The organism is Isoptericola hypogeus, from assembly GCF_039531145.1.
Lineage (GTDB): Bacteria > Actinomycetota > Actinomycetes > Actinomycetales > Cellulomonadaceae > Isoptericola > Isoptericola hypogeus.
Window position 1 is genome coordinate 6,702 of record NZ_BAAAPM010000006.1, and the last position, 57,671, is coordinate 64,372.

50 protein-coding genes (1 of these 50 only partly in view) are annotated in these 57,671 nt (G+C 74.9%); 40 read left to right on the plus strand and 10 right to left on the minus strand.

Annotation, left to right across the window (positions count from 1 at the left end; translation table 11 throughout):
• Window positions 1-130 precede the first annotated feature (130 nt).
• The 3 genes from ABD254_RS15245 to dapF all read left to right on the plus strand — a co-directional run bounded on the left by ABD254_RS15245 (window position 131) and on the right by dapF (window position 2,845).
• Window positions 131-775 (plus strand): hypothetical protein, encoded by a 645-nt coding sequence (locus ABD254_RS15245; RefSeq protein WP_344249335.1) that lies wholly within the window; start codon window positions 131-133, stop codon window positions 773-775.
• A gap of 88 nt (window positions 776-863) precedes the next feature.
• Window positions 864-1,916, plus strand: coding sequence for a tRNA (adenosine(37)-N6)-dimethylallyltransferase MiaA (miaA, locus tag ABD254_RS15250; protein ID WP_344249336.1), 1,053 nt, complete (start codon window positions 864-866; stop codon window positions 1,914-1,916).
• Window positions 1,913-2,845 (plus strand): diaminopimelate epimerase, encoded by a 933-nt coding sequence (dapF, locus tag ABD254_RS15255; RefSeq protein WP_344249338.1) that lies wholly within the window; start codon window positions 1,913-1,915, stop codon window positions 2,843-2,845. Before miaA ends, dapF begins: the two co-directional genes overlap by 4 nt.
• Window positions 2,846-2,863: 18 nt before the next feature.
• On the opposite strand, the gene ABD254_RS15260 is transcribed toward dapF, so the two are convergent.
• On the minus strand, window positions 2,864-3,469 hold the full coding sequence (locus ABD254_RS15260) for a class I SAM-dependent methyltransferase (RefSeq protein WP_344249339.1): 606 nt from the start codon (window positions 3,467-3,469) through the stop codon (window positions 2,864-2,866).
• Between the two features lie 188 nt (window positions 3,470-3,657).
• Between ABD254_RS15260 and hflX the strand changes: the two genes are divergently transcribed.
• From hflX to ABD254_RS15275, 3 genes are all read left to right on the plus strand, one after another.
• Window positions 3,658-5,163, plus strand: a complete 1,506-nt coding sequence (gene hflX / locus ABD254_RS15265) for a GTPase HflX (protein WP_344249444.1) — start codon at window positions 3,658-3,660, stop codon at window positions 5,161-5,163.
• Between the two features lie 62 nt (window positions 5,164-5,225).
• The gene (locus tag ABD254_RS15270; RefSeq protein WP_344249340.1) at window positions 5,226-7,301 is read left to right on the plus strand and encodes an ATP-dependent DNA helicase; all 2,076 of its coding nucleotides are present in this window, start codon (window positions 5,226-5,228) and stop codon (window positions 7,299-7,301) included.
• A 9-nt stretch (window positions 7,302-7,310) separates the two neighbouring features.
• Complete coding sequence (locus ABD254_RS15275) at window positions 7,311-8,315, plus strand: L-lactate dehydrogenase (protein WP_425553815.1); 1,005 nt, start codon at window positions 7,311-7,313, stop codon at window positions 8,313-8,315.
• Window positions 8,316-8,341: 26 nt separating this feature from the next.
• On the opposite strand, the gene lexA is transcribed toward ABD254_RS15275, so the two are convergent.
• Window positions 8,342-9,100, minus strand: coding sequence for a transcriptional repressor LexA (gene lexA / locus ABD254_RS15280; RefSeq protein WP_344249341.1), 759 nt, complete (start codon window positions 9,098-9,100; stop codon window positions 8,342-8,344).
• Window positions 9,101-9,403: 303 nt separating this feature from the next.
• Here lexA and ABD254_RS15285 point away from each other — a divergent pair, with 303 nt between their 5' ends.
• The 3 genes from ABD254_RS15285 (at window position 9,404) to ABD254_RS15295 (ending at window position 10,764) form a co-directional block, all read left to right on the plus strand.
• The gene (locus ABD254_RS15285; RefSeq protein ID WP_344249342.1) at window positions 9,404-9,733 is read left to right on the plus strand and encodes a LysM peptidoglycan-binding domain-containing protein; all 330 of its coding nucleotides are present in this window, start codon (window positions 9,404-9,406) and stop codon (window positions 9,731-9,733) included.
• A gap of 119 nt (window positions 9,734-9,852) precedes the next feature.
• Entirely contained in the window at window positions 9,853-10,428 is a 576-nt protein-coding gene (nrdR, locus tag ABD254_RS15290; protein WP_344249343.1) for a transcriptional regulator NrdR, read from the plus strand.
• Window positions 10,429-10,554: 126 nt separating this feature from the next.
• Window positions 10,555-10,764 carry a DUF5302 domain-containing protein gene (locus tag ABD254_RS15295; RefSeq protein ID WP_344249344.1) on the plus strand — a complete coding sequence of 70 codons (210 nt, stop codon included), beginning with the start codon at window positions 10,555-10,557 and terminating at the stop codon, window positions 10,762-10,764.
• 91 nt (window positions 10,765-10,855) lie between these two features.
• Here ABD254_RS15295 and serA read toward each other — a convergent pair whose 3' ends face one another.
• Window positions 10,856-12,094, minus strand: coding sequence for a phosphoglycerate dehydrogenase (gene serA / locus ABD254_RS15300; protein ID WP_344249345.1), 1,239 nt, complete (start codon window positions 12,092-12,094; stop codon window positions 10,856-10,858).
• Window positions 12,095-12,136: 42 nt separating this feature from the next.
• Window positions 12,137-14,461, minus strand: a complete 2,325-nt coding sequence (locus tag ABD254_RS15305; protein ID WP_344249346.1) for a HelD family protein — start codon at window positions 14,459-14,461, stop codon at window positions 12,137-12,139.
• Between the two features lie 161 nt (window positions 14,462-14,622).
• Here ABD254_RS15305 and ABD254_RS15310 point away from each other — a divergent pair, with 161 nt between their 5' ends.
• The 5 genes from ABD254_RS15310 (at window position 14,623) to ABD254_RS15330 (ending at window position 19,622) form a co-directional block, all read left to right on the plus strand.
• Window positions 14,623-16,062 carry a PP2C family protein-serine/threonine phosphatase gene (locus tag ABD254_RS15310; protein WP_344249347.1) on the plus strand — a complete coding sequence of 480 codons (1,440 nt, stop codon included), beginning with the start codon at window positions 14,623-14,625 and terminating at the stop codon, window positions 16,060-16,062.
• Between the two features lie 272 nt (window positions 16,063-16,334).
• Window positions 16,335-17,645 carry a sensor histidine kinase gene (locus tag ABD254_RS15315; protein ID WP_344249348.1) on the plus strand — a complete coding sequence of 437 codons (1,311 nt, stop codon included), beginning with the start codon at window positions 16,335-16,337 and terminating at the stop codon, window positions 17,643-17,645.
• A 104-nt stretch (window positions 17,646-17,749) separates the two neighbouring features.
• Window positions 17,750-18,190, plus strand: a complete 441-nt coding sequence (locus ABD254_RS15320; protein WP_344249350.1) for a response regulator — start codon at window positions 17,750-17,752, stop codon at window positions 18,188-18,190.
• 122 nt (window positions 18,191-18,312) lie between these two features.
• Entirely contained in the window at window positions 18,313-19,245 is a 933-nt protein-coding gene (locus ABD254_RS15325) for a PAC2 family protein (protein ID WP_344249351.1), read from the plus strand.
• A 173-nt stretch (window positions 19,246-19,418) separates the two neighbouring features.
• Window positions 19,419-19,622: a cold-shock protein gene (locus ABD254_RS15330; protein ID WP_344249352.1), complete on the plus strand. Its 204-nt coding sequence runs from the start codon at window positions 19,419-19,421 to the stop codon at window positions 19,620-19,622.
• Window positions 19,623-19,688: 66 nt separating this feature from the next.
• Here the strand turns inward: ABD254_RS15330 and ABD254_RS15335 are convergent, their stop codons facing one another.
• Window positions 19,689-20,642, minus strand: a complete 954-nt coding sequence (locus tag ABD254_RS15335; RefSeq protein ID WP_344249353.1) for a spermidine synthase — start codon at window positions 20,640-20,642, stop codon at window positions 19,689-19,691.
• A gap of 209 nt (window positions 20,643-20,851) precedes the next feature.
• Here ABD254_RS15335 and ABD254_RS15340 point away from each other — a divergent pair, with 209 nt between their 5' ends.
• The 3 genes from ABD254_RS15340 to ABD254_RS15350 are packed head-to-tail and all read left to right on the plus strand — an operon-like array spanning window position 20,852 to window position 23,012.
• Window positions 20,852-21,259 (plus strand): SAV_6107 family HEPN domain-containing protein, encoded by a 408-nt coding sequence (locus ABD254_RS15340; RefSeq protein ID WP_344249354.1) that lies wholly within the window; start codon window positions 20,852-20,854, stop codon window positions 21,257-21,259.
• Complete coding sequence (gene dinB, locus ABD254_RS15345) at window positions 21,256-22,533, plus strand: DNA polymerase IV (protein ID WP_344249355.1); 1,278 nt, start codon at window positions 21,256-21,258, stop codon at window positions 22,531-22,533. Before ABD254_RS15340 ends, dinB begins: the two co-directional genes overlap by 4 nt.
• Window positions 22,534-22,571: 38 nt before the next feature.
• Complete coding sequence (locus tag ABD254_RS15350) at window positions 22,572-23,012, plus strand: DUF3040 domain-containing protein (protein WP_344249356.1); 441 nt, start codon at window positions 22,572-22,574, stop codon at window positions 23,010-23,012.
• 162 nt (window positions 23,013-23,174) lie between these two features.
• Here the strand turns inward: ABD254_RS15350 and ABD254_RS15355 are convergent, their stop codons facing one another.
• From ABD254_RS15355 to ABD254_RS15365, 3 genes are read right to left on the minus strand one after another with little or no spacing between them, the layout of a single operon-like run.
• Window positions 23,175-25,403 (minus strand): transglutaminaseTgpA domain-containing protein, encoded by a 2,229-nt coding sequence (locus tag ABD254_RS15355; protein WP_344249357.1) that lies wholly within the window; start codon window positions 25,401-25,403, stop codon window positions 23,175-23,177.
• Entirely contained in the window at window positions 25,400-26,800 is a 1,401-nt protein-coding gene (locus tag ABD254_RS15360; RefSeq protein ID WP_344249358.1) for a DUF58 domain-containing protein, read from the minus strand. Before ABD254_RS15360 ends, ABD254_RS15355 begins: the two co-directional genes overlap by 4 nt.
• Window positions 26,801-26,812: 12 nt before the next feature.
• The gene (locus ABD254_RS15365; RefSeq protein WP_425553816.1) at window positions 26,813-27,907 is read right to left on the minus strand and encodes an AAA family ATPase; all 1,095 of its coding nucleotides are present in this window, start codon (window positions 27,905-27,907) and stop codon (window positions 26,813-26,815) included.
• Window positions 27,908-28,254: 347 nt separating this feature from the next.
• Between ABD254_RS15365 and mraZ the strand changes: the two genes are divergently transcribed.
• The 3 genes from mraZ to ftsL all read left to right on the plus strand — a co-directional run bounded on the left by mraZ (window position 28,255) and on the right by ftsL (window position 30,483).
• Window positions 28,255-28,728 (plus strand): division/cell wall cluster transcriptional repressor MraZ, encoded by a 474-nt coding sequence (gene mraZ / locus ABD254_RS15370; RefSeq protein WP_344249359.1) that lies wholly within the window; start codon window positions 28,255-28,257, stop codon window positions 28,726-28,728.
• A gap of 217 nt (window positions 28,729-28,945) precedes the next feature.
• Window positions 28,946-30,037 carry a 16S rRNA (cytosine(1402)-N(4))-methyltransferase RsmH gene (gene rsmH, locus ABD254_RS15375; RefSeq protein ID WP_344249361.1) on the plus strand — a complete coding sequence of 364 codons (1,092 nt, stop codon included), beginning with the start codon at window positions 28,946-28,948 and terminating at the stop codon, window positions 30,035-30,037.
• On the plus strand, window positions 30,034-30,483 hold the full coding sequence (gene ftsL / locus ABD254_RS15380) for a cell division protein FtsL (protein WP_344249362.1): 450 nt from the start codon (window positions 30,034-30,036) through the stop codon (window positions 30,481-30,483). Before rsmH ends, ftsL begins: the two co-directional genes overlap by 4 nt.
• A gap of 151 nt (window positions 30,484-30,634) precedes the next feature.
• Here ftsL and ABD254_RS15385 read toward each other — a convergent pair whose 3' ends face one another.
• Window positions 30,635-31,075 carry a hypothetical protein gene (locus ABD254_RS15385; RefSeq protein WP_344249363.1) on the minus strand — a complete coding sequence of 147 codons (441 nt, stop codon included), beginning with the start codon at window positions 31,073-31,075 and terminating at the stop codon, window positions 30,635-30,637.
• Between ABD254_RS15385 and ABD254_RS15390 the strand changes: the two genes are divergently transcribed.
• The 18 genes from ABD254_RS15390 to ABD254_RS15475 all read left to right on the plus strand — a co-directional run bounded on the left by ABD254_RS15390 (window position 31,062) and on the right by ABD254_RS15475 (window position 52,509).
• Window positions 31,062-32,780 carry a peptidoglycan D,D-transpeptidase FtsI family protein gene (locus ABD254_RS15390; RefSeq protein ID WP_344249364.1) on the plus strand — a complete coding sequence of 573 codons (1,719 nt, stop codon included), beginning with the start codon at window positions 31,062-31,064 and terminating at the stop codon, window positions 32,778-32,780. The genes ABD254_RS15385 and ABD254_RS15390 overlap by 14 nt on opposite strands.
• 96 nt (window positions 32,781-32,876) lie before the next feature.
• Entirely contained in the window at window positions 32,877-34,520 is a 1,644-nt protein-coding gene (locus ABD254_RS15395; protein ID WP_344249365.1) for a UDP-N-acetylmuramoyl-L-alanyl-D-glutamate--2,6-diaminopimelate ligase, read from the plus strand.
• A complete protein-coding gene (locus tag ABD254_RS15400; RefSeq protein ID WP_344249366.1) occupies window positions 34,517-35,989 on the plus strand; it encodes a UDP-N-acetylmuramoyl-tripeptide--D-alanyl-D-alanine ligase in 1,473 nt (490 codons plus the stop codon). The genes ABD254_RS15395 and ABD254_RS15400 overlap by 4 nt, the downstream gene beginning before the upstream one ends.
• A complete protein-coding gene (gene mraY / locus ABD254_RS15405) occupies window positions 35,986-37,068 on the plus strand; it encodes a phospho-N-acetylmuramoyl-pentapeptide-transferase (protein WP_344249367.1) in 1,083 nt (360 codons plus the stop codon). Before ABD254_RS15400 ends, mraY begins: the two co-directional genes overlap by 4 nt.
• The gene (locus tag ABD254_RS15410; protein WP_344249369.1) at window positions 37,065-38,600 is read left to right on the plus strand and encodes a Mur ligase family protein; all 1,536 of its coding nucleotides are present in this window, start codon (window positions 37,065-37,067) and stop codon (window positions 38,598-38,600) included. The genes mraY and ABD254_RS15410 overlap by 4 nt, the downstream gene beginning before the upstream one ends.
• 75 nt (window positions 38,601-38,675) lie before the next feature.
• A complete protein-coding gene (ftsW, locus tag ABD254_RS15415) occupies window positions 38,676-39,980 on the plus strand; it encodes a putative lipid II flippase FtsW (protein ID WP_344249370.1) in 1,305 nt (434 codons plus the stop codon).
• A 94-nt stretch (window positions 39,981-40,074) separates the two neighbouring features.
• Window positions 40,075-41,184, plus strand: coding sequence for a UDP-N-acetylglucosamine--N-acetylmuramyl-(pentapeptide) pyrophosphoryl-undecaprenol N-acetylglucosamine transferase (locus tag ABD254_RS15420; RefSeq protein WP_425553823.1), 1,110 nt, complete (start codon window positions 40,075-40,077; stop codon window positions 41,182-41,184).
• Window positions 41,181-42,677, plus strand: coding sequence for a UDP-N-acetylmuramate--L-alanine ligase (gene murC / locus ABD254_RS15425; RefSeq protein WP_425553817.1), 1,497 nt, complete (start codon window positions 41,181-41,183; stop codon window positions 42,675-42,677). Before ABD254_RS15420 ends, murC begins: the two co-directional genes overlap by 4 nt.
• A gap of 158 nt (window positions 42,678-42,835) precedes the next feature.
• A complete protein-coding gene (locus ABD254_RS15430; RefSeq protein ID WP_344249373.1) occupies window positions 42,836-43,858 on the plus strand; it encodes a cell division protein FtsQ/DivIB in 1,023 nt (340 codons plus the stop codon).
• Between the two features lie 239 nt (window positions 43,859-44,097).
• A complete protein-coding gene (gene ftsZ / locus ABD254_RS15435; protein WP_344249374.1) occupies window positions 44,098-45,435 on the plus strand; it encodes a cell division protein FtsZ in 1,338 nt (445 codons plus the stop codon).
• The gene (gene pgeF, locus ABD254_RS15440) at window positions 45,432-46,241 is read left to right on the plus strand and encodes a peptidoglycan editing factor PgeF (protein ID WP_344249375.1); all 810 of its coding nucleotides are present in this window, start codon (window positions 45,432-45,434) and stop codon (window positions 46,239-46,241) included. Before ftsZ ends, pgeF begins: the two co-directional genes overlap by 4 nt.
• Before the next feature lie 171 nt (window positions 46,242-46,412).
• Window positions 46,413-46,880 carry a cell division protein SepF gene (locus ABD254_RS15445; protein WP_344249376.1) on the plus strand — a complete coding sequence of 156 codons (468 nt, stop codon included), beginning with the start codon at window positions 46,413-46,415 and terminating at the stop codon, window positions 46,878-46,880.
• A 99-nt stretch (window positions 46,881-46,979) separates the two neighbouring features.
• Window positions 46,980-47,270 carry a YggT family protein gene (locus ABD254_RS15450; RefSeq protein WP_344249377.1) on the plus strand — a complete coding sequence of 97 codons (291 nt, stop codon included), beginning with the start codon at window positions 46,980-46,982 and terminating at the stop codon, window positions 47,268-47,270.
• A gap of 181 nt (window positions 47,271-47,451) precedes the next feature.
• Window positions 47,452-48,084, plus strand: a complete 633-nt coding sequence (locus ABD254_RS15455) for a DivIVA domain-containing protein (RefSeq protein WP_344249378.1) — start codon at window positions 47,452-47,454, stop codon at window positions 48,082-48,084.
• 156 nt (window positions 48,085-48,240) lie between these two features.
• Window positions 48,241-48,702, plus strand: a complete 462-nt coding sequence (locus ABD254_RS15460; protein ID WP_344249379.1) for a TraR/DksA family transcriptional regulator — start codon at window positions 48,241-48,243, stop codon at window positions 48,700-48,702.
• A 64-nt stretch (window positions 48,703-48,766) separates the two neighbouring features.
• A complete protein-coding gene (gene lspA / locus ABD254_RS15465) occupies window positions 48,767-49,462 on the plus strand; it encodes a signal peptidase II (RefSeq protein WP_344249380.1) in 696 nt (231 codons plus the stop codon).
• A 2-nt stretch (window positions 49,463-49,464) separates the two neighbouring features.
• Window positions 49,465-50,397 (plus strand): RluA family pseudouridine synthase, encoded by a 933-nt coding sequence (locus tag ABD254_RS15470; protein WP_344249381.1) that lies wholly within the window; start codon window positions 49,465-49,467, stop codon window positions 50,395-50,397.
• A 114-nt stretch (window positions 50,398-50,511) separates the two neighbouring features.
• Window positions 50,512-52,509 (plus strand): glycosyl hydrolase family 28-related protein, encoded by a 1,998-nt coding sequence (locus ABD254_RS15475; RefSeq protein ID WP_344249382.1) that lies wholly within the window; start codon window positions 50,512-50,514, stop codon window positions 52,507-52,509.
• 107 nt (window positions 52,510-52,616) lie between these two features.
• On the opposite strand, the gene ABD254_RS15480 is transcribed toward ABD254_RS15475, so the two are convergent.
• A complete protein-coding gene (locus ABD254_RS15480) occupies window positions 52,617-53,603 on the minus strand; it encodes a LacI family DNA-binding transcriptional regulator (protein WP_344249383.1) in 987 nt (328 codons plus the stop codon).
• A 103-nt stretch (window positions 53,604-53,706) separates the two neighbouring features.
• Between ABD254_RS15480 and dnaE the strand changes: the two genes are divergently transcribed.
• Window positions 53,707-57,285: a DNA polymerase III subunit alpha gene (gene dnaE / locus ABD254_RS15485; protein WP_344249385.1), complete on the plus strand. Its 3,579-nt coding sequence runs from the start codon at window positions 53,707-53,709 to the stop codon at window positions 57,283-57,285.
• Window positions 57,282-57,671 carry the 5' portion of an NUDIX domain-containing protein gene (locus ABD254_RS15490; RefSeq protein WP_344249386.1) on the plus strand. It continues 162 nt past the right edge of the window, so 390 of the gene's 552 nt are visible here — the first part of the coding sequence; it begins with the start codon at window positions 57,282-57,284; its stop codon lies off the right edge, out of view. The genes dnaE and ABD254_RS15490 overlap by 4 nt, the downstream gene beginning before the upstream one ends.

The following is a 57,671-nucleotide window of genomic DNA, read 5'->3' on the forward strand; positions in this document are numbered from 1 at the left end:
GGCCGGGAGCGCGGCCGGGAGCGCGGCCGGGAGCGCGGCCGGGAGCGCGGCCGGGAGCGCGGCCCGTCGGCGGCCCGTGCGCGGCGGGCGACCCGGCGCCGTCGAGAGCCCGAGCCGCTAGGTTGGCCGGGTGCCCGTCCGTGCCGTCGTCGTCCCCGCGACCCCGCTGCTCGTCCCCGGCGCCTCCGGTGGCGCGCGCGTGCTGTCCGCGACCCGTGACCTGGTCGGCGCCGCCCTGGGGGAGCTCGTCGCCCACGCGTTGCGGCCCGGAGCACCGGCGGGTCTGCTCGTGCTCGCATCGGCGGGCCGGCAGGGCGCGCGCGGCCCCGTCCGGTCGGGGAGGCCGCGGTCCGGTCGCCTGCGCCCCAGCCTCGCGGGAGCGGGTATCGCGGACCGTTGGGTGCCCGGCGTCGCCGCGTGGCCGCCGTCCGACGAGGCCACGTACGCGCCCGACGACGTGGCGCACGTGCCCGCGTCGGTCGCCCTGCTGTGCCTCGCCGCCGCGCTGGAGGCGCGCGGTGCGGCGGGCGCGCTCGCGGAGGTGGAGGTCGTCGAGGTGCCCGCGCGGCTCCACGCGGAGGACGCGGAGGTGCTCCGGCTCCGCCTGCGGGCCGCCGCAGCGGTCGTGGCGGCCGACGACGACGGGCCCGTGGTCGGGACGCTCGGCGACGTCGCCGGGCGCGCGGGGTGGATCCCTGAGGTGCGCATCGCCGCCGAGGCGCACGAGCACCTGCAGGAACGTTACGACGTCACCGTGTGGCGGTCCGGCGCCTGAGCGGCCACCGTGCCGACACGCTGCCGGTCGCCGACCGCGGTGCCGGTCGTCGAGGCCGTCCTCCGACCGCAGCACGTACCGTGGGCCCGTGATCGTCGTCGCCGTCGTGGGCCCCACCGCCACCGGGAAGTCGGACCTCGCCCTCGACCTCGCCCGGGCACTGTCCCCGTCGGGCCCGGAAGCGTCGGGCCCGGCAGCGCCGGGCTCGGACCAGTCGGGCTCGCACCAGTCGGGCGCGACCGCGCCGGCCGAGATCGTCAATGCCGACGCCTACCAGCTCTACCGCGGCATGGACGTCGGCACGGCCAAGGTCCCGCCCGCCGAGCGTCGGGGGGTGGCCCACCACCAGCTCGACGTCCTCGACCCGGCGGAGGACGCGTCGGTCGCGCGGTACCAGGCCGCGGCGCGCGCCGACCTGGACGCGATCGCGGCCCGCGGCGCCCGCGCGGTCGTCGTCGGCGGGTCGGGGCTGTACGTCCGGGCGCTCCTCGACCACCTGGACTTCCCCGGCACGGACCCGGAGGTGCGCGCCGGGCTCGAGCGGCGCGCCGAGGCGGACGGCCGGCGGGCCCTGTACGACGAGCTCGCGCGCCTCGACCCCGAGGCGGCCGCGTCGATCGGGCCGCACAACACCCGCCGGATCGTGCGCGCGCTCGAGGTCATCGCGATCACCGGCCTGCCGTACACCGCCAACCTCCCGCGCCAGGAGTACGTGCGGCCCGCGGTCCAGCTCGGGCTTGACTGCGACCGCGAGGCGCTGGACGCCCGGGTCGCCGCTCGGGTGGAGCGCATGTGGTCCGGCGGGCTCGTGGCGGAGGCACGCGCCCTCGCGTCGCCCGCGCAGGGCGGCACCGGCCCGGGCCTCGGCACGACGGCGGCGCGCGCGGTCGGGTACGCCGAGCTGCTCGCGTGCTGGCGCGGCGAGACGACGCTCGACGAGGCCCGCGCCGCCGTCGTCGCCAACACGCGGCGGCTCGCCCGCAAGCAGATGGGCTGGTTCGGCCGCGACCCGCGCGTCCACTGGCTCGACGCCGCGTCGCCCACCCTGCTGGCGGACGCCCTCGCCGTGGTCCGCGCCGCCGACGCCGGGAGCCTGCCGGAGGCGGGCGACGCCCCCGTGCGCCGTAGTCTGGGCTCATGACGCTGCGCTTCACCAAGGGCCACGGCACGCACAACGACTTCGTGCTGCTCGCCGACACGCGCGGTGACCTCGACCTCACCGCCGACCTGGTGCGTCGCCTGGCCGACCGCCGCGGCGGCATCGGCGGCGACGGCGTCATCCGCCTGGCACCCACGGCCGCCGTCGCGCGGGCGGGCGAGGAGGTGGCCGACCGCGTGCTCGCCGAGGAGCCCGACGCCATCTGGTTCATGGACTACCGCAACGCCGACGGGTCCGTCGCGCAGATGTGCGGCAACGGGGTGCGGGTCTTCGCGGCTTTCGCGGAGAGCCTCGGCCTGGCGGACCTCGCCACCGGCGGCGAGCTGGCCCTCGGGACGCGCGCCGGGGTGCGGCGCGTCCGCAAGGAGCCCGACGGCTGGTACGCCGTCGACATGGGGGCCTGGTCGCTGCCCGGGGGCGCGGGCGCCGCGGCGCAGGGCGCCGACGCGCAGGTGCTCGTCGCCGGGTGGCCCGCACCGCGGCCGGCGCTGAGCGTCGACCTGGGGAACCCGCACACGGTCGTGGCCCTGCCCAGCCTCGACGAGCTCGCGGCCGCGGACCTCGCACGAGCCCCGCAGGTCGAGCCGGTCCCCGCCGACGGCACGAACGTCGAGCTGGTCGTGCCGCTCGACGAGCGGACGACGGGCGACGGAGCGTCTGTGGGCCGCGTCCGGATGCGTGTGCACGAGCGCGGCGTCGGGGAGACGCAGTCGTGCGGCACCGGGGCGTGCGCGGCGGCGCTCGCCGTGCGGACCTGGGCCCGGCACGCGGCGGGCGACGTCCCCGTGCCGGACGTCTGGGAGGTCGAGGTGCCCGGCGGGCAGGTCCGGGTGCGCGTGCTCGCGGACGGGCACGTCGAGCTGGCCGGGCCGGCCGAGCTCGTGTTCACCGGCGAGGTCGTCCTCCCCTGATCGGGTCCGCCGACGGGGTCAGCGGCGCACGCGCAGCACCCGGAAGCCCTTCGACGAGGCCTCGCGGCCGGTCGGCAGCCCGAGCTCGCTCTCGATCCACCGGGCGAGGGAGTCGGACCCGAGGTTCTTGGCGACCACCAGCCACGCGTCCCCGGCGTCGTCGAGCCGCGGCAGCCAGGCGCGCAGCAGGTCGTGCAGGGCGGCCTTGCCCACACGGATCGGCGGGTTGGACCAGACCGCGGCGAAGCGCACGTCGTCCGGCACCTGGTCGGCGGTGACGGCGTGCAGGTGGTCCAGGCCGAGCCGGTCGGCGGTGGCGCGCAGGAGGTCCAGGGCGCGCTCGTTGACGTCCACGGCCCAGACCGTGGCCCGCGGGGCGCGCAGCGCCATCGTCAGCGCGATCGGGCCCCACCCGCACCCCAGGTCGAGCAGGTGCGTCCCGTCGGGCGGGTCGGGGACCTCGTCCAGGAGCACCCGGGTGCCCTTGTCCACGCCGCCGGGGGAGAACACGCCCGCGGCCACGTCGACCTCGACGTCACGCCCGGCCAGGTGCACGACCTGGCGACGTCGTTCCGCCTCGGACGCGGGGCGGGCGGTGAAGTAGTGGTCGGGCTGCTCGCTCACGCCGGCGATCCTACGGGCGCGCGCGGCGTCGTCCACGCCCCGCCGACGCACGTCCGCCCGTGGAGAATTCCCTGGGGCGGGACGATCCGGCGTGCGACCCTTGTTGTACACGAGGCACCCGCATGAGGTGCGCCCGTCGCCATCGACCCGGAAGGTACGTCTTGACCCATATCCCGACCGACCCCGACATGCCGCACGCGTCCTCGGACGCGTCGAACGACCAGCGCGACGCCCAGGCGATCGCCGACGACGTCGTGGCGAGGGTGCTGGCCCGGGCCGGGACGGCGCGGGCCGAGGGCGCCACCGTCCACACCGTCCACGACGGTGACCAGCTCGACCTGGCGGAACGCAGCGCGCTGCGCCGCGTGGCGGGCCTGTCCACCGAGCTCGAGGACGTCACCGAGGTCGAGTACCGCCAGCTGCGGCTGGAGCGGGTCGTCCTCGTCGGCCTGTACTCGGGCGGCGAGGCCGCCGCGCGCGAGGCGGAGGTCTCCCTGCGCGAGCTCGCGGCGCTGGCCGAGACGGCCGGGTCCCAGGTGCTCGACGGGCTGCTCCAGCGCCGGCAGAAGCCGGACCCGGGCACGTACCTCGGCTCCGGCAAGGCCGCGGAGCTCGCCGAGGTGGTCGCCGCCACCGGCGCCGACACCGTCATCGCCGACACCGAGCTGGCCCCGTCCCAGCGTCGCGCCCTCGAGGACATCGTGAAGGTCAAGGTGGTCGACCGGACGGCGCTGATCCTCGACATCTTCGCCCAGCACGCCAAGTCCCGGGAGGGCAAGGCCCAGGTCGAGCTCGCGCAGCTCGAGTACCTGCTCCCGCGCCTGCGCGGGTGGGGCGACTCGATGTCCCGGCAGGCCGGTGGCCAGGTCGGCGGCCAGGGCGCGGGCATGGGTTCGCGTGGGCCCGGTGAGACGAAGATCGAGCTCGACCGGCGCCGCATCCGCGACCGGATGGCCAAGCTGCGCCGCGAGATCGCCGCCATGAAGCCGGCACGCGAGACCAAGCGCCTCGAGCGCCGACGTCACGCCGTGCCCAACGTCGCGATCGCGGGCTACACCAACGCGGGCAAGTCGTCACTGCTCAACGCGATGACCGACGCCGGCGTGCTGGTCGAGAACGCGCTGTTCGCCACGCTCGACCCCACGGTCCGCCGCGCGAAGACGGCCGACGGACGGCCGTACACGCTCACCGACACCGTCGGGTTCGTCCGGCACCTGCCGCACCAGCTCATCGAGGCCTTCCGCTCCACGCTGGAGGAGGTGGGGGACGCCGCGCTGCTGCTGCACGTGGTGGACGCCTCGCACCCGGAGCCGGAGGGACAGATCGCCGCGGTGCGCGAGGTCCTCGCGGAGATCCCCGGGATCGACGACGTGCTCGAGGTCGTCGTGCTGAACAAGGCGGACGTCGCCGACCCGGAGGTCGTCGGGCGGATCCAGCGCCGTGAGCGACGCACGGTGGTCGTCTCCGCTCATACCGGAGAGGGAGTCGCCGAGCTGCGTGCGCTCGTGGCGGCCGAGCTGCCGCGCCCGCGCATCGAGGTCGACCTCGTCGTGCCGTACTCGCGGGGCGACCTCGTGCACCGCGCGCACGAGCTGGGCGGCGGCGTCCGCACCGAGCACCTCGCCGAGGGCACGCGGGTGCACGGCCACGTGGACGAGGGCCTCGCCGCGGACCTGCGGGCCGCGGCGGTCTGACGACGCCGCGGGGCGGTGGAGGATCCGTCCGACGCGTGGGCGGCGCCGCCTAGGATCGATGCGTGACCCCTCCCGACGCCCCGACCGTGCCCGGTACCGACGACCTGCTGGACCTGGCGGTCGGTGGGCTGGGCGGCGGCCGGCGCGAGGGGCAGCACCGGATGGCGGTCGCCGTCACCGAGGCGGTGGACGACGGCCGGCACCTTCTGGTGCAGGCCGGGACGGGCACGGGCAAGTCGCTCGGCTACCTCGTGCCCGCGGTCCGGCACGCGGTCGCGGACGGCCGCCGGGTGCTCGTCTCCACCGCGACGCTGGCGCTGCAGCGTCAGGTCGTCACGCGTGACCTGCCCCTGGTGGCCGAGACCGTCGGACCGCGCCTGCCGCGCCCGCCCCGCGTCGCGCTGCTCAAGGGGTGGCACAACTACCTGTGCAAGCACAAGGTCACCGGCGGCTACCCGGTCGAGGGCGCCACGCTCTTCGACCTGCCCGCCGATCCCGGCCCGGGGGAGGGTTCGGCCGCCGAGCAGCACCCGACGCCCGGCGGCGCGGGCCCGCGCGGGGGGCGCGCCGACGACGGCGCGCGGCTCGCGGACCACGTCCGCCGGCTGCACGCCTGGGCCGACGAGACCGAAACGGGCGACCGCGACGACCTGGTGCCCGGCGTGCCCGACCGTGCATGGCGTCAGGTCTCCGTCACGGCCATGGAGTGCCTCGGGAACCGTTGCCCGCTGCTGACCGAGTGCTTCCCGGAACGGGCGCGCGCGACGGCGCGCGAGGCCGACGTCGTGGTGACCAACCACGCGATGCTCGGCATCGCCGCGTCCGGGAACACCGGGGTCCTGCCCGAGCACGACACGGTCGTGGTGGACGAGGCCCACGAGCTCGCCGAGCGGGTCACCGCGTCGGCCACCGTGGACCTGTCGATCACGGTCATGGAGCACGCCGCCCGGCTCGCGCGACGACACGCCGGCACCGAGACGGAGGATCTGGACGCGGCCGCGCAGCGACTCGGCTCGTTGCTGGCCACCGCGCCGGCCGAGCGGTTCCCGGCGGGTCTCCCCGACGACCTGCGGCTCGCCGTCGCCGCCGTGCGCGACGCCGCCCGCGAGCTGCTCACCCGGGTCAAGCCGACGGGCGACAAGGGGCGCGCCGACGCGGGCGCGGCCGATGCCGGGACGAAGCTCGCCCAGTCGGCGGTGCTCCAGCTCTTCGAGGTGGCCGAGCGGATGGCTGCCGAGGACTCGAGCGCGGACGTGCTCTGGTGCTCCCGCCCGTCCGAGCACGCGCCCTGGGCGGGCGACGGGACGACGAAGCTGCATGCCGCACCGCTGGCGGTCGCCGGGCTGATCCGCACTCACCTGCTCGGCTCGGCCACGGGCGTGTTCACCTCGGCGACGCTGACCCTCGGTGGGTCCTTCGACCCGGTGGCCCGATCGCTCGGTCTCGCCGGCTCGAAGGGCACGGACGAGACCCCCGAGTGGACGGGGCTCGACGTCGGGAGCCCGTTCGACTACCCGCGCCAGGGCATCCTGTACGTCGCCCGGCACCTGCCGGCACCCGGGCGCGAGCCCACGACCGACGCCCAGCTCGACGAGATCGCCGGCCTGGTCGAGGCGGCGGGCGGGCGCACGCTCGGGCTGTTCTCCTCCCGCCGGGCGGCCCTCGCCGCGGCCGAGGCCATGCGCGACCGGCTCGACGTCACCGTCCTGTGCCAGGGCGACGACCAGCTCCCGACCCTCGTGCGGCAGTTCGCGGACGACCCCGCCACCTGCCTCTTCGGCACCCTGTCCCTGTGGCAGGGCGTCGACGTGCCCGGCCCGGCGTGCCAGCTCGTGCTGATCGACCGGATCCCGTTCCCGCGCCCGGACGACCCGGTCAAGGCCGCCCGGGCCCGGGCGGTCGAGACGGCGGGCGGCAACGGGTTCATGCAGGTCTCCGCCACCCACGCGGCACTCCTGCTCGCGCAGGGGGCCGGGCGGCTGGTGCGTACGGCGGACGACCGGGGCGTGGTGGCCGTGCTCGACCCGCGGCTGGCCACCGCCCGCTACGGCACCTTCCTCACCCGCTCCATGCCGGACTTCTGGCCGACCACCGACAGCGACCTCGTCCGCGCTGCGCTGCGCCGCCTCGACACTTAGCCTGGAACCGTGCCCGCACCCACCCCCGAAAACACGTCTGGATCCGGTCGCGACGCGCGTGGTGCCCGCACCACGACGAAGCTCGCGATCGTCGGGGCGGGCGCCGTCGGCGCGACGCTCGCGTACGCGGCGCTCGCCCGCGGCGCCGCCCGGACGGTGGCCCTCATGGACGTCAACCGCGCCAAGGTCGAGGCCGAGGTGCTCGACCTTCGGCACGGCGGGATGTTCATCCCCCAGGCGGAGATCGAGGGCTCCGACGACGTGGAGGTCTGCCGTGGGGCGGACGTCGTCGCCGTCACGGCCGGGGCGAAGCAGGAGCCCGGGCAGTCCCGCCTCGACCTCGCGGAGGCGACGGTCGCGCTGACCCGCAAGATCCTGCCGGGCCTGGTCGAGGTCGCCCCGGACGCCGTGTTCCTCATGGTGACGAACCCCGTCGACGTGGTCACGTATGCCGCACAGCAGGTCAGCGGCCTGCCCCACGAGCGCGTGCTCGGCAGCGGCACCGTGCTCGACTCCTCGCGGCTGCGGGACTCCGTCGCGCGGCACTGCGGGGTCGCGGTCGGCAACGTGCACGCCAACATCGCGGGGGAGCACGGCGACTCGGAGATCGTGCTCTGGAGCTCGGCCACCATCGCCGGCGTGCCGCTGCTCGACTGGCGTCCGTTCCGGGGGCACGAGCCGCTGGACGCCGCGGCTCGGGAGCGCATCGCGAGCGACGTCGTGACCTCGGCCTACCGCGTGATCGCGGGCAAGGGTGCGACGAACTACGCGGTGGGCCTGGCCGCGACGCGCATCATCGAGGCGATCCTCAACGACGAGCACCGCGTGATGTCCGTGTCGTCACGGCTCGACGGGTTCTACGGGATCAGCGACGTCTGCCTGTCCGTGCCCTCGCTCGTCGACCGTCGGGGCGTCGCGGAGACCATCGACACGCCGTTGTCGGACGACGAGGTCGCAGGCCTGCGCGCGTCGGCCCGGAGCATGCGCGAGGTGCAGGCCCGCCTCGGCATCTGAGGCGGCCCGCACGGCCCCGCGCGCCGTCAGAGGCTGCGCAGCACCGCCACGACGCGACCGAGCACCTGGGCCGCGTCGCCCTCGATCGGGCTGTACGCGCTGTTCTGGGGCAGCAGCCAGACGTGCCCGTCCGCCTGCTTGAAGGTCTTCACCGTCGCCTCGCCGTCGATCATCGCGGCCACGACCTCGCCGTTCTCCGCGACCGGCTGGCGGCGCACGACCACCCAGTCCCCGTCGCAGATCGCGGCGTCGATCATCGAGTCGCCGGCCACCTTCAGCAGGAAGAGCTCGCCGTCGCCGACCACCTGCCGGGGGAGGGGAAACACGTCCTCCACGACCTGCTCGGCCAGGATCGGTCCGCCCGCGGCGATGCGGCCCACGAGCGGCACGTACAGGGGAGGCGGCGCCTCTCCGTCGGCCGGGAGCCCCGGTGCACCCTTCGTGAGGGAGGACGCGCCGCCGTAGTCCGCCGGTCCGGCGCCCGTGCCCGGCGCATCCGGGTCGACGACCTCGATGGCACGCGGCCGGTTCGGGTCGCGACGCAGGTAGCCCTTGCGCTCGAGCGTGGTGAGCTGGTGCTTGACCGACGACGGGCTCGCGAGCCCGACGGCCTCGCCGATCTCGCGCATCGTCGGCGGATACCCGCGGGTGTCCACGGAGACGCGGATGGTCTCCAGCACCCGCCGCTGGCGCGGCGTCAGGCGATCGGCGCCCGGCGCGAGCTCGCTCACCGAGGCCAGGGCGGGGCCCGTCGCCCCGGCCGCCTCGTCCCGTCCGCTCGTCATGACGTTCTCCCGTCCTCCGACGTCGCGGCCCGCCCCGACGGGCCCTGAAATCCGACAAACCTTCCATCGCGCTGGAACCACTCTAGGTCAGATCGCCCCGCGCATCAAACATCTGTTCGACAAACGCTCGACCGTGTCGCACTCCTGTGCTACACCTTGGTACAGGCGTTCGACGAACGGGTGTTCGACATCGACGAATCGACTCGGACGGATCGACGCCGACGGCTCGACACAGGAACCTTCGACACGGCGTGGCCGCCCGACGGGCGATGGCCGCACCGACGCGACGAGAGGACCACCATCATGGCCAGCACCGTCTCCGCCCCCGGGCCCCTCGGCCTCGGCGGCCTCCGGCTCACCCGGCGCGGGCGAGCCGTGGTCGTCCTCGTCGCCGTCCTGGTCGCCGCTGCGGCCGGGCTCGTCGGTCAGCGCGCCGTCGCCGGCACGCCTGGCGGCCCCCTGGAGGTCCGGCTGCACACCGTGGCGCCGGGAGAGTCGCTGTGGGAGTACGCGCGGGGTCTCGCGAGCACCGACGAGGACGTGCGCGACGTCGTGGTGGACCTCCAGGAGCTGAACGAGCTCGAGTCGGCAGACCTCCAGGTGGGGCAGGTGGTGCTGCTGCCGCAGGAGTGAGACGTCGGGAAGGTCCGCTCGGGGCCCCGCCGCAGGGCGGCGTGTTGCGCAGGGCGCGGGTCGCCGCCTACGTTGTCGGCAGCCGGGCGCCGGTCCGGCACCGAGCCCAGGAGTACCCGATGCACTGCCCGTTCTGCAGACACGCGGACTCGCGCGTCGTCGACTCCCGGACGTCCGACGACGGCACCACCATCCGCCGTCGTCGACAGTGCCCGTCGTGCCAGCGGCGCTTCACCACGATCGAGACGGCGAGCCTCTCGGTCGTCAAGCGGTCCGGTGCGACCGAGCCCTTCAGCCGGGACAAGATCGTCTCCGGCGTGCGGAAGGCCTGTCAGGGTCGCCCGGTGAGCGCCGACGACCTTGCCCTGCTCGCACAGAAGGTGGAGGAGACGCTCCGGGGGACCGGCAGCCCCGAGATCGACGCGTACGAGGTGGGCCTGGCGATCCTCGGTCCGCTGCGCGAGCTCGACGAGGTGGCGTACCTCCGGTTCGCGAGCGTCTATCAGGACTTCGAGTCGCTGGAGGACTTCGAGAGTGCCATCACGTCGCTGCGGGCCGAGCGGGTCGAGCGCGAGGCGCGCGCCGCAGGGGCGGGCGAGGGCGACGGCGCGGGAGGTCCCGACGAGGCCGGTGCCCGCGAGGTGCGTGACCAGGGCGGAGAGGTCCGGGACACGCCAGCGCCGACGCGACGGTGAGACGTGGCCGAGGGTGAAATCCTGTGGCGCCGCCCGCCGGGGTGCACCATGCTGGACGCCACCAGGGTGCGGCGGGCGTGCGGACGTCAGCACGCACACCCCGACGAGACGGACGAGGTGGTCGCAATGACGGCGCAAGGACACGAGGGCGCAAGCTCCGCGGAGGGCCGGGAGACGGCGCCCAGCGAGGACACGAAGGCACGGTTCCGCGAGGCGCTCGAGAAGAAGAACGCCGCGCGACACCCGTCGGCAGGATCCGACGGGAACACGGGCGCGGTGCACGGCTCGGAGACGAGCGGACCCGTGCAGAAGATGTTCCGGCGCAAGTCGGGCTGAGCGCCGGCCGTCGTTCGCGGCGGCCGTGAAGACGTCGCGAGGGGCGCCCCGGTACCGGGGCGCCCCTCGTCGCGTGCGGGGTGGGCCGTGCTCAGCCGGCGGCGGGCCCCGGCGGGAACTCCGGCCGCTCGAAGGCGTCGCGGATGCGCAGCCGGACCGTCGAGGCCATCGCCTGGAGCTTCGCCGACGCCCCGCGCTGCGTGACGTCGGAGATGTCGGTCACCACGTAGCCGAGGTCCCCGCGGGTGGCGAGCATCTGCGCGTCGATGTTGGCGCCGTGGTCGGCGAACACCTGGTTGACGGCGGCGAGCACGCCCGGAGTGTTGCGGTGCAGCAGCATGATGCGGCCGACACCGGTGTGCTCGAGCTGCAGGTTCGGCAGGTTGACCGACAGGGTGGTCGAGCCGGTGGCCACGTAGTCGCGCACCTTCTTCGAGACGAACTCGCCGATCGCCTCCTGCGCCTCCTCGGTCGAGCCCCCGACGTGCGGCGTGAGGATGACGTTCGGCAGTCCCCGCAGCTCCGAGACGAACTCGTCGCCACGCTTCTTCGGCTCGGTCGGGAAGACATCCACCGCGGCGCCCGAGAGGTGCCCCGACAGGATGTGCTCCCGCAGCGCCGTGACGTCGACGACGAAGCCCCGCGAGAGGTTGAGGAAGATGGCGCCGGGCTTCATCCGTGCGAACAGGTCCGCTCCGAACAGCCCGGCGTTGCCCGGGCGCCCGTCGACGTGGATCGTGACGGCGTCGGCGACCTCGAGCAGCTCGTCCAGCGTCTCGACACGGTGCGCGTTGCCCAGGGCCAGCTTCTCGGCGGCGTCGAAGAAGACGACCCGCATGCCGAGGTTCTCGGCCAGGACGGACAGCTGCGACCCGATGTTGCCGTAGCCGATGATGCCGAGCGTGCGGCCCCGCACCTCGTGCGCGCCGTCCGCGGTCTTGTCCCACACGCCGTCGTGCAGGGCCTTGTCCCGCACGGAGAGTCGACGGGTGAGCGCGATGATCTCGGCGAGCGCGAGCTCCACCACCGACCGCGTGTTGGAGTAGGGGGCGTTGAACACGGCGACGCCGTGCGCTGCTGCCGCGGCCAGGTCGATCTGGTTCGTGCCGATGCTGAACGTGCCGACGGCCAGCAGCCCGGGGAGGCTCTCGATCACCCTGCGGGTGACCTGGGTCTTGGACCGGATGCCGAGGATCTGGAAGTCCGCGAGAGACTCGATCAGCTCGGCCTCGTCGAGCGCCCCGGGGCGCGTGACGACCTCGATCCCCGCGTCGCGGAGATTCCGGGCGGCGACGGGATGGACGTTCTCGAGAAGGAGGGCGCGCAGCACGTGCCTATGGTGCGCCGTCCACCCGCGAGGGACAAACCCGTCTCACGCCGCGACCGGCTCGAGGATCCCGGCCGGGAGCGGGCGGGAGTGCACGACGACGAGCCGCTGGGTCGGGCGGGTCATGGCGACGTACAGGTCGGAGGCCCCGCCGTCCCCCTCGGCGACGTCGGCCGGCTCGACCAGGACGACGGCGTCGAACTCCAGGCCCTTGGCCTGTCGGGGGTCCAGCACGACGACCTGCGCGTCGTCCGGGCGCTGGCCGAGCAGGCGGGACCCTTCCTCGCGCCCGAGCGCGTCGGGGAGCACCGACTCCACGGCGGCACGCAGCGCCGCCACCTGGCCGGCCGCGGCGACGACCGCCACCCGCCCGGCACCGTCGGCGCCGACGAACTCGCCCGCGAGCATCGACACCTGGTCCACGACCTGGCGCACGAGGTCCGGGCGCTCCGGCCCGGACGGGGCGACGTGCGCGAGCTCGAGCGAGCCGTCCACCTGCCGTGCCGCCGTCAGCGGCGAGGTCGGGAGGCCGGCGGCGAGGGCCATCCGCTGGGCGGCGTCCGCGACGGCGGCCGGCGTGCGGTAGCTCACCGTCAGCTCCTCGAGCCGCCAGGAGCCGCGCAGCACAGGGTCGAGCGCATGGGACCACGACCGGGCGCCCGCGGCCGACGACGTTTGCGCGACGTCGCCGACGATCGTCATCGAGCGGGTCGGCACCCGGCGCACCAGGGCACGCCACGCCATCGGGGAGAGCTCCTGCGCCTCGTCGACCACCACGTGCCCGTAGGTCCAGGTCCGGTCGGTCGCCGCGCGCTCCGCCGTCGTCAGGCGGGGACCGGTCGCGGCGAAGCGCGACGCGAGCGTCTCGGCGTCGACGAGCCCGCCGCCCGCGCCCGACGACTCCAGCACGGACCGGGCGTACTCGAGCTCGGCCGCGCGTTCGGCCTCGAGGGCGTGCGCCTCCGCCCGGGCGAGCGAGTCGTCCTCCCCGAGCAGCTCCGCGGCCTCGTCGAGGAGCGGCACGTCCGACTCCGTCCACGGCGCGCCGGACTCGCGCCGCAGCGCCGCCCGGTCGGCCGGGCCGAGCTCGGGTGCGGCCTCGGCCAGCCGGTGCGGCTTCGCGAAGAGGTCGGCGACCAGCCGCTGGGGGGTGATCGGGAACCAGGCCAGGTTGAGCGCCACCCGGATCTCGCGGTGCGAGCGGAGGTCCTCGGTGACGAGCGCGACGTCCTCGGGGCTGAGCTCCGCGTCGACGTCGGCGCGGTACTGGTCCACCAGCCGGGCGAGCATCTCGCGGACGAACGTCGCGCGGGCCTCGTTGTGCGGCTTGTGGGTGCGCCGGGCCCGGGCGATCGCGTCGCGCACGTCGCGCCGGCGGATCACGTAGTCGTGCCCCTCGACGCGCACCGGGTGGTCGGCAGCGGGCACGCGCTCGCGGGCCCGCACGGCGCTCCGGATCGCGGAGCGCCACAGCAGGCGCCCCTTGATCTCGGCGACCACTCCGCGGTCGACCGCGGTGGCACGGACGCCGGGGACGAGCTCGCCGATCGTCGTCGCCACGACGCCCGTCTCGCCGAGCGAGGGGAGCACCTGGTCGATGTAGCGCAGGAACGCCCGGCTCGGCCCGACCAGGAGCACGCCGCTGCGCTCCAGCAGCCGGCGGTGCGCGTACAGCAGGTAGGCGGCGCGGTGCAGGGCCACGGCCGTCTTGCCCGTGCCCGGTCCGCCCTGGACGACCAGCGCACCCGCGAGCTCCGCGCGGATGACGCGGTCCTGCTCGGACTGGATGGTCGCGACGATGTCCGTCATCCGGCCGGTGCGGCGGCTGGCGAGCGAGGCGAGCAGCGCGCCCTCGCCCGACAGCGACGACGCGGCGAGCACGCCGTCGCCGCCGCCCTGGTCACCCTCGCCGTCCGCGTCCGCCAGGGCGTCGAGGTCCAGCACCTCGTCCTCGAGGCCCGTGACCGTGCGCCGGGACGTCACCAGGTGCCGCCGCCGGCGCACGTCGCCCGGGTGGAGCGCGGTCGCGCGGTAGAAGGCCGTGGCCGCGGGGGCGCGCCAGTCCGTGAGGAGGGAACGGTGCGCGTCGTCGGCGATGCCGATCCGGCCCACGTACCGGGTGACCTCGTCGGCGAGGTCGAGCCGACCGAAGACCAGCCGGTCCTCCACGGCGTCGAGCTGGGCGACCCGGTCCTCGTACAGCGTCGCGAACGCGTCGCGCTCGCTGCGGTTCTGCGGCGTCCCGACGGATCCCGACCGTCGGACCCCGGCGAGGCGGTCGCGGGTGGCCGCCCGCAGCTCGTCCAACCGGTCGTAGAGACGGTCGACGACCGCCTGCTCGCGCGCCAGCTCGTCCTGCCTGCCCGCCACGCATCCTCCCGCGTCCTGATGGTGCCTGGTGCCGCGATGTCCGCGGCGCCGGTGCGGCCGACCATCATTGCAGACGTACGGTCCCCGTGGCGTCGCTCCCCGGCGACGCGCCGGGTGCCGGGCTCGACCGCCGGACCCGCCGGAGGGCTAGGATCTGGCCCATGAGCAGCGGCGACGTCCTGCACACCGGGTCCGCGGACCCGGTCGGGGACGTGGCCGAGGAATCGGCGGGGGTCGTGCTGCTCGTCGAGGACGACGACGCCGACGCCCTGATCGTCACGGAGCTGCTCGAGGATGCCGGCATCGGGGTGGAGCTGCGCCGGGCCCGCACCGTCGCCGAGGCGGTCGACGCGCTGGCGCGACCGGGCGCCGCCGCCTCGGTGGACTGCGTGTTGCTCGACCTGGGCCTGCCGGACGCCGTCGGCCTCACGGCGGTCGAGCGGCTGCGCGCGGTCGCCGAGCGGGCGCGCGACCTGCCGGCGCTCGTGGTCCTCACGGGTCACGCCGGCGTCGACCAGGGGCTCGCGGCGGTGGCCGCGGGAGCCGACGACTACCTCGTCAAGGGCGAGACGGAGGCCGGCCTGCTCGGCCGGTCCCTGCGCTACGCGATGCAGCGCCGTCGCTCTGCCGCCCAGCAGCGCGCGCTGTATCGCAGCGAGGTCCGCGCCGAGGAGACCGCGCGGCTCGAGCGTGCCCTGCTGCCCACCCCTCTCGTGGCCGACGCGAAGGTGTCCGTCATGGTCGGCTACCTGCCCGGCGGCGGCGGGCTGCTCGGCGGGGACTTCTTCGACACGGTCGAGCGTCCCGACGGCAGCGTGTTGTCCGTGGTGGGCGACGTCGCCGGCCACGGGCCGGACGAGGCCGCCCTCGGCGCGACCCTGCGCACGGCGTGGCGCACGCTCGTGCTCACGGGCACCGCGCCCGAGCACGTCCTCGGGCACCTCGAGCGGGTGCTGCTGACCGAACGGGCTCGCCCGGAGGTCTTCGTGACCCTGTGCCAGGTCGTGGTGTCGCCCGACCGCGCGGAGGTCGACGTGTACCTCGCCGGGCACCTGCCGCCGCTGCTGATCACCGGCCCCGTCGGCGACGTGCGCTGCGACGCTCTCCCGCCCACGAGCCGCGGCCGAGCACTCGGCGTGCCGGTGGATGGCGGCTGGGAGCCGGACAGGGTGCGGCTCGACGGCCCGTTCGCGCTCATGCTCTACACCGACGGGCTCGTCGAGGCGGAGGTCGGCGCGGCGGAGGCCGCCGTCGAGCTCGGCACGGGGCCCGGCGCGAGCGACGACGCCGACGGGCTGAGCCGCGACGCGGCCGGCCTCGCGTCGCTGCGGTTCGACGAGCCCGGCCGCAGGGGGCCGCTGCGCCAGCGGGTGCCGCGGCTGGGGCAGTCCGGCCTGCACGCGCTCGTCAGCGAGGACGTCGCACGGCACGGCATCGTCGGCGTGGTCGAACGGGTGCTGCGCCGGGTGCGGTCGCTGCACGGCGGGCCGCTCACGGACGACGCCGCGGTCCTCGTCGTCGGGTGGACGGGGAGGGACAACGCCATCCTGGGCGAACGCTCGTCGACGCTCGCCGACTCCGCCGAGTGGGCCAGGGCATGAGGGCGAGGAGCCCCCGCGGAGGTACGCCGAGGAACGAGGTGTGCCGGAGCGAGGCACCGCAGCACTCATGCGAAAGGTGCAGGGCATGAGGGCGAGGAGCCCCCGCGGAGGTACGCCGAGGAACGAGGTGTGCCGGAGCGAGGCACCGCAGCACTCATGCGAAAGGTGCGAAAGGTGCAGGGCATGAGGGCGAGGAGCCCCCGCGGAGGTACGCCGAGGAACGAGGTGTGCCGGAGCGAGGCACCGCAGCGCTCTGGCCGAGAGGTCACGGCGTGAGCCGGGCGCGCCCCCTGCGCGACGTCGTCCGACGTCTGCTCCTGGTCGTCGGTGCCGTGCTCCTGCTCGCCCTGGGCGTCGCGTTCGTGGCCGCCTGGCGCTCGCTCGTCCTCCTGCACGACGGCGCGGCCGACGGCGCCATCGAGGCGGCGCGGGCCTGGAACCAGACCCTGCTGGTGGTGGTTCTAGTCCTCGTGCTGCTGGTGGTGGTCCTCGGCTGGGTTCTCTTGCGCACCATGCAGCGGCGCGTCGCCGGCCCGCTGGCCCGCCTGGCGGCGTCGGTACGCGAGGCGAGCAAGGGCGCGCACGAGCACGAGATCCGGGTCGAGGTGCCGGACGAGCCGGGCCGCGGGCCCGCCGGGCCGGTGGCCGGCGAGGTGGCCGCGCTTGCCGCCGACGTCGAGCACATGCGACGCGAGCTGGTGCAGCAGGTCGCCGAGGTGCGCGAGTCCCACGCCGAGACGGAGCGCGCCCACGCCCAGCTGGCCGCGCAGGCCCGCGAGCTCGCGCGGTCCAACACCGAGCTCGCGCGCTCCAACCGGGACCTCGAGCAGTTCGCGTACGTCGCGTCCCACGACCTGCAGGAGCCGCTGCGCAAGGTGGCGTCCTTCACGCAGCTGCTGCAGAAGCGGTACGGCGACCGCCTCGACGAGCGTGCCGACCAGTACATCGAGTTCGCCGTCGACGGCGCGCGCCGCATGCAGCGGCTGATCCAGGACCTGCTGAGCTTCTCGCGGGTGGGACGCTCGGGTGCGCCGTCCCAGGACGTCGACCTCGAGCGGGTGCTCGCCCAGGTGCTGCGCGACCTGGAGGACCGCGTGGTCGAAGCCGGGGCGGTCGTCACCCACGACCCGCTGCCGGTCGTGCGCGGCGAGCCCGCGCTGCTCACGATGCTGGTGGGCAACGTCGTGGGCAACGCACTGAAGTTCCGCGACCCGCAGCACACCCCCCGGGTCCACCTCTCGGCGCGGCGTCCCGACGGCGGCGCCGCCGGCGCCGTCGACGACCCGTCGAGCGAGGTCCGGGGCTCGGGCGCGGCCCGGGACGCGTGGGAGCTGGCCTGCACCGACAACGGGATCGGGATCGACCCTCAGTACGCCGAGCGCGTCTTCGTCATCTTCCAGCGCCTGCACCCCAAGGAGGTCTACTCCGGCACGGGGATCGGCCTCGCCCTGGTCAAGCGGGTGGTGGAGCACCACGGCGGCCGGGTCTGGCTGGAGCCAGCCGACGGTGGCACCACCGTGCGCTGGACCCTGCCCGCCGCCACGTCACCGTCCGGCGAGGCGACCGACGCCGTCGTCCGCTAGTCTCGTCCCACGTCGCTGACCTGGGAAGACACATCTTCGCAGGTCACCCAGGGCATGGAGCGGCGCCGCCGGCCCGGCGGACGTGAGACGAGGCGGGAGCACGCATGACGGACCAGCAGGCGGGGATCGAGGTCCTCCTCGTGGAGGACGACCCGGGCGACGTGCTCATGACGCGGGAGGCGTTCGAGGAGCACAAGGTCGCGAACCGGCTTTCGGTGGTCTCCGACGGCGTGAGCGCGATGGAGTTCCTGCGTCAGGAGGGCGAGCACGCCGGCGCGCCGACGCCCGACCTCATCCTGCTCGACCTCAACCTGCCGCGCATGGACGGTCGCGAGGTGCTCGCCGCCGTCAAGGCCGACGAACGGCTCAAGCACATCCCGGTCGTCGTGCTCACGACCTCGGAGGCGGAGGAGGACGTGCTGCGGTCCTACGCGCTGCACGCGAACGCCTACGTCACGAAGCCGGTGGACTTCGACCGGTTCATCCAGGTGGTGCGGCAGATCGACGACTTCTTCGTCACCGTCGTCCGGCTCCCGCGGCACTGAGCATCATCGGGAAGGATCCGGCGCCCGGCGCCGTTGTCCTCGTAGCGGGCAAGACGCCCGCCGGCACGGTGTCCCGAGGCGGGCGGTGCCGAAGCGAGGATCGACGCGAGGAGGGCGGGGCGTTGCTGGACCCGCGGGGGATCTACGAGATCGACGAGGACGCGGTCGCGCGCGTCGGGCTGGTGCCCGACGGCGAGGCGGGGGCGATCGGCCCGGTGCTGCTGCACGCCGTCGACGGGTTCGTCGACGCGGGGGCGGCCGGCGAGATCGCCGTCGAGCACCTGGTCTCCGAGCTCGAGGTGACGCGGCTCGTGACCTTCGACGTCGACCAGCTGCTCGACTACCGCTCCAAGCGGGCCGTGATGACGTTCGACGCCGACCGCTGGTCCGCGTACGACGAGCCCTTCATGGCGATCGACCACCTGGTCGACCCGGAGGGCACGGGCTTCCTCCTGCTCCACGGCTCCGAGCCCGACCTGCAGTGGGAGCGCGCGGTCGCGGCGGTGCGGGCCCTCGTGGAGCGGTTCGGCGTCTCGCTGACGGTCGGCTTCCACGGGATCCCCATGGGGGTGCCGCACACCCGGCCCCTCTCCCTGACGGCGCACGGCACCCGGGCGGGGCTGGTGGAGGACTACACGTCGTTCCTCGGGACGGTGCGGGTGCCGGGTTCGTGGCCGGCGCTGCTCGAGTACCGGCTCGGGGAGGCCGGGCGCGACGCGATCGGCTTCACCGTGCACGTCCCGCACTACCTCGCCCAGTCGCGGTACGCGCCGGCGGCGGTGGCGGCGCTGCGGCACGTGGAGCGCGCGACCGGCCTCGACCTCGCGACGGGCGGGCTGGCCGCGGCCGCGGCGGACACCACCCTCGAGGTGGAGAAGCAGGTGGGGGAGTCGACCGAGGTCGCCGCGGTGGTCAGGGCGCTGGAGGAGCAGTACGACGCCTTCACCCGGTCGGTCGGCCGACCGAGCCTGCTCGCCGAGCAGGCTCCGATCCCGACCGCCGACGAGCTGGGCGCCGAGTTCGAGCGGTTCCTCGCCCAGCAGGGCGACGACTGAGGCTCCGCCGCAGCGGAGATTGGCGACAATCTGTGGCATACCCGTGTGGTCCGTGCCACACTGTCGCCGTTGCAGCGGCAGGCCAGCGCAGCACCGGCGCCGGCGGCCTCGTGCAGCCACGGGCGGCCGCCCGGCACGTCCGCGACTGATGGATGGAAGGTCGAAGGATCAGCATGGCGCAGGGTTCTGTGAAGTGGTTCAACTCCGAGAAGGGCTACGGCTTCATCGCGCAGGACGACGGCGGCGCCGACGTCTTCGTGCACTACTCGGCGATCCAGACGCAGGGGTACCGCTCGCTCGAGGAGGCCCAGCGGGTGGAGTTCGAGATCACCCAGGGGCCGAAGGGGCCGCAGGCGGAGCAGGTCGTCCCGCTCTGACGTCCCAGCACCGACGAGGGCCGCGATCCGCAACTTGGGGTCGCGGCCCTCGTCCTGCCTCGAGCGTCATGACGTCGGTGTCACGGCCTCCCGGTCGGTGCGGCCAAGGCCGGCGAACCGGACGACGTCGTCCCCGGTGAGGAGGTGCGCCGGCACGGCCAGGGTGCGCAGCGCGCGCGCCAGCGCCGGGTCGGCGAGGTCGAGGGCTCCGGCTCCGGCCGGGCCGTCCTGGTCTCCGTTCGGGTCGACGGCGGGTCGCACCGCGGCCAGGACGACGTTGCCGTACCGGCGGCCCTTGAGCACGGCGGGCTCGGCGACGGCCGCGAGCCGTCCGGCGTGCGCGGCGTCGTCCCCGAAGACGCCGGCCAGCGTGACGAGCTCGCGCCGCGCGAGGTGCAGGGGAGGGCGGTCGGCGCAGTTCGCCAGCAGCACGCCGCCGGGGCGCAGCGCGCGACGCGCGGCCGCGGCGAAGCCTTCGTCGGCGAGGTGGTCGGGCGTGCGGTCGCCGGCGAACACGTCGCGCACGACGACGTCGAACGATCCCGGCTGGAGCGTCGTGAGCGCGTGGCCGGCGTCGTCCGCGCGCAGCCGCAGCGCCGGCGAGCGGGGCAGGTCGAACCACCCGCGGACGAGCTCGAGCAGCCGCGCGTCGACGTCGACGCCCAGCTGGCGCGACCCGGGCCGCTCGTGCTCCACGTGCCGCGCGAGGGCGCAACCGGCTGCCCCGAGGTGGAGCACCCGGAGCGGGCCCGGCGGCAGGAGGGCGAGGAACGCGGCCATCTGCTGCATGTACTCGAACGAGAGGAACCCGGGGTCGTCCAGGTCGAGGGCCGAGCTCGGCACGCCGTTGACGTGCAGCGTCACGAGGTTGGGGCGGTCGGTGTCGGGCTCGACGGTCGCCGTCCCGGTGTCGATCTCGACGGGCCCGACGGGCAGTGTCGGTGCCTCGCGCGATGCTGGGTGGCGTCGGCCGGTGCGGCGTTCCGGGCGCGGGGCGCCACGGCGGGAGGAGCGGGCCATAGGACCAGTCTCCACGCTCCGCGCCGGACCGAGGGATTGACAGCAGTCGAACAGGTGTTCGACAATGGAGGGCGCGGGGGACCGCGGAGCACGGGAGGTGCACGATGGTGGCTCGGACGAAGCCTGCTGAGACCCGGACACAGACGCATGCCCCGAGTGGGGCACGTCGGCCCCACCCGGCTCGCCCGCCCGTCCGCCCGTGGCACGGCGTGGACCCGGAGGTCGAGCGCCTCCTGGCACGGTCGGACGCCGAGCTCGCCGCGGCCACCGGTACCGACGACCCGGCGGAGCGGTTCGTGCACGCGCACCTCGCCGCGCTGCGCGCGGCCGCGGCGATCGTCGCGCTTCGGGGCAGGCCCTCGCCACGGTCGCGGGCGCGCACGGTGTGGGACATGCTCGCCGTCGTCGAGCCGGAGCTGGCGTCCTGGGCCGGCTACTTCGCCTCGGGTGCCCGGCTGCGAGCGGCGGTCGACGCCGGTCACGGTGAGCAGGTGGAGGCGCGACGGGCGGCGGAGCTGGTCGCCTGCGCGGAGGACTTCCGTGACGAGGTCGGGATGCTGGTCGACCCGGAGGCCGGGTTCGCTCTCCCGCTCGACGTGACGCCGGCGGCGTCGTGAGCCGAGGCCCGCGGGCGCCCGGCGCGTTCCGCGACTGGGGCGCCGACGAGACGGGGACGTCGGTGCTGCACGTCGACATGGACGCGTTCTTCGCCTCGTGCGAGCTGGTCCGCCGGCCGGAGCTGCGCGGGCGTCCGGTCGTGGTCGGCGGGCGGGCGCGCGGCGTCGTCCTGGCGGCGACCTACGAGGCGCGCGCCTTCGGCGTCCGGTCGGCGATGTCGATGGCCGCGGCGCTGCGCCTGTGCCCGCACGCCGTGGTCGTGCCGCCCGACCACGGCCTGTACCACGAGGTCTCCGAGTCCGTCATGGCGATGCTCGGCGACGTCACGGCGCTCGTGGAGAGGGTGTCGGTCGACGAGGCGTTCCTCGACGTCTCCGGGGCGCGACGCCGCCTCGGGAGCCCCACGCAGATCGGCGCCCGGCTCCGCGAGCGCGTGCGGGCGGAGCACGGGATCACCTGCTCGGTCGGGATCGCGCGGAACAAGTTCGTCGCGAAGCTCGCCTCCACGCACTCCAAGCCCGACGGCATGATGCTGGTCCCCGTCGACGCCACGGTCGCATTTCTGCGGACGCTGCCGGTGGGGGCGTTGTGGGGGGTCGGGGAGAAGACGGAGCTTGCGCTGGCCCGGTGGGGGATCACCACGGTGGCCGAGCTCGCCGACACGGACGTCCCCAGCCTCCAGGCGGCGATCGGCAGCGTCGCCGGCGCGCACCTGCACGACCTCGCGTGGGGACGGGACCCGCGGCCTGTCGTCCCGGGGCGCGAGGAGCGCAGCATCGGCGCGGAGACGACGTTCGCGCACGACCTGTGGGACATCGGCGCCGTCGAGGAACGCGTGCTCGAGCTCGCCGACCGGGTCGCGGCGCGCCTGCGGCACCAGGGGCTGGTCGCGCGGACGGTCTCCGTCAAGGTGCGCACCAGCGACTTCCGCACCTTGACGCGAGCGCGGACGCTGAGCACGCCGACGGATATCGCCCGCGAGGTCTACCTGGTGGCACGCGAGCTCCTGGCGGCGGCGGACCTTCGAGGGCTCCCCGTGCGGCTGGTCGGGGTCCGCGGCGAAAACCTGCAGGTCAGGGCAGGTCTGGCCGAGCAACCGACGCTGGAGGAGTCCCTCGACCCCCGCCACGAGGCGCGCCGAGAGGTGGAGGTCACCCTCGACGCGGTCCGCGAGAAGTTCGGCCGGTCCGCGATCCGGATCGGGGCTGCGGGGGGACGGCGTCCGGATCGTGACGCTCCGACTACCGTGCCGCCCGCCACAGGCCTATCCTGAGGGGGTTACCGTTCCACCGCGAGACCCGGGGGGACTCGATGCCTCTGTCCGAGTACGAGCAGCGAGTGCTGGAGCAGATGGAGCGCGCGCTGAGCAGCGACGACCCCCGTCTGGCCAACACCCTGCAGTCGGCGCGACGCCGTTCGCCGATGCGTTATGTCCTGGCAGGTGTCGGCGTCGTCGTCGGCCTGCTCCTGCTCGTCCTGGGCGCGTCGTCGTCGCAGATGTGGGTCGGGGTGGCGGGGTTCGTGCTCATGTTCGCCGGCGTCGCCTACGCGTTCGCCGCCCCACGGAAGTCCGGTCCCACCGGCGTGGTCCGGGAGGACGGCTCTGTCGACCCGTCGACGCAGCCGGGTCGGGCGCCGCACACGACCACCACCACCACGAAGCGCCGGCCCGTGGGCGGCGCGAAGAAGGGTGACGGGTTTCTCGCCCGGCTCGAGGAGCGGTGGGAGCGGCGCCGTCAGCAGGGCAGCTGACCGGCGTCGGACGCTCCGCGCCTGAGACCGCGTCGCCTGACGTCATCTCGGTTCACGACCGGCCGAGGGCTCACGGAGGCCCCGTGAGCTCACGACCTGCCCGAGAACTCGCGACCGGCTGAGGGTTCACGACCGGCCGAGGGTTCACGACCGGCCGAGGGTTCACGACCGGCCGAGCTTCTCCGAGAGCTCTCGCGTCACGGTGGACGTGAGCGCCGTGAGCTCGTCGACGGTCGGCAGCTCCGGGTCGCGCGCGTAGCGGGCCTGCTCGGTGGCTTCGGCGAGGACGCCCAGGCCGGCGAGCAGGTCGTCGTCGATCGGGCTCCCGGTACGGTCGGCGACCTGCGCCGCGATGGCCTCCGGCGCGCGGCGCAGCGTGGTGGGAGGCGCGAGCTGCACCCCACCGGCGTGCAGCGCGCCGATCACCTCCTGCCACGCGCGCTCCGGGTCGAGGTCCGGTACGTCCCTGCGGCGTCGCACGACCAGGAGGACGACTGCGCCGCCGAGCCCGGCCACCAGCGTCCCGGTCACCAGCCAGACCCATGCGGGGACCCCCTCGTCCCGCGGCACGGACTGCCCGGCCGGGACCGACTGCGAGGGCGCGGTCGTGGCGCCGGGAGCGGCCGACTCCGGTCGGCGTTCGGGGCGCTCGTCGGCGGTGGGGGCGGGCGCTGCCGCGCCGTCGCCGCGTGGCACGGTGTACTCGGGCGCCGACCCGGTCTGCTGCGCGGGCGTGGGCTCGAAACGCACCCATCCCGTGCCGGCGAAGTAGACCTCCGGCCATGCGTGCGAGTCCTGGCCGGTGATCTGCCACTCGCCGTCCTCGGAGCGGTCGCCGGGCAGGTAGCCCACCGCCATGCGGGTGGGGATGCCCAAGGAGCGTGCCATCACGACCATCGTCGTCGCGTACTGGATGCAGTAGCCCGTCCGGTGCTGCAGGAAGTCCCACACGGGGTCGCCGGTGCCGCCGCGGGGGAGCGTCGTCGAGTAGGTGAACCGGCCGGGGTCGCGCAACCAGCGCTGGAGCGCGACTGCCTGGTCGTACGGGGTCGCCGCGTCGCCCACGACCTCACCGGCGGTCTGCGCGATGTCCTCGGCGTGGGCAGTGTCCGGCACCTCGGTGAGCACCGGGTCGACCTGCGCCGGTGGCGCCTCGCGGAGCGCCTCGGGCGACAGGTCGCGGGTGCCGACCGACATCGCATACGTGTCGCCGGTGTCGGTCAGGCCGCCGACGACCTCGTCGCGGGAGGGGTCGTACCCCCAGGACGCCGCGGCGTCCACGGTCCGCGGGTCGATCGTGAGCGGCAGCTTGTCGTCGCGCAGCTCCCCGACCGTGAGGGTGAGCTCGAGGGGTTCGCCGGTGGCCGGCGGGTCCTCGGGCCACAGCACGTCGTCGGCCTCGAACGGCTGCCCGTCGCGGTCCTCTCCGCGCTGCCATCGGCGGCCGTCGAAGGCGGTCGCGGTGTAGCTGCGCAGCGGTCCGGCCCCGTCCTCCGGGCCCGTGTAACGCAGCACGACCGCGTCGGAGCGGTCGGTCAGGCTGCTGAGGATGTCGAGGTCCTCCGCGAGGCGGATGGTGTCGCCGGTCGTCGTGAAGGCGCGGTACCACCCGCCGGCTGCGCCGGGGAGAGCTCCCGAGGCGCTGCCGAGCAGCCCCGCGGCCACCGCCACGCCGAACGCGGCGACGGTGGTGACGAGGGCGCGGGAGCGCTCCGCCCGGCGCACGGGGGCGGGAGGACGCTCGGCGCGGCGGCGGGCCCGCGCGCCGACCGGCCCGTCGAGGGTGAGGAGCAGCAGCAGGGCGGTGACGGTGACGACGAAGACGCCCCACGGGATCTCGCCCGTCAGGACGAGCGGGGGGCCCCACAGCGCGAGCAGCGGGACCCCGACGGCGGCAGGACGCCGCAGCCCGCCGGCGAGCACGTCGGCGAGGAGCAGGACGAGGAGCGTGCCGCCCACCGCGAGCAGGGCGATCGGCAGGGTCCCGGCGACGGGCGCGACCTCCGACCGCGCGATCTCCCCCGCCTCGCCGAGGCGCGCGAAGGCCCGCTCGACGTGCTGCGGGGTGACGACGAAGCTGAGGTCCGACGTCGGGCCGCCGTACCGGGCGAGGACGTACCACGCGGCCACGACGGCGCCGGCGAGCGTCGGCAGCACTGAGCCGTGATCGCGGGCGGAGGTGGTCCGCCGGGCGCGCGCCCGGCGCTCGACCACGACGCGGACCGTGATGGTGGTCGCGCTCACGAGCGCGACGCCGAGCAGCCCGGCGCGGACCCACGCGTCGGCGACGACCACCGAGGTGAGGGCGAGCATCGAGGCGGCGACGGCGACCGCCACGAGCACGCCGGTGGTCACGGTCCGGACGACGGGTCCCGCGTGCGCGGGGATCATGCGGCACGCTCCGTCAGGAGGGCCCAGGCGCGCGCGGGCGGCGTCCCGGAGTCGCAGACGGCGACCCGCCACCCGGCCTGGCGCAGGTCCGCGGCGGTGCGCTCGGCGGCGTCGTCGTTCCCGTCCGAGCGGGGCGGGGTGACGATCGCCCAGCAGGTGCCCTCGGCCGCCAGCCGTGCCAGCTCGTGGCTCGAGCCGGCCGGCAGCGGCGCCAGGACCGCGACCGTGATCTCGGCCTGGGTGCGGCTCACCCGCAGAGCGCGCGCCGTGGCGGCCATCGCCTCGTCCGCCTCGGTGGTCGACCGGTGGCCGGCCAGGTCCACTGCGGCATCGAGCACGGCCGCGCGCCCGGTGAGGGCGCCGGCGGCGAACGCCGAGGGCTGGGCCGCTCCGCCGGTGGCCACGAGCCGCGCGGGGTGCCCGGCCTCCAGGAACGACACGGCGATCGACGCCGCGAGCTCCACCGCGTGCTCGCCGTCCTCCAGCCGGTGGACGCCACGCTGCGTGGGCCACCCCGCCGTCCGGGCGTCGGGCGGCGGCGCCAGCAGAGACCGGTCGAGCAGCACCGTGACCGGCCGCACCCCGGCGCTCTCGTCGGCACGGACCATGAGCCGGCCCTGGCGTGCCGACCCCGCCCAGTGCACCCGGCGGGGGTCGTCGCCCGCGACGTACTCGCGCAGCACCGAGTCGTCGGTCGAGGCGAGGCGGGCGCCGGTCGCGGCCCGGTCGACGTCGCCCAGCACACGGGTGCGGGTGTGCAGGTCGACCGTGCGCGGCCGTACCGCGACGCGCGTCGGCTCGCCGAGCGGCTGGGTGGTCCGGACGAGCCCGAAGACGTCGGTGCGGGTCGTGAGCAGGGGCCCGAGCGGCCAGCGCCCGCGGCGGGACGGCGTCAGCGTGTAGCGCACCGAGATCCGGTCCGGGTGGGCCGTCACCCGCGCGCGGATGCCGTGCGGCCCGGCCAGCTCGTGCGCCGCCTGCTCGGACAGGCGCAGGCGGGCCAGGCGTTCGTACGCGGCCCCCGTGCGGGACCGCGCCCCGACGACGAGGCGCACCGCGGTGGACTGGCCGCGCACGACGGGGTGGGGGGTGAGCTCACGGGCCACGATCAGCGCGCCCCGCCCGGCCTCGAGCCGCTGCAGCCCCATGACCGCCCAGGCGAACCCGACCGCGAGCATGGCGGCCCCGCCGAGCCCGACGACGTCGGGCAGCTCGAGCAGCACCCCGCACGCGCCGAGCAGCGCCCCGGTGCACAGCAGGGCGATGCCGCGCCCCGTGAGCCGGACGCGGGCGAGGCGCCGCAGCGCGGCGCGGGCCGTCGGGACGTCGCCTGGCGGTGTCCCGGCGGGTGCGGTTCGGCGGGGAGCGCTCCGAGCGGTGGGTGCGGTGTCGTTCACCACGGTCGTGCCTCAGCGGCCGGAGGAGGGGGCGGTCCCGTACGACGCGGCGCGGGCCGGCGCGGCGGCGTGCACGCTCGGCACCGGGGTCCTCTGCATGACCTCGTCCACGACGTCCTCGGGCGTCGTGCCGCCCAGCCGGGCCTCGGTCCCGAGGATGAGGCGGTGGGCGAGCACGGGTCGCGCCAGCGTCTGCACGTCGTCCGGGAGCACGTGCTCGCGGCCTGACATCGCCGCCAGGGCCTTCGCGACCTTGAGGAGCTGCAGGGAGGCGCGCGGCGAGGCGCCGAGCCGGAGCCCGGGGTGCTCGCGCGTGGCGCCCACCAGGTCGAGCACGTACTGCTTGACGGCCGGGGCGGCGTACACCGACCGCACCAGGACGGCGAAGCGCGCCATGTCGTCGCCGGTGGTCACGGGGGTGAGATGGGCGAGGGGGCTCGCGGCCTCCTGGCGGTCGAGCATCTGGAGCTCGGCGTCGTTGTCGGGGTAGCCGACCGTGATGCGCGCGGTGAAGCGGTCCCGCTGGGCCTCGGGCAGCGGGTAGGTGCCCTCCATCTCCACCGGGTTCTGGGTGGCGACGACGAGGAACGGGCGCGGCAGCGTGTGGGTGGTGCCGTCGACCGTGGTCTGGCCCTCCTCCATGCACTCGAGCAGCGCGGACTGCGTCTTGGGCGACGCACGGTTGATCTCGTCGCCGATGACGACGTTGTTGAACACCGGGCCCGGCCGGAACTCGAAGTCGTGCGTCGCCGTGCGGAAGATGTTCACGCCGGTGAGGTCGCTGGGCAGCAGGTCGGGCGTGAACTGGATGCGGCCGACCGCGCAGTCGATGCTGCGGGCGAGGGCCTTGGCGAGCGTCGTCTTGCCGACGCCGGGGACGTCCTCGATCAGCAGGTGACCCTCGGCGAGCAGCACCGCGACGGTGATGTCCGCCAGCCCTGGACGCCCGGCGATGACCGAGTCGACGGCGTGGCGCACGCGCGACGTCGCGGCGACCAGCTCGTCCAGGCCGCGGGCGAGCGCGTCGGGCCGGAGCCCGTTCGCGTGGCCCGCACCCTCCGCCTCCGCGCGAGCGCCGGCGAGCGTGGGGGAGGGTTCTGGATGCACGGGTGACCTCCGGTTCACGTGCGCGTGACGGTTTCTCGAAGCCTAGTGGAAGCACCTGCCGGTTCGTGACGCCGATCACGCTCCACATCCCTCCCTGGCGTGCATCTCACCCGGTCGCGGCGCCCGCGGGCCATCGGGCCCGCCCCGGGATGTCCGGGATGACCGCAGCGGGGTGCGCTGCCCGGACCCGCCCGCGCCCGCGCCCTCCACCCGAGCCGTGATCCGCTGACCTGCGACGACGCGCCGGGGCGGTGTCGATGGGCAGAACTGCCCGGGTGAACGCCGCGCCTGGTGGAGGAAAGTGGAGTAGCGTGGAGGATGCGGGAGCGCGAGGGGAGGTGCGAGCCGTGGCAGCTGGTCTGGGGGACGCGTTTCCTGGGTCCGGCCTGCTCCTGGGCACGCACACCCCCAAGCTCGACGAGAAGGGCCGGCTCATCCTCCCCGCGAAGTTCCGTGCCCGTCTCGCTCCCGGCCTCGTCATGACGAGGGGGCAGGAGCGCTGCCTCTTCCTCCTCCCGATGGACGAGTTCGGCCGCATGTACGAGCAGGTCCGGCAGGCGCCGGTCACCAGCCGGCAGGCACGCGACTATCTCCGCGTGTTCCTGTCGGGGGCGAGCGACGAGGTGCCGGACAAGCAGGGGCGGGTGGTCATCCCCCCGGCGCTTCGTGCGTACGCCGGTCTCGACCGGGACGTCGCCGTCATCGGCGCCGGCACCCGCGTGGAGATCTGGGACCGCCCCACCTGGGAGGCCTACCTGGCCGAGCAGGAGTCGGCGTACTCCTCCACGGCCGAGCAGATCTTCCCGGACCTGCAGTTCTGACCGGGCAGCACCGTCACAACAGCACATCGACAGCAGCACCCGCAGTCCACCCCGCCGGCCCCGACCGGTGAGGCCTCCTCCCGCGAGAGTCTGGCGCACTTCCCCGGTGCCAGAACGCGCGGAGGGAGACCTGACCGGCCGGGCCCGGCACACACCCCGGCCAGAACGCCCGAGCCCGACCCGCCCGACCAGCACCCGCGACCGAGAGGAGGCCACGATGACCGACGAGACGCACGACGGGACCGACGACCCGAACTCGCCGGACGGCGGACGTCCGGCGCGCGACCGCCACCTGCCGGTCCTCATGCAGCGCTGCGTCGACCTCCTCGCGCCGGCGCTCGCGAACCCGGGCAGCGTGCTGGTCGACTGCACCCTCGGCATGGGCGGGCACACGGAGGCGGTCCTCGAGCAGGTCCCGACGGCGCGGGTCGTGGGCATCGACCGCGACCCCCAGGCGCTGGCGCTCGCCGGCGTGCGGCTGGCCCGCTTCGGCGACCGGTTCACGCCCGTCCACGCCGTGTACGACGAGGTGGGCGACGTCGTCGCCGACCTCGGCCTGCGGGGCGTTCAGGGCGTGCTCATGGACCTCGGGGTGTCGTCGCTGCAGCTCGACGAGGCCGAGCGCGGCTTCGCGTACGCCCAGGACGCGCCGCTCGACATGCGGATGGACCAGTCGCGCGGCGTCACCGCGGCCGACGTCCTCAACACCTACGACGAGCGGGACCTCGCGCGGATCCTGCGCACCTACGGCGAGGAGCGGTTCGCGTCGCGCGTCGCCCGTGCCCTCGTGCGGCGTCGCGAGCAGCGACCGTGGGAGCGCACCGGCGAGCTCGCCGAGGCCGTGCGCGACGCCATCCCCGCCGCCACGCGCAAGACGGGCGGGCACCCAGCGAAGCGCACGTTCCAGGCGCTCCGGATCGAGGTGAACGGCGAGCTCGAGGTGCTCGAACGGGCCGTGCCGGCGGCGGTCGAGGCGCTCGCCACGGACGGGCGGATCGTCGTGGAGTCCTACCACTCCCTCGAGGACCGGATCGTCAAGCGGACGCTCGCCCGCGGCACGACGTCGAGCGCCCCGCCCGGGCTCCCGGTGGAGCCCGAGACCCACCGCCCGTATCTCGAGGCCCTGACCCGGGGAGCCGAGGAGGCCGACGAGGCCGAGCTCGCGCGCAACCCCCGCTCGGCGTCCGTGCGGCTGCGCGCCGCCCGGCGCACCCGTCCCACCCCGTCCCACTTGCTGACCGCCTCCCGGGCCACCGCCCGAACGACCACCCGAACCACCTCCCGAACCAGCAAGGAGGCCCGTCGATGAGCGCACTGCGTGCCCCGGCCACCACCCCCGGGACCCGGACCGGCGCGGCGCGCGGCCGCACGTCCCTGACCGCCCTCGAGGGCGGTGCGACCCGGGGACGGCTCGACGTCGTCCGCGCGCCCCTCCAGGCGACGTCGGGCGTGCCGTTCCTGGTGCTGTGCGCCGTCGTGCTCGCGGGCGCCCTGCTCGCGGCGCTGCTGCTGAACATCACGATGGCGCGGGGGTCCTACGAGTCCGCCCACCTGCAGCGCGAGGTCGGCCACGCGGCACAGGACGTCGAGGACCTGCAGGCCGAGCTGCGCTCGAACGAGGCGTCGCTGGCGGACCTCGCGAAGCAGCTGGGCATGGTGCCGGCCGACGAGGTGACGATGATCAGCATCGAGACCCGCTCGCGGGCGGGCGTCGGCGGCGACAAGGACGCGGAGGGCACGGCGGAGGCGCCGTGAGCGGCCAGGGATCCGGCCGGAGCACCGGCACCGGCGGGGGCACGGGCAGGTCGGCAGGCACGTCGACGGGCCGGTCGGCAGGTACGCCCGGACGCCAGGCGGCGGGCAAGGCGGGCGAGCCGGCGCGTCCGGCGACACGCCCGCGCTCGGGTCACGGCGGAGGCGGCGCCGCATCGCAGAATCGAGGGGTGGCACCCCGGAGGACGAACGGCACGGCGAGCGGCTCGACGAACGGCGCCTCGAGACGCGCCGCGTCGGCACGGTCCGGCGCGCCCCGCGCCGCGTCCACCTCCACGAGCGCGCCCCGGACGAGCGCACCCCGGACGAGCGCACCCCGGACGAGCGCGCCCCGGACGGGAGCGGCGGGCCGGGCGTCCGGCGGAGCGCGGGGCACCGCCCCGGGGACGACGGGCGCGCGCCCGTCCTCCGGCCGCGCCGCCGTCGCGCCCCCGGGCGGGCGGGGAGCGCCCGCCCGCCGGGGGAACGGCGGCGGACCGCCGAGCTCCCGGACGCGACGCCCGGCGGGTCCGCGCCCGGGCGAGCCCGCCCGCCGCCAGCGCTGGCTGGTCGTCCTCGCCGTGCTCGTGCTCACGGTCTTCGTGGGGCGGCTCGTCCAGGTGCAGGTCGTGCGGGGCCCGGCACTGGCGGCCGAGGCGCAGGCGATGCGCACGACCTCCGACGTCGAGCTCGCGCACCGCGGCGAAATCCTCGACGCGAACGGGCGCGTGCTGGCGACCAGCGTGGACCGGTACACGATCATCGGGGACCAGGAGGCGATCCAGGGCTTCCGGGGCAGCACCAAGGTCGACACGGCCTCGGGCGAGCCGGTGGACGACGGGGCGCTCGGGATCGCGCAGCTCCTGGGGCCGGTGCTCGACGAGCCGCCGGCGGAGCTCGCCGCCAAGCTCAACGGCAAGGACCGGTACGTCCCCCTCGCGCGCGACGTCGTGCCCGAGGTGCAGCGGGCCGTCGCGGAGCTCGGGCTGCAGGCGTACATCGCCACGGAGCTGACCTCGCGCCGCACCTACCCGGCGGGCTCGGTCGCCGGGACCCTGGTCGGGTACGTCGACCGCGACCAGACGGGCCAGGGCGGCCTGGAGCGCGCCTACGACGACGTGCTCGCCGGCACCGCGGGCACCACGACGTTCGAGCGCGGCCGGGACGGCGTCCCCATCCCGGGCGCGCAGGTCGAGTCGGTGCCCGCCGTGCCGGGCAGCGACGTGCAGCTGACCGTCGACGAGGACATCCAGTGGAAGGCGGAGGAGCTGCTCGACGAGGCCGTCTCGACCACGGGGGCCGCCTACGCCATGGCGATCGTCGAGGACCTGCGCACGGGCGAGGTGCTGTCCGTGGCCGACTCGGGCGACGTCGACCCGAACGACCGCTCCACGTCCGCGGTGGCGGACGGCTCGCGGGCCGTCAAGGACGTCTTCGAGCCCGGCTCCACCGGCAAGGTCGTCACGATGGCCGCCGCCCTCGAGGGCGGGTACTGGGAGCCGGACAGCGAGTTCACCGTGCCCTACCGGTACACCGCGCCCAACGGGGAGTCGTTCAAGGACTCGCACGACCACCCGGTCCAGCAGCTCACTCTCGCGGGCGTGCTCGCCCACTCGTCGAACACCGGCACGGTGCAGATCGGCGAGAAGATCCCCGAGCAGGTGCGGTACGACTACCTGCGCAAGTTCGGCTTCGGCGAGCCCACCGGGCTGGGGCTGCCCGGCGAGTCGGCGGGCCTCCTGCCCGACGAGGCGAACTTCGCGAACGACCCCCGCACGCCGTACACGATCCTGTTCGGCCAGGGCGTGGCGGTGAACGCGATGCAGGCCACCCAGGTGTTCTCCACCGTCGCGAACGGCGGCGTCCGGGTGACCCCGAGCCTGTACGCCGGCACGAGGGCCCCCGACGGGACGTTCACGCCGGCGCCGGAACCCGAGGCCACCCGCGTGATCTCGAAGGACACGGCCGACTCGCTGATGCGGATGCTCGAGTCGGTCACCGGCGAGGAGGGCACGGCGGCCAGCGCCCAGGTGCCCGGCTACCGGGTCGCGGGCAAGACGGGCACGGCCCAGATGTGGCTGCCGGGCGGCGGGACCACCTACATGGCGTCGTTCATCGGCGTGGCGCCGGCGGACGACCCGCGCTACACCGTCTCCGTCTTCCTGCGCAGCCCGCAGTCGTCGATCTACGGCGGGGTGGTCGCGGCCCCGGTGTTCAGCGACCTCATGGGGTACACGCTGCAGAAGATGGACGTGCCGCCGAGCACGTCCGAGGCCGACCCCTACGACCTCGAGTGGTGACCGGCGACATGACCGGCGAGACGGTCGTCGTGACGGTCGTCATGGTGCCCCCCGGGAGCGCCGGGGCGCACGCGGGCAGAGGGTAGGTTCTTCTCCGTGACATCCCCGTACCCCCGTATCCGGCCGACGGGCTCCACGCCCCGGCGGGTGCGGGACCTCGCCCTGACCTTCGGGCTCGAGACGATGCCCGGCTCGACGCCCGCACCCGGCGCCGGCGACGTCATGGTCACGTCCGTGGCGTCCGACAACCGCGCGGTCGCGGACGGCGACCTCTTCGTGGCGCTGCCCGGCGCACAGGCGCACGGCGCCCGTTTCGCCGCGGACGCCGTCGCCCGCGGCGCGCGCGCCGTGCTCACCGACGCCGCCGGCGCCGCCACCCTCGCCGGGGCCGGGCTGCCGGCGGGCGTGCCGGTGCTCGTCGCGTCCGACCCGCGGGCGGTCCTGGGCCCGGTCGCGGCGTGGGTCTACGGCGAGCCGGCCCAGCACCTCATGACCTTCGGGGTGACGGGCACCAACGGCAAGACCACCACGACCTACCAGCTCGACCACCTCCTGCGAGCGCTCGGCTGGACCGGCGGGCTCGTCGGCACGGTCGAGATGCGCGCGGGCGACCGGGTGCTGCCCAGCCGGCTCACGACGCCCGAGGCCGCCGACCTGCAGGCCGTGCTCGCCGCCATGTGCGAGGCCGGGGTGCGCACGCTCGCGATGGAGGTGTCGTCGCACTCGCTGTCGATGCACCGCGTGGACGGCATCGAGTTCGGTGTCGTCGGCTTCACCAACCTCAGCCAGGACCACCTCGACTTCCACGGCGACCTGCAGGCCTACTTCGACGCCAAGGCGTCGCTGTTCACGCCCGAGCGCGCGCGCCGCGGCGTCGTCGTGACCGACGACGTCTGGGGCGAGCGCATGGCGTCGGCCGCCGGGGTGCCGGTCGCCACGCTGCGCACCTGCGAGGCGCGGGACGGGGAGGCGCCGGCCGACTGGACCGTGACCGACGTCGCGCCGCACGGCACGGGCTCGGCCTTCACGCTCACCCACACCGACGGCCGGTCCCTGCGCACCTCGACGTCCCTGCCGGGCGGCTTCAACGTCGCCAACGCGGCGCTCGCGGTCGTGATGGTCCTCGAGGGCGGCGCGCACCTCGAAGACGTCGCCGAGGCCCTCGAGGGGGCGGACGGGCTGTGCGCCGTCGTCCCGGGCCGCATGGAGGTCGTCGGACCGGGCGGGGCCGGCGAGCCGCGCGTCGTCGTCGACTTCGCGCACAACACCGACGCGCTCGAGCTCGCCCTGGCGGCGCTGCGCCCGACGACGACCGGCAGGCTCGTCGTCGTCTTCGGCGCCACGGGCGACCGCGACAGGGGCAAGCGGCCCGCGATGGGCGCCGCCGCGGTCGCGGGGGCGGACGTCGTCGTCGTCACCGACGACGACCCGCACGGCGAGGACCCGGCCGCCGTGCGCGCCGCCGTGCTCGACGGCGCGCGCGCCGCCCGGCAGGTCGCGCGCGACGCGGGGCGCGACGTCGCCGTGAGCGAGCTCGCGCCGCGCGGCGACGCGATCGCCCGCGCCGTGCTCGAGGCCGGCCCCGACGACACCGTGCTCGTGGCCGGGCGCGGGCACGAGACGATCCAGGAGGTCGCGGGCGTCGACCTCGAGCTCGACGACCGGGTCGAGGCCCGCCGGGCCCTGGAGCAGCGCACCGCGCGGACCGCCGCGGGTGAAGAGAGGACCACCACCGCATGATCGAGCTGACCGCCGCCGACGTCGCCGCGGCGACCGGGGGCCGGCTGCACGCCGACGCCGGCGCCCGCGTGACCGGGCCCGTCGTCGTGGACTCCCGCCGGGTCTCGCCCGGGGCGCTGTTCGTCGCCCTGCCGGGCGAGCACGTCGACGGGCACGACTTCGCGGCCGGGGCCGTGGAGGCGGGCGCCGCCCTCGTGCTGGCCGCGCGCGCGCTCGACGGCGTCCCGACCGTCGTCGTCGACGACGTGCAGACCGCCCTCGGCGAGCTGGCCCGGGACGTCCTGGCGCGCCTGCGCGACGCCGGAGACGTGCGCGTCGTCGCCGTCACCGGCTCCGTGGGCAAGACGACGACGAAGGACCTGCTCGGCCAGCTGCTCGCCCGCGAGCTGCCGGCCGACGCGGTCGTCGTGCCGTCGGGCTCGTTCAACAACGAGGTCGGGCTGCCGCTCACGGTGCTGCGCGCCACGGAGGCCACGCGCTGCCTCGTCCTCGAGATGGGGGCGGACGGCCCCGGCAACATCGCCTACCTCACCCGCATCGCCCCGCCCGACGTCGGCGTGGTGCTCGCCGTCGGCAGCGCGCACGTGGGCAAGTTCGGCTCCGTCGAGGCGATCGCCGCCACCAAGGCGGAGATGGTCACCGGGGTGCGCCCCGGCGGCACGGTCGTGCTCAACGCCGACGACCAGCGCGTGGCCGCGATGGCCGCCCTCGCGGGCCCCGACCGCCGCGTCCTGACGTTCGGGACCATCCCGGCCGCCGACGTGCGCGCGACCGACGTCGAGGTGGACGCGACGGGCCGGGCCGCCTTCGGGCTGCGGCTCGGCGAGGGCGATGCCGGCCCGGTCGACGTGGGGGTCGGCCTGCGACTGGTCGGCGCTCACCACGTGAGCAACGCGCTGGCCGCGGCGGCCGTCGCGACCGCGCTCGGGACGTCGCCGGCCGACGTCGCCGACGCGCTGTCGCAGGCGACCCCCCTCAGCCCGCACCGCATGGCGGTCACGGAACGCCCCGACGGCGTGACCGTCATCGACGACGCCTACAACGCGAACCCGGACTCGATGCGGGCCGCGCTGCGGACGCTCGCCGTCATGGCGGGTCGCTCGCGACGGTCGGTCGCCGTGCTGGGGGAGATGCTCGAGCTCGGCGAGGGCTCGCGCGCGGCGCACGACGCCCTCGGCCGGCTCGTGGTCCGATTGAACGTGAAGCTCCTCGTCGTCGTGGGCGAGGGCGCGTACCACATCCACGAAGGCGCCATGCAGGAGGGCTCCTGGGGAGAGGAGTCGGTCTTCGTGCCTGACCGCGACGCCGCGCGCGAGGTGCTCGCGGACGCCCTGGCGCCCGGCGACGTCGTGCTCGTGAAGTCGTCGCTCGGGTCCGGCCTGTGGCGCCTGGGCGACGAGCTCGCGGCGGGCCCCGCCGGCCCCGGCACGGTCGGCGCGCCCGACGGCGCGGCGGAGGTCGCCCCGTGATCGCGATCCTCGCCGGGGCGGGCGTCTCCCTGCTCGTCGCGCTGTTCGGCACGCCGCTGTTCATCCGGTTCCTCGTGCACCGCAACTACGGGCAGTTCGTGCGCCAGGACGGCCCGACCGCGCACTTCACCAAGCGCGGCACCCCCACGATGGGCGGCGTCGTCATCATCGGCGCGACCCTGGTCGGCGTCGCGGTGTCGATGGCGGTGGCGGGGCGCCCGCCGAGCGCGTCCGCCCTGCTGTGCCTGTACCTCATGACGGGGCTGGGAGTGGTCGGCTTCCTCGACGACTTCACGAAGATCCGCAAGCAGCGCTCCCTGGGCCTGACGGCGCGGGCCAAGATCGTCGGTCAGGGCTTCGTCGGCATCAGCTTCGCGGTGCTCGCGCTGCAGTTCCCCAACGACAACGCGCGCACGCCGGCGTCCACGCGCATCTCGTTCCTGCGTGACACCAACCTCGACCTGGCGTTCGCGGGCGTGACCGTGGGCCTCATCCTCTTCGTGGTCTGGGCGAACTTCCTCATCACGGCGTGGTCCAACGCGGTCAACCTCACGGACGGCCTCGACGGGCTCGCCACGGGTGTGTCCCTCGTCGTCTTCGGGGCCTACGTGCTGGTGTGCATCTGGCAGCTCAACCAGTCCTGCCAGCGGCTCGGGGCGGCCGGCCCGCGCTGCTACGAGGTCCGCGACCCGCAGGACCTCGCCATCGTCGCGGCCGCCATCGTGGGCGCCTGTTTCGGCTTCCTGTGGTGGAACGCGAGCCCGGCGAAGATCTTCATGGGCGACACCGGGTCGCTCGCGCTCGGCGGGGCGCTGGCGGGCATCTCGATCCTGAGCCGCACCGAGATCCTCGCGGCCCTCATCGGCGGGCTGTTCGTCATCATCGTGATGTCCGACGTCATCCAGATCGGCTTCTTCAAGATGACCGGGCGGCGCGTGTTCAAGATGGCGCCGCTGCACCACCACTTCGAGCTGTCCGGGTGGGGCGAGGTGACGATCGTCATCCGGTTCTGGCTCATCGCCGGCCTGTTCGCCGCCCTCGGCATGGGTGTCTTCTACGCCGAGTGGGTCGTCACGTGACCGGACCCGACAGCGCCGACGGGACCGCTGAGGGCCCCGACGCGCTCGCGGGGGCGCGGGTGGTCGTCGCCGGGCTCGGGGTCACCGGGCGGGCCGTGGTCGCCGCGCTCGGCGGGCGCGTCGCGTCCGTCGTCACGGTCGACGCGCGGGCCGCCGACGCCGACGTCCCGGGTGCCGACGACCCGGTGACGGCCGAGCGCCTCGTCGCTGCGGCCGACCTCGTCGTCGCCTCGCCGGGGTGGCCCCCGAGCGCACCGCTGCTGGCCGCGGCGCGCGCCGCCGGCGTGCCCGTGTGGAGCGAGGTGGAGCTCGCGTGGCGGCTGCGCGCAGACCGCACGCCCGGGCCCGGCGGCGCGGACGTCGGGCCCGGCCCGGTGCGTGGCCCGGCTCCGTGGCTCGCCGTGACGGGGACCAACGGCAAGACGACGACCGTCGAGATGCTCGCCTCGATCCTCACGGCGGCGGGCCTGCGCACCGCGGCGGTGGGCAACGTCGGCACGCCCCTGGTCTCCGTGGCGACCGACCCGTCCTACGACGTGCTCGCCGTCGAGCTGTCCAGCTTCCAGCTGCACCACACCCTCACCACGTCCTTCGAGGCGGCCGCCGTGCTCAACGTCGCGGCCGACCACCTGGACTGGCACGGCTCCGTCGAGTCGTACGCGGCCGACAAGGGCCGCATCTATGCCCGCGCGCGGGTGGCGTGCGTGTACAACGCGGCCGACCCGCGCACGGAGGAGCTCGTGCGGGACGCGGACGTGACGGAGGGCGCGCTGGCGGTCGGGTTCACGCTCGGCGCCCCCGGGCCGGGCCAGCTCGGCCTCGTGGCGGACGTCCTCGTCGACCGCGCGTTCCACGCGCCGCCCGGCTCCCGCGAGCGGCAGCGGACCGCGGCGGAGCTCGGCACGCTCGCGGACCTGGCGCACCTGGCGCCGGCCGCCCGCCCGGACGACGGCGCCGACGCCGGGCCGGCCCCGGTCCCCGCGCACGTCGTCGCGAACGCGCTCGCGGCCGCCGCGCTGGCGCGGGCGCACGGGGTGCCGGCGTCGGCCGTGCGCGACGGGCTGCGGGCGTTCCGCACCGGTGCGCACCGGATCGAGCGGGTGCGCGTCCTGGACGGCGTGGCCTACGTCGACGACTCCAAGGCCACCAACGCGCACGCCGCCGCCGCGTCGCTCGCCGCGTACGCCCCGGGCACGGTCGTGTGGGTCGCCGGCGGGCTGACGAAGGGCGCGACGTTCGACGACCTCGTCTCCTCGCGCGCCGACCGGCTCCGCGCGGCGGTCGTCATCGGCGCCGACCCCGAGCCGCTGGCCGGCGCGCTCGCCCGACACGCCCCCGAGATCCCCGTCGTCGTGGTCGATCCCGGCGACACTGGGTCGGTGATGCGCCGGGCCGTCGCGGCGGCGCGGGACCTCGCCCGTCCGGGCGACACCGTGCTGCTGGCCCCGGCCGGCGCGTCGATGGACCAGTTCGCCTCCTACGCCCGGCGCGGGGAGGCCTTCGCCGCCGCGGCGTCCGACCTGCCGCAGTGACACCGGCAGCGACGAGCCCGGCGGCGAGGAGGTAGGGGCGCGCGCCGAGCGCGTCGAACGAGCACGGGGGAGCGGATGGCGGTCACGACGAGCACCCGGCGGCCCGCCGAGCGCCGCCCCGACCGCTCCGGCCGTGCCACGCGCCCGGGACGGCAGGAGCGCACCGAGCGCCCGTGGCTCGGGCAGTGGAACTCGACCGTGACGAGCTACTACCTGCTGGTCGGCGCCACCGGCCTGCTGCTGGTGGTCGGGCTCGTCATGGTGCTGTCCAGCTCGACGATCGAGTCGATCGCGGCAGGCCAGTCGCCGTACGCGGCCTTCCTCAACCAGGGGCGGTACGCGCTCATGGGGCTGCCGCTGATGCTGGTCGCGGCGCGCCTGCCGCTGCGCTGGTACAAGCGGCTGGCCTGGCCGGCGCTGCTCGTGTCGCTCGGGCTGCTCGCCGCCGTGCCGTTCCTCGGCAAGGTGGTCAACGGCAACCGCAACTGGCTGGTCCTGGGCCCGGTCCAGTTCCAGCCGTCCGAGCTCGCCAAGCTGGCGCTGGCGGTGTGGCTCGGCGCCGTGCTCGGCCGCAAGCAGCACCTGCTCGGCCGCTGGGGGCAGGCCCTGCTGCCCGCCGCGCTCGGCCTGGCCGCCGTCGCCGGCCTCGTCCTCGCGGGCCACGACCTGGGGACCGCCCTGGTCATCGCCATGCTGGGCCTGGGTGCCTACTGGGTCTCCGGCGCGCCCGCGGCGCTGCTCGCGTTCGGCGGCACGGCGGCCGCGCTCCTCGTGGGCTGGGCGTTCATCGTCAACCAGGACAGCAGCGACCGGATCGAGCGCATCCTCGCGACCTACGGGTCCACCTGCGACAAGGCCAGCGAGTGCTACCAGTCGATCCACGGCCTGTACGGACTGGGCACCGGCGGGCTGTTCGGCGTCGGGCTGGGCGCGAGCCGCGAGAAGTGGAACTACCTGCCCGAGGCGCACAACGACTTCATCTACGCCGTCATCGGGGAGGAGCTCGGCCTGCTGGGCACGCTGCTCGTGCTCGCGCTCTTCGCCGTCCTCGGCGTGGCGATGGCGCGCGTGGTGCGCCGCCACCCGGACCCGTTCGTGAAGATCACCACGGCGGCCGTCGCATGCTGGATCGTGGGCCAGGCGTTCGTGAACATCGGCGTCGTCATCGGCGTGCTGCCCGTCATCGGCGTGCCGCTGCCGCTGGTGTCCGCGGGCGGCTCGGCGCTGGTGACGACGATGGTCGCGCTCGGCGTGGTGATCAGCTTCGCGCGCTCGGAGCCCGGCGCGGCGGAGGCGCTCGCGGCGCGGCCGAGCGTCGTGCGGAGATCCGTCGGGGTGCTCTCGCGACGTCGTGGGCACCGTCGGGAGCGTCGTCCCTAGGGCCCCTTCCGGCCGATAGGGTCGCGGGGTGAAGAGTTCTGCAGTCACCTCCGTCGTGCTCGCCGGCGGCGGCACGGCCGGTCACGTCAACCCCATGCTCGCCGTCGCGGACGAGCTGCGCGCCCGCGTGCCCGAGGCGCGCGTGCTCGCGCTCGGCACCACCACCGGGCTGGAGGCGGAGCTGGTCCCCGCCCGCGGCTACCGGCTGTGGCCGGTGCCCCGGGTCCCGCTGCCCCGGCGCCCCAGCGTGGACCTGCTGCGCCTGCCCGGGCGGCTCACGTCGGCCGTGCGCGCGGCGGAGGCCGCGATCGACGAGATCGGCGCGCAGGCCGTGGTCGGCTTCGGCGGCTACGTCTCGACGCCGGCGTACCTCGCGGCCCGCCGGCGCGGCGTGCCCGTGGTGATCCACGAGCAGAACGCGAGGGCGGGGCTGGCCAACAAGCTCGGCGCGCGGTGGGCGGCGCGTGTCGGCGCGACGTTCGCCGGGACGTCGCTGCCCGGCGCGCAGGTCGTGGGGCTCCCGCTGCGGGCCGAGATCGCCGGCCTGGTGGCCGAGCGGGAGCAGGACGCGGCCGCCGCGCGCGTGCGCGCCGCCGACGCGCTGGGGCTGGACGCGGCGCTGCCGACGCTCGTCGTGACGGGCGGCTCGTCGGGCGCCGCCTCCGTGAACGCGGCGCTCGCGGGCTCGGTCGAGGCGCTGCTGCGCGCCGGGATCCAGGTGCTGCACCTCACCGGCAAGGGCAAGGACGCCCCCGTGCGCACGGCCGTCGAGACGGCCACCGTGGCGGGCTCGTACGAGGCCGCGCGCTACCAGGTCCGCGAGTACCTGCCCGAGATGCACCTCGCGCTCGCGGTCGCGGACCTCGTCGTCGCGCGGTCCGGCGCGGGCACGGTGTGCGAGCTGGCGGCCCTCGGCGTCCCCGCCGTGTACGTGCCGCTGCCGATCGGCAACGGCGAGCAGCGCCTCAACGCCGCGCCCCTGGTGGACGCGGGCGGCGGGCTGCTCGTCGACGACGCCGACCTCACGCCCGCCTGGGTGGCCCAGCACGTGCCCGCGCTCCTCGCCGACCGCTCCCGGCTCGACGCGATGGCCGACGCGGCGCGCGCGGCAGGGGTGCGCGACGGCGCGGCGCGGGTCGCGGACCTCGTGGGGGAGGCGGTCGCGGAGGCCACCGCGCGTGCGGTGTCGGGATCGAAGGCGTGACCGGCGTGACGGGCGGCGCCCCCGTGCTGGGCGTCGAGGACCTCGGCCGGGTGCACCTGGTCGGCGTCGGCGGTGCCGGGGTGTCGGTCGTGGCCCGGCTGCTCGCGGCGCGCGGCGCCGACGTGCAGGGGTCCGACGCCGTCGCCTCGCCCGCGCTCGAGGCGCTGCGCGCCGACGGGGTGCGGGTCTGGGTCGGCCACGACGCCGCCCACGTGGTCGGCGACGACGGCGCCCCCCTGGTGGACACGCTCGTCGTCTCGTCCGCGGTGCGCGAGTCGAACCCCGAGCTCGCCGCCGCGCGCGCCGCCGGGGTGCGGGTGCTGCATCGTTCCCAGGCGCTGGCGTCCCTGATGCTCGGATGCCGGTCGGTGGCCGTCGCGGGCGCGCACGGCAAGACGACCACCTCCGCGATGGTCGCGACGGTGCTGCGCGCCTGCGGCGTCGACGCCTCGTTCGCGATCGGCGGCACGGTCCGCGTGCGCGACGCCGACGGCGTCGAGTCCGCCGTGCCCGGCGGGCACCTCGGGGACTCCGACGTGCTGGTCGCCGAGGCCGACGAGTCGGACGGCTCCTTCCTCAACTACGCCCCGACCGTCGCGGTCGTCACCAACGTCGAGCCCGACCACCTCGACCACTACGGCTCGCGCGAGGCGTTCGAGCAGGCGTTCGAGCGCTTCGCCGCCCGGATCGTCCCCGGCGGCACGCTCGTGGCCTGCGCCGACGACCCCGGTTCCGCTGCGCTCGCGGCCGCGCACCGTGCGGCCGGGGGCGCCGTCGTGACGTACGGGCGTGCCGACGGCCCCGACCCGGTGGCCCACGTGCGGGTGGCCGAGGTGGTGCCGGGCGCGGGCACGGTGACGGCGACCCTCGCGGGCGGGCCGCTCGGCGACGAGCCGCGCGCGCTGCGCCTCGACGTCCCGGGTGCGCACAACGCCCTCAACGCGGCCGCCGCGGTCACCACGGCGGTGCTGCTGGGCGCGGGCCCGGACGAGGCGGTGGCCGGCGCGGGGACGTTCGTCGGCACGGGCCGCCGGTTCGAGACCCGCGGCGAGGTGGGCGGGGTGCGGGTGGTCGACAGCTACGACCACCACCCGACCGAGGTGGAGGCCCTCCTGCGCGCGGCCCGGCCGGTGGCCGGCGACGGGCGGATCGTGGTGCTCTTCCAGCCGCACCTGTACTCGCGCACGCGGATCTTCGCCGACCGCTTCGCCGCCGCCCTCGCGCTCGCGGACGAGGTCGTGGTCACGGGCGTCTACCGGGCGCGCGAGGACGTCGACCCCGACGTGGGGCCGCGGACCATCACCGACCTCGCCGAGCGCACCGTCTCGGGAGGCGAGCTGCGGGCCGTCGAGGACCGGATGGAGGCCGCGCACGTCGTCGCGGCCCTCGCCCGGCCGGGCGACCTGGTCCTCACGGTGGGGGCGGGGGACGTCACCGAGCTGGCGCCCGTCGTCCTCGCCGACCTGGCGGCGCGCCGCGCCGCCGGCGGGTGACCGCCGACGCCTATGCCGGCCCGCGCGGAGCCGGCGCCGACGCCCGCGCCCGACCGTGCGTGCCGGGCGCGGCCTGCGTGACCAGCGTGACGGCGTGACCGGCGCGTGACCGGCGTGGCGGCCGCGGGCGCGGGGCCCGGTGCGGGGACCATGGACTGATGCGACCGCCGCCCCGCCCGCGCCCCACGCCGCGCACCGAGCCGCCGTCGCGACCGACCTCGCGACCGCAGACCGCCCCGACCCCCCGCGCGGCGGGGAAGGCTGCGTCAGGGAAGGCCGCGGCGGGGACGGCGGCGGACGTCGCGACGGCGGAACGCCCGCGCACGGGCGCCACCCCGCGGGCCGAGAAGGCACCGCGCGGGACCTCCCGTGCGGTGGTACCGGCGCCGCCGCACGAGAACGACGCCCGTGAGCACCTGGGCCGTGAGTACCCGGGCCGTGAGTCCCCGGGGCGCGTGTCGACGGCGATGGCGGACCGACTCGCCGAGCGGACCGCGATGCGGCGCCACCGGGCGTGGCAGCGGGTCGTGGCCTGGGTGCTGGCGCTCGCGGTGCTCGTCGGGCTGGTGGTGGCGGCCTTCTGGTCGCCGGTGCTGGCGCTGGACGGCGACGAGGTCGTGGTGACGGGTGCGGGCAGCACGGTCGACCCCGACGCGGTCCGCGACGTGGTCGCGGCCGTGGACGGCACACCGCTGCCCCGGCTCGACACCGTGGCCCTGCGTCAGCAGATCCTCGGGCTGCACGGCGTCAAGGACGTGAGCCTGAACCGGTCATGGCCGCACGGGCTCCGCGTGTCGCTGACGGCGCGCGTACCCGTCGCGGCGGTGCCCGACGGCGGGGGCTATGCCGTGCTGGACTCCGAGGGCGTGCGCCTGGGGTCCGGGTCGTCGGTACCGTCCGGGCTCCCGGAGGTCGCGGTGCCGCTGGACGACGCGCTGGCGCTGCAGGCGGCGCTGCACGTCCTGGCCGCGCTGCCGCCGCGTCTCGAGGCCAAGGTCGAGCAGGTGAGCGCCGAGACCCAGGACGCCGTCGAGACGGTGCTCGACGACGGCACCACCGTGCGGTGGGGGAGCAGCGCCGACATGCCGCTCAAGGTCGAGGTGGTGCGCACGCTGCGCAAGCTCGACGGGTCCTCGACGACGATCGACGTCTCGTCGCCGGAGCTCCCGGTGACGGGGTGAGGGCCCCGCGGCACTCGCGGGCAGGCCGGGTGCGCACCTCGAGGGCGAAGTCCAGCACCGGGTGCCCGCGACACGCCGACACACGTCCGGCCGCACGCCGGACCCGGCGCATACCGTCGAACTCAGCAGCAACCTGACATAACTCTAACCCTCAACTCGAACCTTAAGGTTCGGGTCTCCGGGCCAGGACCACCGGGCGAGGGGGACGTCGGGACAGGAACGACCCGAGAGGCAACGACGTGGCAACTCCGCAGAACTACCTGGCAGTGATCAAGGTGGTCGGCATCGGCGGTGGTGGCGTGAACGCCGTCAACCGCATGATCGAGGTCGGGCTCAAGGGTGTCGAGTTCATCGCCATCAACACCGACGCGCAGGCGCTGCTGATGTCGGACGCCGACGTCAAGCTCGACGTCGGCCGTGAGCTCACCCGCGGCCTGGGTGCCGGCGCCGACCCCGAGGTCGGCAAGAAGGCCGCCGAGGACCACGCCGAGGAGATCGAGGACGTCCTGCGGGGCGCCGACATGGTCTTCGTGACGGCGGGCGAGGGCGGCGGCACCGGCACCGGCGGCGCCCCCGTGGTCGCGCGCATCGCGCGCTCGCTCGGCGCGCTGACGGTGGGCGTCGTGACGCGCCCGTTCACCTTCGAGGGCCGGCGCCGCTCGGTGCAGGCCGAGCAGGGCATCGACACCCTCCGCGAGGAGGTCGACACCCTCATCGTCATCCCCAACGACCGGCTGCTGTCGATGTCGGACAAGAGCGTGTCGGCGATCGCCGCGTTCCACTCGGCCGACCAGGTGCTGCACTCCGGCGTCCAGGGCATCACCGACCTCATCACCACCCCCGGCCTGATCAACCTCGACTTCGCCGACGTGAAGTCGGTGATGCAGGGTGCGGGCTCGGCCCTCATGGGCATCGGGTCGGCGAGGGGTGAGGACCGTGCGGTCCAGGCCGCCGAGCTCGCGATCTCGTCGCCCCTGCTCGAGGCGTCGATCGACGGGGCGCACGGCGTGCTCCTGTCGATCCAGGGCGGCAGCGACATCGGGCTCTTCGAGGTGCACGAGGCCGCCCGGCTGGTCCAGGAGGCCGCGCACCCCGAGGCCAACATCATCTTCGGCACGGTCATCGACGACGCCCTGGGCGACGAGGTGCGCGTCACCGTCATCGCCGCCGGCTTCGACGGCGGCGTGCCGCAGACCCGCAAGGACGGCCGCGGCCTCGGCCAGATCGCCGGGGCCCCGGCCAAGCCGGCCGTCGCGACTGTCCCGCCCGCCACCGCGCCGGTGCCGCAGCCGACGGCGGCGCACGCCGCGGCGGGCGTCCCGGCCCCGCAGCCCGGCGTCCGGACGCAGCCGCGCCCGATCCCCGCCGAGCCGGACGACGTGCCCGCCAGCTTGGACGGCGCCGCCGCCCGGGCCGCCGCGCCCGTGCGACCGGCCGAGCAGCGCCCGGCCTTCACGGTGGTGGAGGACGGCGCGGGCGAGGGTGTGACGGTCGAGCGGCCCGTGGAGGTCCCGCGTCTGTTCGACGAGCCGCGTCGTCCGGTGGAGGAGCTCGACGTGCCCGACTTCCTCAAGTGAGCGTGCCGGTCGGCTGGGCTCAGGAGGCGTTGTTGCCGGCGCAGTTCGGCGCGGGGCTGCTGCGGGTCGACCTCGGCCCGGGCGTCGTCGCCGGCTTCACGACGCGGCACGGCGGAGTGTCGCCCGCGCCGTGGTCGTCGCTCGACCTGGGCACGTCGACCGGTGACGACCCGGCGCGGGTGCGCGAGAACCGGGCGCGCGTCGAGGGCTGGGTCGGGGCGCCGGTGGCCTACGCCGCCCAGGTGCACGGCGACCGGGTGCTCGCGCTCGGCCCGGACGAACGGGCCGAGTGGGAGGCCGCGGAGCCGCCGGCGGCGGCCGGCGAGGCCGACGGCCTCGTCACCGCGCAGGAGGGGCTCGGCCTCGGCGTCCTCGTGGCCGACTGCGTCCCGGTGGTCCTGGCCGACCCGGTCGCCCGGGTGGTCGCGGTGGCGCACGCCGGCCGCCGCGGCGTGTCGCTGGGCGTCGTGCACCGGGCGCTCGACGCGATGACCCAGCGCGGCGCGCGGCCGGCCGACGTCCGGGCCGCCGTCGGGCCGGCCGTGTGCGGCCGGTGCTACGAGGTCCCGGAGGCCATGCGCGACGAGGTCGCCGCCCTCGTGCCCGAGACGTGGGCGACCACCGAGGCCGGCACCCCGGCGCTCGACCTGCCGCGCGGGGTGCTCGCCCAGCTCGCGGCGCGGGGCGTCGAGGCGGTCCACGTCGACCGGTGCACCCGCACCGACGCCGACCTCTTCTCCCACCGGCGCGCCACGGCGACGGGCACGACGACGGGGCGGCAGGCGGGTGTCGTCGTCCTGACCTGAGGTTTTCCTGCCCGACGAGCTGCGCGCGGCCTCCCGCCCGACCTTCGCCGTGGTGGGGCGCGCGGGCGCGACACACCGGCGTGTCGTGCGAGGCCCAGCGCGTCGGCGTGGTTAACGTCGACACACCGTCCGGGACGCAGGGCGGGACGTGCCGACGAACGGAGCAAGGCGATGGGCGGAGCGCTTCGCAAGACGATGCTGTACCTGGGGCTCGCCGACGACCAGAGGGAGTCGGAGGAGTACCTCGACGAGTACGAGGAGCTGGAGGCACCGGTGCGCGACGACTACCAGGCGCAGGTCACCCCGCTGCACCGCGGCGGCGCGGCCGAGGCCGTCGTCGGCGCGGACCTGCGCCGGATCACGACGATCCACCCGCGGTCCTACAACGACGCCCGCAGCATCGGCGAGGCCTTCCGGGGCGGCACGCCGGTCATCATGAACCTCTCCGACATGGACGACGCCGACGCCAAGCGGCTCGTGGACTTCTCGGCCGGCCTGATCTTCGGCCTCCGCGGCTCGATCGAGCGCGTCACCAACAAGGTCTTCCTGCTCTCGCCCGAGCACGTGGAGATCGCCGGGGAGGGGCCGCCGGCGGAGAAGCCGGCCGGCACCCGGGGCGCGTTCTACAACCAGAGCTGAACCGCGCGTCCGAACCGCGCGTCGCGAAGCACCCGTCATCGTGGCCAGGGCCGAGGCACGTCGGCCCTGGCCGCGTCGTGTCTCCGGTAGGTTCGACCCGTGAGCGTCGTCTTCGGATTCATCAGCTTCCTGCTCTGGCTCTTCCTGCTGTGCCTCGTGGTGCGGCTCGTCTTCGACTGGGTGCAGTTCTTCGCCCGGGACTGGCGCCCGCGCGGCGTGCTGCTGGTGATCGCCGAGGGCGTCTACACCGTCACCGACCCGCCGCTGCGGGCGCTGCGGCGCGTCATCCCGCCGCTGACCCTCGGCCAGGTCCGGCTCGACCTGGCGTTCCTCATCCTCTTCATCGGCACGTCGATCCTGGCGCGGCTCTTCGGGTCGTTTGGTCGCTGAGCGCGCTGCCCGATCCGACGGGCCGGGCTGTCGCCCGGGTGTGAAGACGTCGTGTGGGCGTGCGTGGCACGCGGGCCGCGGGAATGTCCCGGATCGCGCCGTGGGCTACCGTGGTCACCCGGACGACGGGCACCCGCCGGGCGCCCGTGCAACGACTGTGCAACCGCGATGAGGTGAGACGATGGCGCTGCTGACGGCAGAGGACATCCTGAACAAGAAGTTCTCCGCGACGAAGTTCCGCGAGGGCTACGACGTCGAAGAGGTGGACGACTTCCTCGACGAGGTCGTCAGGACGCTCACCGGGGTGCAGGAGGAGAACGAGGACCTGCGCTCGAAGCTCGCGGCCGCGGAGCGGCGCGTGGGCGAGCTGAGCCGGTCCGACGCCGCGCAGCAGGCGCAGCCCGCCGCCCCGACCCCGGCGCCGGCCCCCACGCCCGCACCCGCCCCCGCGGCGCCGGGCAAGCAGCCGGCCGAGCCGGAGTCCGCCACCGGCATGCTCCAGCTCGCCCAGAAGCTGCACGACGACTACGTGCGTTCGGGCCAGGAGGAGGGCGACCGCCTCATCTCCGACGCGAAGACCGAGGGCGCGCGCATCGTGCGCGAGGCGGAGGAGACCAGCCACCGCACGCTCTCCCAGCTCGAGCAGGAGCGGTCGCTGCTGGAGCGCAAGATCGACGAGCTGCGCCTCTTCGAGCGGGACTACCGGACCCGCCTCAAGAGCTTCCTGCAGAACCTGCTCGGCGACCTGGACGCGCGGGGCTCCGCGCTGCCGCCGCGGCAGAACGCGGGCGCCGGCCGCTCCTCGGAGCTCTGAGGGCCCCGCCCGACCCGCGGTGCACGGTCCGAGCTGACACCTCGCGGGCCGGTCCGTACGACGGGCACGACGCCGAACGGCGCGTGCTGTTGTGCGGACCGGCCCGCGCACTTACGCTCTGGTGACTCCACCGAGGGACCCGACGGAAGGGCACCGATGGCCAAGCTCTCGACCACCACGCGCGCGACCCTGCGCGAGAACTTCCCGCACCTGGCGCGCGACGTGAAGACCTTCCCCGTGCGCGACGGCGAGGAGCCGTGGACCGTGCGGGAGGTCGAGGAGCTGGCGGCGTTCCTCCTGGAGGACTCCGAGCGGCTCGGGCGCGAGCTCGCCGCCGCGGACGCCGAGCTGTCCGACCTGCTGCGCAACTCCGGCGACGGGGCGGGCGACGACCAGGCGGACTACGGCTCCAGCGCCCTCGAGCGCGAGCAGGAGCTCACGCTCGTGAACAACATGCGCGATCTGCTCGCGCAGACCACGCACGCGATCGACCGCATCCGCAAGGGGACGTACGCGACCTGCGAGATCACGGGTCTGCCGATCGGCAAGGCCCGGCTGCAGGCGTTCCCGCGCGCCACGCTGTCCGTCGAGGCGAAGGCGCGCGAGGAGCGGCGCTGACGTGTTCGTCGGTGGGGCCACCCGCCGACGAGGCCGCCTGGTACGCCGCCTAGACTGACGCTCGATGTCCACGACGCCCGCCGGCTCCGTCCCGGCCCCCGAACCCGCGCCGCGCGACGGCGCCCCCGCACCGACCGGGTCGGGCGCGACCACCGGTCCCTACGGTCCGGGGCCGGGCGCGTCCGCCGTCCCCGAGCCGCCGATCTCCGCGGCACGGCGCCGCACCCTCGTGACCTGGACCTTCGTGCTGGCCGCGGCGGTGCTCCTGATCGACCAGCTGACCAAGTGGTGGGCCGAGTCGTCGCTCACCGAGGGAGCCGACCCGATCCCGCTGGTCGGCGACCTCCTGTCGCTGCGCCTCATCTACAACCCCGGGGCGGCGCTGTCGATCCTCAGCGGCACCGGCATGACGTGGATCCTCACGGTGGTCGTGGTGGCGGTCGTCGTGGTCATCGTCCGTGCGATCCGGCGCATCGGGTCGCGCGGCTGGGCGCTGGCGCTGGGCCTGCTGCTCGGCGGGGCGCTGGGCAACCTGGTCGACCGCTTCTTCCGGGAGCCTGGCTTCGCGCGGGGGCACGTGGTCGACTTCATCGACTACGCCGGCTTCTTCGTCGGGAACGTCGCCGACATCGCGATCGTGGTGGCCGCCGTCCTCATCGTCGTCCTCACGTTCCGCGGGATCGGCCTCGACGGTCGGCGCCACGCGGACGACCAGCCCGAGGCCGGGGACGTCCCCGCGGCGTCGGGCGAGGCGGCCTGACGATGGCGCTGCGCACCCTGCCCGTCCCGGACGGGCTCGCGGGCGAGCGGGTGGACGCCGCCCTGGCCCGGATGCTCGGGTTCTCCCGCACCCAGGCGGCCGAGCTCGCGGCCTCGGGCGCGGTCGCCCTGGACGGGCGCGTGGTCGGCAAGTCGGACCGGGTGCCCGCGGGGGGCTGGCTCGAGGTGGACGTGCCCGACCCGGCGTCCTCCGCGCCGGCCGTGGTCGCGGAGCCGGTGCCCGGCATGGGGATCGCGTACGAGGACGACGACGTGGTCGTCGTCGACAAGCCCGTGGGCGTGGCCGCGCACCCGTCGCCCGGCTGGACCGGGCCGACGGTGGTCGGGGCCCTCGCCGCCGCCGGGTACCGCGTCTCGACGTCCGGCGCGGCGGAGCGGCAGGGCATCGTGCACCGCCTCGACGTCGGGACGTCGGGCCTGATGGCGGTCGCCAAGAGCGAGGCGGCGTACACGGGCCTCAAGCGCGCGTTCAAGGAGCGCACGGTCGACAAGGTCTACCACGCGCTCGCGCAGGGGCACCCGGAGCCGACCACCGGCACGATCGACGCGCCCATCGGGCGCCACCCGAGCGCCGACTACAAGTTCGCCGTCGTCGCCGACGGGAAGCACTCCGTCACGCACTACGAGGTGCTGGAGATGCTCCCGGCTGCGTCCCTCGCCGAGGTGCACCTCGAGACGGGGCGCACCCACCAGATCCGGGTGCACTTCGCGGCGCTGCGGCATCCGCTGGTGGGCGACCTGACCTACGGCGCGGACCCGGTGCTCGCCTCCCGGGTCGGCCTCGAGCGCCAGTGGCTGCACGCGATGCGGCTGGGCTTCGAGCACCCCCTGACGGGCCGGTGGGTCGAGGTGGCCAGCGAGTACCCCGACGACCTCGCGCACGCCCTCGAGGTCGTGCGCGGCGCCTACGCGTAGCCGTCCCTTCCCGCGGCCCGGCCCGAGCCCGGGCAACCCTTGTCCTCCGAGGTCGCGCGCCCTAGTGTTCGAGACGAGTGACACGAGTCACTGAGGCCTCGACGAGGAGGACGCATGCCCACACCCACCGCACCGGCGTCGCCGGTGCCCGCCCGGCGGCGGCGACGCCGACTGGCGCCGCTCGCCGCAGCAGGAGCAGCGCTCGTGACAGCCCTGGCAGGGACGACGGCGGCGCAGGCCGCGCCGGCGCAGCAGGTCGATCCCACCGACCCGGACCTCGGCCCGAACGTCACCGTCTTCGGGCCCGGCACGCCGCAGGACGAGATCCAGGCCACCATGGACGCGCTGCACGCCCAGCAGGTCGACGCCGAGATGAGCGCGGACCGCCACGCCGTCTACTTCCTGCCCGGGACCTACGGCTCGCAGGCCGACCCCCTGCAGTTCGGCGTCGGCTACTACACCGAGGTCGCGGGGCTCGGCGCCTCGCCCGGCGACGTCACCGTCAACGGCACGATCGAGGTGCACAACCGCTGCCTGGGCGACGACACGAACCCCAACTGCATCGCCCTCGTCAACTTCTGGCGGACGATCTCGAACCTCACCCTCGAGGTCAACACCGCCGGCCAGGAGGGCTGCGCGGGCACGACGAACTTCTGGGCGGTCTCCCAGGCGGTCTCGATGCGTCGCCTCGACGTGCGCGGCCCCCTGTCGCTGATGGACTACTGCAGCGCCGGGCCGCAGTACGCGAGCGGCGGCTTCATCGCCGACTCGAGGTTCGACACCGCGGTGACCAACGGGTCGCAGCAGCAGTGGCTCACCCGCAACAGCGTGCTCGGCGACGGCTGGTCGAACGGCGTGTGGAACCAGGTCTTCTCCGGGGTGGAGGGCGCGCCCTCCGAGGCGGGCTTCCCGGCGGCCCCCTACACGACGCTCGACGCCACCCCCGTGAGCCGCGAGAAGCCGTACCTCTTCGTGGACGACGACGGGCGCTACCAGGTACGCGTCCCCGACGCCCGCAAGGAGACCCGCGGCGTCTCCTGGGCCGACGGTGTCACGCCCGGCCGCACCGTGCCGATCACGGACTTCTACGTCGCGCGGCCGGGCGACCGGATCGCCACGATCAACGCCGCGCTCGCGCGCGGCAAGCACCTCCTGCTCAGGCCGGGGGCCTACGACGTGGCGCGCAGCATCAAGGTGACGCGCCCGGGCACGGTGGTGCTCGGGATGGGGCACGCGACGCTCACGGCCGTCGGCGGCGCGGTGCCGCTCACGGTCGCCGACACGTCGGGCGTCGTCGTCGCCGGCGTCACGATCGACGCCGGGACGCAGGAGTCCCCGGTGCTCCTGCGGGTGGGCAGGGCGGACCGGTCGCCCTGGGCGGACCGGGTCGACACGCTCCGCGACCGCCTCTGCGCCCGGTCCGCGCTGTGGGTGCGGATCGACCCGCGCTGCACCACGGGCGAGAACCCGGTCACGCTCTCCGACGTGTACTTCCGCGTCGGCGGCCCGCACGTCGGCAAGGCCGACGTCGCGCTCGAGGTGAACGCGGACGACGTGCTCATCGACCACACCTGGGTCTGGCGGGCCGACCACGGCGTCGAGGGCTTCGCCACCGACGGCTCGGCCGGCGTGAACGGGGACACCGAGCGGTGGAACACGAACACGGGCCGCAACGGCGTGGTCGTGAACGGCGACCGGGTCACCGCGACGGGGCTCTTCGTCGAGCACTTCCAGGAGCACAACACGATCTGGGACGGCGAGGACGGCACCGTCGTGCTCTACCAGAACGAGCTGCCGTACGACCCCCCGACGCAGGCGGACTGGACGCAGCCGGACGGCACCCTCGGCTGGGAGGGGTACACGGTCGGCGACGACGTCGAGCGGCACCGGCTGTTCGGTGCCGGGGTGTACGTGTTCAACCAGAACAACCCGGGCATCGTCACCGAGAACGGGTTCTCGGTGCCCGAGGCGCCCGGGGTGCGCCTCCACCACGTCATGACGGTGAACCTCAGCGCGGGGACGATCAACCACGTGGTCAACGGCGTGGGCGACGCCGTGCCACCGTCGACGTCCGGGGTGCCGGAGTACGTGGTCGACTACCCGGCGCCCTGAGGCCGCGCCGCGGGCGCCCGGACCCTCGTGGGTCCGGGCGCCCGCGTCCGCGCGGTCGCCGGACCGGGGTCGCCGGGTCGGGGCGGACGGGTCGGGCCGCGTCGCGCTCAGGCGGAGTCGCGGACGACGACGTACGCCGGGTCGCGGGGGAACGGGGGCGGCTCGACGCCGTCGAGCGCGGCGATCACCTCCGCCGCCAGGTGCTCCGCCTGCGCGTCCACGGGCTGCGCCACGGTCGTCAGGGGCGGGGCCGAGACCCGGGCGGCGGGGGCGTCGTCGACCCCGATCACGGCGAGGTCGCCCGGCACCGCCAGGCGCGCCCCGCGAGCGCCGGCCAGCACCGCGAGGGCCACCTCGTCGTTGTAGGCCGCGACGGCGGTGACGCCTGCGGCGCGCCAGGCCGCCACCACGTCGGTCGCGGGCTCGTCGTCACGGACCGTGGCCCGCACGGGCTCGGCCAGGCCGCCCGCGCGGCAGGCCTCGCGGGCGCCCGCCCACCGCGCGTCGGCGAAGCGGCGCAGGCGCGGGTCGCCGGTCGTCGCGACCGCGACGCGCGTGTGCCCCGCCGCGGCCAGGTGCTCGACCTGCAGCGCGCCGATGCCGCGCTGGGACCGGTCGAAGCCGTCGCCGTCGGCCGGGGTGCCGTCCCCGGCCGGCTCCCGGCTGCCCACCACCTGGATGCCCGCCCGCTGCATCGCGGCCACGTCCGCGGGGGCGAACGGCGCGAGGCCGACGACCGCGCGGGGCGTGACCGCCCGCCACAGGTCGGCGAGGTCGCGGGAGTCGCGGTGATGGTGCACGAGCACGAAGAGCCCGCGCGTGGCGAGGACGTCGGTGAGGTGGTCGAGCAGGGCGTCGATGACGGGGCCCGTCGGCCAGTCCGGGAGGACCGCCACGACGAGGTCGCTCCGGCCCCGGCGGAGCGTCCTCGCCGCCGCCGAGGGGGCGTACCCGAGGCGGGCGGCGGCGGCCCTGATCCGCTCGCGGGTGGCCGCGGACACCGAGACACCGGGGGTGTCGTTGAGGACGTAGCTGACGGTCGTCCTCGACACGCCCGCCTCGCGCGCGACGTCGGCGCTGGTCACTGACGCCACGGGACCTCCTCGTCTGGGGGCGGCTCGGCAGCACTGTACGCGTGTGAGAAGAACCGCGGCGAGGTCGCTGGATCGTGTCGGTCCCCCCTGGAAGACTCCTCGCATGCCGGCTGACACCACCTCGAACAGCTCGTCGTCGACCGATGACTTCGTTCACCTGCACGTGCACACCGAGTATTCGATGCTCGACGGCGCGGCGCGGATGAACGACCTGTTCAGCGAGGTGCAGCGGCTGGGCCAGAAGGCCATCGCCATCACCGACCACGGGTACCTCTTCGGCGCCTTCGACTTCTGGAGCACCGCGCAGAAGTACGGGATCAAGCCGATCATCGGCGTCGAGGCGTACGTGACCCCGGGCACCAGCCGGCAGGACCGCACCAAGGTGCTCTGGGGCGAGAAGCACCAGCGTCGCGACGACGTCTCGGCCGGTGGCGCCTACACGCACATGACGTTGTGGGCGCGCGACAACGAGGGCATGCACAACCTGTTCCGCGCGTCGTCGCTGGCGTCGCTCGACGGCCAGATGGGCAAGTGGCCGCGGATGGACCGCGAGCTGCTGGAGACGTACGGCAAGGGCCTCATGGGCACGTCGGGCTGCCCGTCCGGCGAGGTCCAGACGCGGCTGCGGCTGGGGCAGTGGGACGAGGCCGTGCGCGCGGCGGGCGAGCTGCAGGACGTCCTCGGCAAGGAGAACTTCTTCGTCGAGCTGATGGACCACGGGATCGAGATCGAGTCCCGCACCACCAAGGACCTGCTGCGCCTCGCCGAGCACATCGGTGCGCCGCTGGTGGCGACGAACGACCTCCACTACACCAAGCAGGAGGACTCCCACTCGCACGAGGTGCTCCTCGCGGTGAACTCCGGGTCGACGCTCGACGAGCCCACCTACGACCAGGGCGGCAGCCGGTTCGCGTTCAGCGGCGACAGCTTCTACGTCCGGTCGGGCGCGGAGATGCGCCGCCTGTTCGCGGAGCTGCCGGAGGCGATCGACAACACGCTGCTCATCGCGGAGCGATGCGACGTCTCCTTCGACACCGGCGCCAACTACATGCCTCGGTTCCCCGTCCCCGACGGGGAGGACGAGATCAGCTGGTTCGTCAAGGAGGTCGAGGCGGGCCTGCGTCGCCGCTACCCCGACGGCATCCCCGACGACGTGCGCAAGCAGTCCGACTACGAGGTCGAGGTCATCATCCAGATGGGCTTCCCGGGGTACTTCCTCGTGGTGGCCGACTTCATCAACTGGGCCAAGGAGCAGGGCATCCGGGTGGGCCCGGGCCGTGGCTCCGCCGCCGGGTCGATGGTGTCCTACGTCATGGGGATCACCGAGCTCGACCCGCTGAAGCACGGGCTCATCTTCGAGCGCTTCCTCAACCCCGAGCGCGTCTCCATGCCCGACGTCGACGTCGACTTCGACGAGCGCCGGCGCGCCGAGGTGATCCGATACGTCACGGAGAAGTACGGCGACGACCGCGTGGCGATGATCGTCACGTACGGCTCGATCAAGGCCAAGCAGGCCCTCAAGGACGGCTCCCGGGTGCTCGGCTTCCCGTTCGCGATGGGGGAGAAGCTCACCAAGGCCATGCCCCCCGCGGTCATGGGCAAGGACATCCCGCTGTCCGGGATCTTCGACCCGAAGCACGAGCGATACGCCGAGGCGGCCGAGTTCCGGGCGGTGCACGACGCCGACCCCGAGGCCCAGCGGGTCGTGGAGACGGCGCGCGGTATCGAGGGCCTCAAGCGGCAGTGGGGCGTGCACGCGGCGGGCGTCATCATGTCCAGCGACCCGCTGATCGACATCATCCCGATCATGCGCCGCCCGCAGGACGGCGCGGTCATCACCCAGTTCGACTACCCGACGTCCGAGGGCCTCGGCCTGATCAAGATGGACTTCCTCGGGCTGCGCAACCTCACGATCCTCGACGACGCGCTCGAGAACATCGTGATGAACGGCAAGGAGCCCGTCGCGATCGAGACGGTGGAGCTCGACGACAAGGCCACCTACGACCTCCTCGCCCGTGGCGACACGCTCGGCGTCTTCCAGCTCGACGGCGGCGCGATGCGCTCCCTGCTGCGCCAGATGCGGCCCGACAACTTCGAGGACGTCTCCGCCGTCATCGCGCTGTACCGGCCGGGGCCGATGGGCATGAACTCGCACATCAACTACGCGCTGCGCAAGAACGGCCTGCAGCAGATCGAGCCGATCCACCCGGAGCTGGCGGAGCCGCTGTCCGAGGTGCTCGACGAGACCCACGGCCTGATCGTCTACCAGGAGCAGGTGCAGCGCGCCGCGCAGATCCTCGCCGGGTACTCGCTCGGCCAGGCGGACCTGCTGCGCCGCGCGATGGGCAAGAAGAAGAAGGAGATCCTCGACAAGGAGTTCGTGCCGTTCGAGGCGGGCATGAAGGAGCGCGGCTACTCCAAGCCCGCGATCCAGGCGGTGTGGGACACGCTGGTGCCGTTCGCGGGCTACGCGTTCAACAAGGCGCACTCCGCGGGATACGGGCTCGTGTCGTACTGGACCGCGTTCCTCAAGGCGAACTACCCCACGGAGTACATGGCCGCGCTGCTGCAGAGCGTGCGCGACGACAAGGACAAGATGGCGCTCTACCTGAACGAGTGCCGCCGCATGCACATCACGGTGCTCCCGCCGGACGTGAACGACTCGGCCGCGAAGTTCACCGCCGTCGGCTCGGACATCCGGTTCGGCCTCACGGCGATCCGCAACGTCGGCGCCAACGTGGTCGACGCGATCATCGCGACGCGCGAGTCCAAGGGGGCCTTCGCCTCCTTCACGGACTTCCTCGACAAGGTGCCCGCCGTGGTGTGCAACAAGCGGACCATCGAGTCGCTCATCAAGGCCGGGGCGTTCGACTCCCTCGGCCACCCGCGCCGTGCGCTGCTGGTCGTGCACGAGCAGGCCGTCGACTCCGTGATCAGCGTGAAGCGCAAGGAGGCCGAGGGTCAGTTCGACCTGTTCGCGGGCTTCGGCGGCGAGGCGGACGACGCCGGGATGTCGTTCGCGGTCGACGTGCCCGACCTGCCGGACTGGGACAAGAAGCAGCGGCTGGCCTTCGAGCGGGAGATGCTCGGCCTGTACGTCTCCGACCATCCGCTGTCCGGCCTCGAGCACGTGCTGGCGCGGGCCGCGGACACGTCGATCGCCACGCTCATGGCCGACGAGGGCCGTGCCGACGGTTCCCAGGTGACGGTCGCGGGCCTGCTCACCAGCGTGCAGCGCAAGATGAGCAAGAACGGCAACCCGTGGGCGGCCGTGACCATCGAGGACCTGGAGGGCGCCGTCGAGGTGATGTTCTTCGGCGAGACCTACCTCGCGTACTCCACGATCCTCGCCGAGGACCAGGTGGTCACCCTGCGCGGCCGCGTCCGGCGGCGGGACGACCAGATGCAGCTGCAGGCCATGGAGGTCTCGCTGCCCGACACGTCGGCCGTCGCCGACGCCCCCGTGCAGGTGACCGTGCCGCACACGCGGTGCGTGGAGCCCGTCATGGTGCGGCTGCGCGAGGTGCTCGCGACGCACCCCGGCTCGGCGGAGGTGCACGTGAGCGTGCACGAACCGGGCAAGCGGACCGTCGTGCGGGCGGCCGACACGCTGCGGGTCGAGAAGTCGCCGGCGCTGTTCGGCGACCTCAAGGCGCTGCTCGGCCCGAGCTGCCTGTCATGAGCATGCCCCCGCCGCCGGGCGGCGCACCCTCGCCGGTCGAGCCTGTCGAGACGCCCTCGCCGTGGGACGACGGTTCCGCGGACCACCGCTTCCGGGTCGTGCCCGCCGTGTACGTCTACCTGCGCCGCGAGGGGCAGGTGCTGCTGCAGCTGCGCGCCGGGACGGGGTTCAGGGACGGGCACTGGGCGGCCGCCGCGGCCGGTCACGTGGAGCCGGGGGAGTCGGTCGAGCGCGCCGCGGTGCGCGAGGTCGCCGAGGAGCTCGGGGTCCACGTCGAGGCGGACGACCTGGTCCCCGTCACGACGATGCATCGCGGCGAGCCGGGCGGCCCCGCGCTGGAGCAGCGCGTCGACTTCGTCTTCACCGCGACCCGCTGGCGCGGCGAC

Bases quoted from the DNA above. Each gene is read 5' to 3' on its own strand.
- ABD254_RS15475 (WP_344249382.1), top strand. From the start codon at position 50,512: ATGCCCACACCCACCGCACCGGCGTCGCCGGTGCCCGCCCGGCGGCGG.
- hflX (WP_344249444.1), top strand. From the start codon at position 3,658: ATGCCGCACGCGTCCTCGGACGCGTCGAACGACCAGCGCGACGCCCAG.
- ABD254_RS15455 (WP_344249378.1), top strand. From the start codon at position 47,452: ATGGCGCTGCTGACGGCAGAGGACATCCTGAACAAGAAGTTCTCCGCG.
- ABD254_RS15330 (WP_344249352.1), top strand. From the start codon at position 19,419: ATGGCGCAGGGTTCTGTGAAGTGGTTCAACTCCGAGAAGGGCTACGGC.
- ABD254_RS15310 (WP_344249347.1), top strand. From the start codon at position 14,623: ATGAGCAGCGGCGACGTCCTGCACACCGGGTCCGCGGACCCGGTCGGG.
- ABD254_RS15335 (WP_344249353.1), bottom strand. From the start codon at position 20,642: ATGGCCCGCTCCTCCCGCCGTGGCGCCCCGCGCCCGGAACGCCGCACC.
- ABD254_RS15285 (WP_344249342.1), top strand. From the start codon at position 9,404: ATGGCCAGCACCGTCTCCGCCCCCGGGCCCCTCGGCCTCGGCGGCCTC.
- dapF (WP_344249338.1), top strand. From the start codon at position 1,913: ATGACGCTGCGCTTCACCAAGGGCCACGGCACGCACAACGACTTCGTG.
- ABD254_RS15430 (WP_344249373.1), top strand. From the start codon at position 42,836: ATGCGACCGCCGCCCCGCCCGCGCCCCACGCCGCGCACCGAGCCGCCG.
- ABD254_RS15350 (WP_344249356.1), top strand. From the start codon at position 22,572: ATGCCTCTGTCCGAGTACGAGCAGCGAGTGCTGGAGCAGATGGAGCGC.
- lspA (WP_344249380.1), top strand. From the start codon at position 48,767: ATGTCCACGACGCCCGCCGGCTCCGTCCCGGCCCCCGAACCCGCGCCG.
- ftsW (WP_344249370.1), top strand. From the start codon at position 38,676: ATGGCGGTCACGACGAGCACCCGGCGGCCCGCCGAGCGCCGCCCCGAC.
- ABD254_RS15445 (WP_344249376.1), top strand. From the start codon at position 46,413: ATGGGCGGAGCGCTTCGCAAGACGATGCTGTACCTGGGGCTCGCCGAC.
- lexA (WP_344249341.1), bottom strand. From the start codon at position 9,100: ATGACGAGCGGACGGGACGAGGCGGCCGGGGCGACGGGCCCCGCCCTG.
- ABD254_RS15420 (WP_425553823.1), top strand. From the start codon at position 40,075: ATGCTCGCCGTCGCGGACGAGCTGCGCGCCCGCGTGCCCGAGGCGCGC.
- ABD254_RS15295 (WP_344249344.1), top strand. From the start codon at position 10,555: ATGACGGCGCAAGGACACGAGGGCGCAAGCTCCGCGGAGGGCCGGGAG.
- ABD254_RS15355 (WP_344249357.1), bottom strand. From the start codon at position 25,403: ATGATCCCCGCGCACGCGGGACCCGTCGTCCGGACCGTGACCACCGGC.
- ABD254_RS15400 (WP_344249366.1), top strand. From the start codon at position 34,517: ATGATCGAGCTGACCGCCGCCGACGTCGCCGCGGCGACCGGGGGCCGG.
- dnaE (WP_344249385.1), top strand. From the start codon at position 53,707: ATGCCGGCTGACACCACCTCGAACAGCTCGTCGTCGACCGATGACTTC.
- ftsL (WP_344249362.1), top strand. From the start codon at position 30,034: ATGAGCGCACTGCGTGCCCCGGCCACCACCCCCGGGACCCGGACCGGC.
- ABD254_RS15320 (WP_344249350.1), top strand. From the start codon at position 17,750: ATGACGGACCAGCAGGCGGGGATCGAGGTCCTCCTCGTGGAGGACGAC.
- rsmH (WP_344249361.1), top strand. From the start codon at position 28,946: ATGACCGACGAGACGCACGACGGGACCGACGACCCGAACTCGCCGGAC.
- ABD254_RS15470 (WP_344249381.1), top strand. From the start codon at position 49,465: ATGGCGCTGCGCACCCTGCCCGTCCCGGACGGGCTCGCGGGCGAGCGG.
- nrdR (WP_344249343.1), top strand. From the start codon at position 9,853: ATGCACTGCCCGTTCTGCAGACACGCGGACTCGCGCGTCGTCGACTCC.
- ABD254_RS15460 (WP_344249379.1), top strand. From the start codon at position 48,241: ATGGCCAAGCTCTCGACCACCACGCGCGCGACCCTGCGCGAGAACTTC.